Genomic DNA, 57,671 nt, shown 5'->3' with positions numbered 1-57,671 from the left:
CGCCCCATGATCCGTATCTGCCTCCTGCTGGCGCTGCTGTTCGCGCTTCCCGCCGCCGCCTCGGTGAGCGTCACCGACGACGCGGGCCACCGCGTGACGCTGGCGCAGCCGGCGCATCGCATCGTCAGCCTGGCGCCCAACATCACCGACGCGTTATTCGCCGCCGGCGCCGGGGACTACGTGGTCGGCACCTCGCGCTTCAGCGAGCACCCGGCGGCGGCGAAGCACATCCCGGTGGTGGGCGATGCCACGATGCTGGACCTTGAACGCATCGTAGGGCTGAAGCCCGACCTGATCGTGGTATGGCGCAGCGGCACGCCGGCCGCGCAGGTAGACAAGCTGACCCGCCTGGGCATTCCGGTGTTCTTCGCCGAGACGACACGGCTGGCCGACGTGGCCGATGCCACCCGTCGCTTCGGCGTGCTGGCCGGCACGACCGCGGTGGCCGGTCGCAACGCGGATGCCTTCGACGCCCGCCTGGCCGCCCTGCGCGCGAGCTACGCCGGCAAGGCGAATATCAGCGTGTTCTACCAGGTATGGGACAGGCCCCTGATGACGATCGGGCATGCCCAGATCGTCGACGATGCGATCACCCTGTGCGGTGGTCGCAACCTCTTCGCCGACCTGACCCAGGCGGCGCCTACCGTGAGCCGCGAAGCCGTGCTGGCCCGCGATCCCGAGGTGATCCTCGCCGGCACCGAGGCGACGGAGTCGCTGGCCGCCTGGCGGAAAACGCCGTTCCTCGCCGCCGTGAAGCACGGCAACGTGATCGCCCTGGATGCACCCACCCTCGTCCTGCCGTCGCCGTCCATCCTGCCCGGCGTGGAAACGCTGTGCCGGGTGCTCGACCAGGCCCGTGGTCGCGTGCACTGACATGCCGTCGCATGACCTTGCGGTCGCCATCACATCGCCCTTCCTAGACTGGCCCTCGACCGCCCCGCCGACGGAATGTGATGTCCATGTCCCGTGACCCCGCCGATTCGCTTCCCGATCGATCCTGGCTGGACGACGGCGGCGAAACGGGTGCGCTCATCCGGGCGTTCGACTGGTCGCGCACCGCGCTGGGACCCCTCGCCGACTGGCCGCAGAGTCTGCGTACCGCCACTGGGCTGCTGTTGCGTTCGCCTGTGCCCATCGTGCTGTTGTGGGGCGAGCGGGGCTACATGATCTACAACGATGCCTACTCCCTGTTCGCCGGCAAGCGTCATCCCGACCTGCTCGGCTCCGAGGTGCGCGAGGGCTGGAGCGAAGTCGCCGAGTTCAACGACAACGTGATGCGTGTCGGCCTGGCCGGCGGCACGCTGGCCTACAAGGACCAGGAGCTCACGCTGCACCGCCACGGCCGGCCCGAGCCGGTGTGGATGAACCTGGATTACTCGCCGGTGATCGATGAATCCGGCCAGCCGGCCGGTGTCATCGCCATCGTGGTGGAAACCTCCGAGCGCGTGCGGGCGGAACAGTCGATCCGTGCGAACGAGGCACGCCTGCGCTTCCTGGACACGCTGCGGGAATCCACGGCCCGCTACACGGACGCGGATGCCCTGCTGGCCACCACGACGCGCATGCTGGGCAAGTACCTCGGCGTGTCCATCTGCGCCTATGCCGATATGGACGACGACGAGAACGCCTTCACCATCCGTGGCGACTGGGCCGCGCCGGGATCGCAAAGCATCGTGGGGCGATACACGCTCACCGATTTCGGGCGCCTGGCCGTCACGCGGCTCACCGCGGGCGAGGCGTTCGTGCTCAACGACAGCCATGCCGAACTGTCGGCCGAGGAAGCCGAGGCCTTCGGCGCCCTCGGTGCCGCGGCCACGGTGTGCATGCCGCTGATACGCGGCGGCCGGTTGACCGCGCTGATGGCGATCCACCAGCGCGAGCCGCGGGTCTGGCAGCCCGACGACCTGGCCCTGCTGACGGAAGTGGTGGAGCGTTCCTGGGCGCACATCGAGCGCGTACGCGCCGAGGCGGCCGTGCGCGATGGCGAGCGGCGCTTCCGCGAATCGCTGGAGGAAAAGGTGCGCGAACGCACCGCGGCGCTGATGCAGGCCGAACAGGCCCTGATGCAGGCGCAGAAGATGGAGGCGCTGGGCAACCTCACCGGCGGCATCGCGCACGACTTCAACAACCTGCTGATGGCCGTGCAGGGCAGCCTCGAGCTGCTGCGCGAGCGCATGCCGCCCGATCCCCTGCTGTTGCGCCTGGTCGACAATGCGCGCAGCGGTGCCGAACGCGGCGCGGTACTGACGCGACGGATGCTGGCTTTCGCGAGGAGGCAGGAGCTGACCTCCGAACGCGTCGACGTACGCCACCTGGTCGAGGGCATGACCGAACTGATGCAACGCGCCCTGGGCAGCACCGTGATCGTCGAGACGCGCTTCGGCGCGCAACCGGCGGTGGTGGAGGCGGACGTGAACCAGCTGGAATCGGCCCTGCTCAATCTGGCGGTGAATGCACGCGATGCCATGGATGGCGTGGGCACCATTACCATCGCCACCGACGAGGTGCAGGTACCCGCCGACGATGGCGCGCTGGCGGCGGGGCGTTACGTCCGCCTCTCCATGACCGACTCCGGTTCGGGCATGAGCGAGGCGACCCTGAAGCGGGCGACCGAGCCGTTCTTCACCACCAAGGGCGTGGGCAAGGGAACGGGGCTGGGCCTGTCGATGGTGCACGGCCTGGCCGAGCAACTGGGCGGCACGTTGATCCTGTCCAGCCGGCCCGATGTCGGCACCACGGCGGAAATCTGGCTGCCGGCGGTGGATGCGCAGACGCCTGCCGCCACGTCGGGCCTGGCGATCGAACCGGTGCCCGCAGTCGCTGCGACGGCTCCGGACGAGACACGGGTGATCCTCGCCGTGGACGACGACGACCTGGTGCGCGCGACGACGATCGAGATGCTGGAAGCGATGGGCTATCGCGTGCTGGCGGCGCGCTCCGGTGCCGAAGCCCTACGGCTGCTCGAACGCACGCGGGTCCATCTCGTGGTCACCGACCATGCCATGCCGCAGATGACCGGCACGCAGCTGGCCCAGCGCGTGCGCGAACACGATCCGGCCCTGCCGGTGGTGCTGGTCACGGGCTATGCGGACATCGCCGGCGGTGCCGGCGACGACCTGCCCCGCCTGGCCAAGCCGTTCACGTACGCGGCGCTTACCGAGACGGTGGCCCGGGCCCTGCCGCGGCCCTGAACGCCGCGGCAGCCACACGCCCTACTTTTCCTTCGGCGGCAGGCGGTAACGCTGCTTGCTGTAGGCCCAGCTGGGCCACAGCGCATGGGCAAGGGCCGTCTTCTCTAGCGACGGATCGACCGCTTCCGGCTGCAGCGTCTCGCCGTCGGCCGAGTACTCATGGTCGAGCAGGTAGTGATACTGGGTCGGCGCCTGGTTGGGCCGCAGCACGATCAGCTGGTCGCCCTTGAGGTAACCGTAGTTGTCGCCGTACTGCATGATCGCGCGATCCGGGTAACGCTGTGTCAGGTCCGCACCCAGCATGGGGTGCTCGCTGCGGATGCCGATCAGCGACAGCAGCGTGGGCGCCAGGTCCACCTGGCTGACGATGTGCTCGTCTTTCTTCACCGGCACGCCCGCGCCCAGGATCAGGGCCGGGATATGGAAATGACGCACCGGCACCAGGCTGGCACCGAACACGCGGGCATCGTGGTCGGCCACGATCAGGAACACCGTGTGGTTCCAGTACGGCGACTGCTTGGCGCGCTCGAAGAAACGCCCGATCGACCAGTCGGCGTAACGCACCGCGTTCGCGTTGCTGGCCGGATCGCCCTCGGGCGTGATGCGGCCCGACGGGTATTCCCACGGCGTGTGGTTGGAGACGGAGAAGGCCACGGTCAACGTGGGTTTTTCGCCATCATCCAGCAGCCGCTGGTGCAACTCGTTGAACATGTCCTCGTCGGACGCACCCCACGAGCCGACGAACGCGGGCTTGGTCTTGAAGGTGGCGCTGTCCACCACCTCGTTGAAGCCGTTGCCGTAGAAGAACGAGCGCATGTTGTCGAAGTGGGCTTCACCGCCGTAGAGAAAGCGCGTGTGGTAGCCGAAGGTATCCAGCAAGGCACCGAGGGTGAAGAAGTCGCGCTGGCTGCGCGGCAGTTTCAGCACCGCCTCGGCCGGCGTGGGCAGGAAACCCGTGGTGACCGCCTCCAGGCCGCGCGCGCTGCGCGTGCCCGTGGCGTAGGTGCGCTCCAGCCACCAGCCCTCGTTGGACAGTTTGTCCAGCTCAGGGGTGTAGCCCGCGCCGCCCAGGCTGCCGACGAACTGCGCGCCCAGGCTTTCCTCCAGGATGATCACCAGGTTGAGCGGCTTGTCGCCCTGCCGCGTCGGTTCCTGGCGGTGCAGGCTGGGGTACTGCGGATCGAGCGGCGCACCGTCCAGGCCGGCCGCACGGCGCACGATGGCGTTCATCTCGTCGTCCGGCATCTTGCCGTACACGGCCGATGCCGAACGTTCGTTGCCCAGCGCCAGGGCGGCGTTGAGCACGTTGTAGAGCGAATTCAGCGGCAGCGTGTTGACCATCGCGTCGTTGGTGAAGGCCACCTGCGACGCGTTCAGCGGACGATGCTGCAAGGTGCCGCGCGCGGCCAGGAACAGTACGGCGAAGGTGAGCACCGTGGCCACCGGGCGCATCCATCCGCGTACGGGCCGGCGGTCGGGCTGGCGGGTGGGCAACAGGCGGAAGCCGATCCAGGCGATCAGCGCGAAGGCGACCAGGCCCAGGCCCACCGACAGCTTGTAGCCGTTCCAGAGCATGGCCGCGACTTCGTGCGGGCTGGTCAGGTATTCGAAATAGAGCCGGTTGGGCCGCGTGTCGTACTCGACCATGAACTGCGGCGTGGACACTTCCAGCAGCGCATAGAGCAGCCACCACAGGCGCAGCCACCAGGCCGCGATGCGCGTGGGCCAGCGCCGATGGCCCAGCCATGGCGAGAGCAGCGCCGGCAGGGCCACCACCATCGCCAGCAGCGAGAGGTCGATGCGCCAGCCGCCCAGCAGCACGGGCCACAGGCCACCGGCATCGTGGACGCGGGTCCACTGCCAAGCGGAAAGCGCGACGCGCGAAAGCGTCAGGAAAACGAGGACGGCGGCGATGAAACGCCAGGTGAGCTTGCGCACGATGGAGGTCCGGAGCAGGCGCGGCGGGTCGCCACGCGTGTGAAAATGCCAGGTTACAGGCGCATGACTTTACACTGTGCGCCCGACGAACGACTTACGGCCGGCTTTCGGCCCGCCGCACGAGGATCTTTGCGATGTTCAGACTGGCCGAGGCGACGCCGATCGCCACCGGGCACGTGCGCGAGGTGTACCAGCATCCCGACCGGCCCGACCTGCTGATCAAGGTGATCTCGGAAGCGTCCATCAAGGAGCGCTGGGACGCCGTCCCGTGGTATCGCCGGCGGGCCCGCAGCGGCCCGTACAAGGATTTTGTGCGCGAGTTCCGCGAGTACGTCACCGCCATCCATACCGGCGGCTACGACAGCGTGCCGATCGCCCGCGTGGTCGGCCTCGAGATGACGGACATCGGGCTGGGCCAGGTGGTCGAGAAGGTGCGCGGTCCCGATGGCGGCCTGGCCATCACGCTGCACGACTGGGTCAAGGCCGAAGGGTTCACCGCCACCACCCAGGCCGAGCTGGAGGCATTCCACGCGCGCCTGCTCGCGCACAACGTCATCGCCGCCGACCTGCACGCCTGGAACGTGGTCTACGGCGAGGATTCGCGCGGTGGTGGCCCGCGGCTGGTGATGATCGACGGCTTCGGCGAGAAGAACATCATCCCGCACTGCTCGATGAGCCGCGCGCACAACGCCTCGCGCACCACGAAGAAATACGAGCGGATGCTGAAACGCACCCGCGCCGAGGCGCCTTCCCGCTGACACGCGCGCTCCGCCGGGGTACTGCGCCGCCCCTGCTTAAGGGTGCGGCGTGCAGCCCGGCCGGGACGCCGAGGACGGCAACAGGAAATAATCCAGGTGGTTGGCCGTGCCCAGCCGTTGCGCCTGGCCGCTCACCACGCAGCCGTCCAGTGCCTCGTCGGTCGCCAGCAGCCAGCGGTGTGCCGGGTCCTGCGCCTGCCACGCACGGGCGTCGGCCAGCTGCGCGGGGGCGCTGCGACTGAACCCGAACTCCTTCACCGGGCGCACGGCCTGCAACAGGTTTTCCTCCCGCCAAAGCACCAGGCCCAGCTGGCCGTCCGGGCCGATCGCCTGGTCGGCCCGCTGCATCACCTGCCGGGCCGATTCGTTGTCGTTGAGCGCCGGGTAGGTCATCAGCGGCCAGGCGATCCAGCCGGCCGCCATGCCGGCCAGCAGGGCGAGCACGCCCCGGCGCGACCGCCCGACGGCGGCGCAGACGAAAAACAGCGCGCCGATGACGACCAGCGCGATCCACAGCACCTGCCCGCCATCGGCCAGTTCGTAGCGCGCCGCCATTTTCTGCGCGGCACGGGGATGGGCCAGCAGCGCCCACAGGCCCACGCCACCGAACACCAGCCCGCAGGCGACGGTGACAGCGAGCGCCAGCCGTTGCAGCCAGCGCGCCTTGAGCAGGTCCTGCAGGTAGGGCGCCATGGCCAGCGCCAGCATCGGCAGCGCGGGCAGGATGTAGATCGCCCGCTTGCCACGGGGGATGGAAAAGAACACCAGGATCAGCAGGCAGGACACCAGCGGCATCCACACGCGCGGCTCGCGCAGGCGCAGCGCCTCGCGCCAGCGCGGCAGCATGAGCGGGACCAGCAGCCACACCGGCAACCAGTCCTGCACGATGACGCCGAGGAAGAACCACGGCGCCTCGGCGTGCTGCCAGGAATTGGCGTAACGCTCCGCGGTCTGCCGGAAGAGGATGTCCTGCACATAGGCCAGGTATTCGGGCGTGCGCAGCCCGTAGGCGGCCACCAGCATCGGCGCGAGCCACAGCGATATCGCCAGCAGGAAGGCCAACGCACCGCCTGCCCAGCGCCAGCCATCGCCCTGCGTACGGGTGATGCCGGGCCACTGGCGGACGCGCATGACCACGTACGGCAGCAGCATCAACAGGGCGACGATGCCCACCCCCTTGGTGATGACGCCCAGGCCGGCGGCGAAGCAGCCCAGCCAGTACATCCGCCAGTCCGGGCCGCGCAGGCAGTGCACGAGGATGCCGACGTTGCCGGCGGTGATCCAGAACAACGACAGCGGGTCGATCTGCGCGTGCCGGATCACGTCGATGAACTGCATCGTTGCAAGCACGAGGATCGCCGCATACAGGCCGGTGCGGCCGTTCCACAGGCGACGCCCGGCATACCCCACCAGCGCCAGCGTGCCCAGGCCGGACAGCAGCGAGGTCAGCAGGAAGGCCCCACGCCAGCCGCCGGTCAGCCACATCCACGCGGCTTCGGTCCACATCAGCATCGGCGGCTTGTCGGAATACAGCTCCGCGCCACGGTGAGGGAACAGCCACTGGCCGGATTCGAGCATTTGCCGGGCCACCAGCGCGAAGCGCGGTTCGTCCGGCGGCCAGGGGTCGCGAAGGCCGATGCCCGCCGCCAGCACGGCCAGGGCGATGAGCATGAACCAGGCGAAGTCGCGGCGTGATCGATCGTCGTTCGAGTGCATGAAAAGCGCGGGCTGGCCGGAGTCGGCGGCCATCGTAGCCGACCTTCACCGGCCCGCGCTGACGAATGGCTTACCGCTGTGGGGTGGGTCGCATTTCAATTTTTTGCGGCCCGCACGTCTAGGGTGTTCGCCGGTGCGGAAATCGGCGCTCGTTCCTGCCCGTACGGGCGTCGATTTCCCACCGTGCGACCATAGATTCCCGTCCCATGAATGCGGTCAGACAACCCATGGATCGATCCGAGGCGGGCGCCTCACCCGGCGGGACGCGTGCCGCGCAGGTGGTCGGCCTGTTCCGCGAGCACAATGCCGCCCTGGTGGCCTTCCTGCGGGCCCGGCTGAATTCGCTGGCCGATGCCCAGGAAGTGGCCCAGGAGGTGTACCTGAAGCTGCTGGCGCTGGACCCCGCCACGACGATCGATTCGCCCCGCGCCTTCCTGTTCCGCGCGGCCGCCAACCTGGCCGTGGACCGCCTGCGCATGCGCAACGTCCGTGCGCTGGCGCCGGTGGACCCGGACGCCGACGACTGGCACGTCACGCCGATTCCCGAGCAGCACGCCGCGGCGCTCGAGCAATGGCGCGACCTGCGCCGGGCGCTCGACGAACTGCCGCCGAAGACCCGCCGCGCCTTCGTCATGCACGTGATCGACGGGCGCGCGTTCGCGGATGTGGCCAGGGATATGAAACTCAGCGAGCGCATGGTGCGCTACCACGTCGGCAACGCCCTGGCGCATTGCCGTGAACGCCGCGATCGCGCGGAGAACCCCTCATGACCGCCACACCCAGCCCCGATCACTCGCTCGAACACCGCGCCGCCGACTGGTGGGTGCGCCTGCGCGCCGCCGATCTCCCGGAGCGCACCCTTCTGGCATGGAGCGACTGGCTGGCCGCCGATCCCCGCCACGCCGAGGCCTTCGCGCGCGTCTCCGCGCTGGCCGAAGAGGCCGCCGGCATGCCGCCGTCGATGCGGGAACGCTTCCTCCAGCGGTATGCACCGGTTGCGGCCACGCCGCGCTCCCCACGTGCGCATCTTGTCCGCGTGGCGGCGGCCCTGGCCGCCCTGGTCGTGCTCGGTGCCGGGGCCTTCCTCCTGTGGCGGCCCCTGCCCGGCGTGTCGGCCGGGCACTATGCCAGCGAGCGGGCCGGCCACCGCGACATCGCCCTGCCCGACGGCTCCCGTATCGAGATGGGCGGGGCCACGTCGGTCACGGCACGCTACGGTCGCGACGAGCGCGCCATCGACCTCGACGCCGGCGAAGCCTTCTTCCAGGTGGCCCACGCCGAACGCCCCTTCGTGGTCAACGCCGGCCCCCTGCGCATCCGCGACCTGGGCACAGCGTTCAACGTGCGGCGCACGGGCGACCGGGTGACGGTCGCGGTCACCGAGGGACGCGTCCGCGTGTCGCCTTCCGCGGCACAGGGCGACGATGGCACCGTGGAACTGGGCGCCGGCCGCGAAGTCTCTTTCGATCCCGCGACCCAGGCCATGCGCATCGTGGATGTCGATCCCGCCACGGCCACCGCCTGGCGCGCGCACCGCCTGGCGTTCGTCGACGAGCCGCTGTCCTCGGTGGTGGACAACATCAACCGCTACAGCGCACGCCCCATCCACATCGCGGACCCGGCGCTGGGCAGGCTGACGTTTACCGGCACGGTGCAGGTCGATACCATCGACAGCTGGGTATCGGCGCTGCCGCGCGTGTTTCCGCTGCGTGTCGATACCTATGCCGACCGGCTCGAACTCACCCGTCAGACCGCCATGACGCGGGGTACGCAGCCGCGCTGACCATTCGCCCGGGGCCGCAGGTGTTGCAGTATTCGCTTCGCGGGCGCCGGCGCATGCTTACCGGCGCGCTCGCGCTGACGCTCGCCGTCCGCGCCGCGCAAGTCATCGGCGCGCCTGCCGGGGCGTCCGCGGGAGCGACGCTGCCGTTCGCCATCGCGCCGCAGCCGCTGACCACGGCGCTGCTGGCGTGGGGCAGGCAAGCCAACGTGCAGGTGCTGACCGCCTCCGGCTCGATCGCCAGCTGGCGTTCCGCCGGCGCACAGGGAATGCTCACCCCGGATGCCGCTCTCGACCAGCTGCTGCGGGGCACCGACCTCGAGCGCGAGTCCTACGATGCCAGCACGGTCGTGGTGCGCCAGCGCCAGCAAGCCGGCAACGCGACACCGGCACCCGCCGATCCGGCGGTGGCGTTCGATCCGGGCGCCGTGGTGCCGCTGGCCACGGTGGACGTGCAGGGCCTGGTGCAGGACGTCGGCTTCAAGGCCGACACCACCCGCAGCGCCACGCGCAACGACGCGCACCTGATGGACGTGCCGCAGTCGATTTCCGTGGTGACTCGCGATGCGATCGCGTCCCAGCAGGCGGTGGGGATCGGCGACGTGGCGCGCTATGTCGCCGGCGTGCAATACGTGGACGGCTACGGCGGCGCGCCGCTGTTCCTCATTCGTGGTTTCGACGCGGGGCACGGCATGACCGACGGCATGCCCAACGGCATCGCGCGCACGGAGGACCTGCCGCCGCTGATCGGCATCGAGCGCGTGGAGGTGCTGCGCGGACCCGAGGCCATCCTGGGCGACGCGTCGCAGAACAACAACTTCGGCGGCTCGATCAACGTGGTGATGAAACGGCCCCAGGCGGAGCCGGTGCGCACGCTCACCTACTCGGCGGGCCGCTACGACGGCGGCCGGCTCGGCGTGGACCTGGCCGGCGCCGCATCGGCCGATGGATCGGTCACCTATCGGGTGGTGGCCGCGGGACAGCGTGGCGAGACCACGCCGCGTGGCGACGGTGGCGGTCGCGGCGCCTACCTCGCACCGTCACTCGCATGGGCCGACGAGCGTACCCGCGTGATGGGCGGCGTGGAGTTCGTCGACAACCGCGTGCCCGGACCGGAGCACACCGTGCTGCTGGGTCCGTCGTTGTCCGCGGCGTCGCCCTACCGCTCCGTCCCTGGCACGCCGGGCGACACGTCGACGTATCGCACCGGCCGCGCGGTGTTCGAGTTCGACCATGCGTTCGACGACTGGACCCTGCACAGCCAGGGCCAGTACGTGCGCCAACGCAGCAACGGCAGCAGCTGGTCGTACGTGTCGAGTGAGTTCGGCACCCGCGATGCCGTGCTCTCACCGGTGGCACGCACCTTCCGCTACACGGGCACCTACTGGACCTGGCAGAACGACCTCACCCGCCGCTTCGGGCAGGGTGACGTGACACACACCGTGTTGCTAGGCTTCGACCTGGCCCGCACCCATGCGGGTGACGGCGGCAGCGGCAGCACCACCCAGACCGATGGCAGCGACAGCGAGACGGTCGGCGACCGCGAGGCATTCGTCGCCACGCGGCCACTGGCCTACGACCTGCGCACCGGCACGGCATTTTCCGCGCGGTTCAACGCCTTGCTGGCGCCCGTGAGTACCACCGTGCAGACCCTGGGCGGATCGTGGCAGACCAACGCCGGCGCCTACCTGCAGGACCAGATCGTCATCGGCGACCGCTGGAACGTGCTGGCCGCGTTACGGCGCACCACCTACCGGCTGGAAACGCACTGGACCGACGGCAGCCCGCGCACCCTGCGCAAGGCACGCTGGATTCCGAAGCTGGGCATGGTCTACAAGCTGTCGCCGGAGGTGGCCCTGTATGCGGACAGCTCCACCGGCTTCCAGCCGGATCCGCTGCTGGGCAAGGACGGCCAGCCGCTGCCCGTGGCCACCTCCCGACAGCTGGAGGCGGGCGGCAAGTTCGAGCTGTTCGACCATCGCGCCCGCCTGACCGCCGCGGTGTATCGCATCCGCGTGGACCACAGCGTGGACCTGGTCTCGCCGGAGGCGCCGTTCTTCGCCACGCCCGGCCCCGGCCAGACCAATCGCGGTGTGGAGCTGGAACTGTCCGGCCGCATCGCCGACGGCCTGGACGTCATCGCCAGCGTCACCGAGGCACGCATTCACAACAACGACGATACGAGACCCACCGGCTCGCCACGTCACCAGGCGGCCGTCTGGAGCAGCTACCGCTTCGGCGACGGCGACATCAAGCCCTGGGGCGTGGCCGCGGGCATCCTGGCGCGAAGCCGCAGCATCGGCCGCACCAGCAACGACGGCCAGTACTTCGGCATTCCCGGGCAGGCCAGCGTGGAAGCGAACGTGTCGCGCTACGGCGAGCACTGGCAGCTGACGCTGGGCGTGAAGAACCTCTTCGCCCGCACGCTGTACGCGGTGAACTTCGACGAGACCTTCGTCCCCATCCGCCAGGGCCGCGTGGTGCTGCTGACCGGTTCGTACGATTTCTAGGCGCCACCCGTCCGGGTGAACGCCTGCAAGGCCGCGGCGCAGGCGTCCTGGCTGAAAGCCGCCCTTGCTTCGCCAACGGCAGCAGGCTCCCTGAGAGGGATGTCATGGCAACCGTCCGCGCCGGGCACGCCACCGTGCCGCCGCCAGAATCGGTCGTAAGCCGCCAACGTCACGCCGTCACGCCGTCCCAGCGGATGGGCCTGGCGCGATACGCCACGCACGCGCTCGATGCCGTAATGGACCGCCAGTGAGCGGATCAGCGCCAGCAGGAGGTCGCGCGGACGCAGACCACCGGTGGCCCGGGTGAACCGGCCTATGGCCTCGCGCCCGAGGTAAGCCCACGAGCCGCGCATGGCCCCGATCAGCAGCCCCTCGACGCCACCGAAGGTGATCGTGCACGACGAAATCACCTCCTTGCCGTCGTTGAGCAGGAACAGGCCCAGTTCGCCCGTGGCGTCGTCTTCGGGGGCGCGCGCATGCAGATAGGCCACGTTGCCGTCGCCGAGCGGCAGGGTGGCCAGGCGCACGTCGTGTCCGCGCACCAGCCGTTCGCGCAGGCGCTCGGGAAACTCCCGCGCGATGAAGCGGTAATGCGCTTCCACCAGCCGCGCACAGGTGGCGAGGTGGAAGTCACGGGAGATGTAGTGCCGCTGCCAGCGCTCGTAGACCCGGGGATTCAAAGCCGCCGCAGCCCGCAAGGTGCGCGAGCGGCCGATCAGGTCCAGCCAAGCGGTCTGGCGACGGAACGCGGCCAGCGAGCGCAACAGGTACGCCAGCCGCGGCTCGGGCGCCGCGCCCTGCTTGCGCAGCGCCGCACGTCGCCGAAGATGGTCCAGGGCCAGCACCAGCGCGCTTCTCGGCCGCCGCGACCCGGCCCGGGCGTGGGTGAGATCGCGCATCGCCTGGGACGGGGGGTAGTGCGTCTGCATCTACCCATGACGTTCGGCGGGCGCCGGATTGAAATCGCTCGCCGTGGCGTGTGGAATGGACCGTGGGGTACGCCCAGGCCGGGGGCTAGCGCGAAGCGCGCCTTTTCCGCTCGTCCTTCCACACCACCCAGCCACCGAGCAAGGTCATCAGGGCCAGCCCGTACCAGGTGATCGCGTAGGTGAGGTGGTTGTCCGGGAAGGCGATGACCGTGAGCCCACCCACGGGACCGTCGTTGCCATCGACATGGCCGGGGGACGAGGCGGCATCGGCATCGATGAAGTACGGCGCCGTGTCGCCAAGCGACTTCGCCCGGGCAATGGCGGCCACGTCGCGGGAATACCAGCGATCGCCCGCAGGGTCGTTGTCCTGCAGGAACGCGCCCTTCGGCTCGCTGATGCGCAGCAGGCCGGTGATCGTGGTTTCACCGACGGGCCCTGGCATGCAGCTGGCCTTGCCGCCGCACCAGGTGGTGGAGACGAAGCCACGGTTGATGAGGACCACATCGCCGGCAGGCGTGCGCAGCGGCGTCAGCAACCACGAACCCATGCCCAGCTCGGTGCTGGCACGCACGCGCACGCTCTTGTCCTGCAACAGCGTGCCGGTGATCGTCACCCGCCGGTATTCGTCGTCGGCCGTCGTGATCGTCGACCACTGGGGCCGGCCCGGAGCGGCGACGGGCTGCGCATGCACGCGCTGGTCCACGCGGGCGATGAGGTCGTGCTTCCAGGCCCGGCGATGCACCTGCCAGGTGCCCAGGGCCATGAAGCCGGTGAACAGCACGAGGCCGCACAGCGCCAGCAACCCCAGAACGAGGACGCCGCGCGTTCGGCGCGGCGTCTTCGGTGTGGTTGGAACATCCACGCTCAAGGCAGGTTCTTGACCTGCTGCTCGGTCATGTCGTGGCTCATGCCCGGCATCATGTTCGAGTTGAGGTGGAACATGACCCAGATCGAGCCGGTGAGCGTGATCACCACCAGCACGAGGGTGAAGATCAGCGCCAGCATGTTCCAGCCGCCTTCCGACTTCGTGTTCATGTGCAGGAAGTAGATCATGTGGACCACGATCTGGATGGCGGCGAAGAACATCACCACGATCGCCAGCGTCTGCGCGTTCGGGATCACCTTGCCCATCACCAGCCAGAACGGCACCGCGGTGAGGAACACGGCGAGGAAGAACCCCGTCATATAGCCCTTCAGCGTGCTGTGGCTGGCGCCGTCGTCGTGATCGTCGTGGTGGTCGTGCGATTCGATGTGCGCGCTCACGGCAGCACTCCCATCAGGTAAACGAAGGTGAAGACGCCGATCCACACCACGTCGAGGAAGTGCCAGAACATCGACAGGCACATGATGCGACGCTTGTTGGCGGCAGTGAGGCCGAGGCGGCCCACCTGGAACAGCAGCGTGACCAGCCAGATGATGCCGAAGGTCACGTGCAGGCCGTGGGTGCCGACCAGGGTGAAGAACGAGGAAAGGAACGCGCTGCGCTGCGGACCGGCACCCTCGTGGATGAGGTGCGCGAACTCGTACATCTCGATGCCGAGGAACGCCAGGCCGAACAGGCCGGTGATGACCAGCCAGGCCATCATCGTGCCCTTGCGGTTCTTCTGCATCTCCAACACGGCGAAGCCATAGGTGATGGAAGACAGCAGCAGCATCGTCGTGTTGATCGCGACCAGCGGCAGCTCGAACAGGTCGGCACCCGAAGGGCCGCCCGCATAGCTGCGGCCAAGCACGCCGTACACGGCGAACAGGGTGGCGAAGATGAGGCAATCGCTCATCAGGTAGATCCAGAACCCGAGCAACGTGCCGTTGGCCGGGTGGTGGTCTTCCTTCATCCAGAACTCGAGGTCCTGGCCATCCGCGACGGTGGCGGGCGTAGCGTGCATATCAGACATGGGCGGCAAGCTCTTCCGTGCGGATGGCTTCGGTACGAGCCACTTCGTCGGCGGGGATGTAGTAGTCGCGCTTGTAGTTGAACGTGTGGCCGATCGCGGTGACCAGCAGGCCGAGGAAGGCCAGGCCGGCAACCAGGAACATGTGCCAGATCATGGCGAAGCCCAGCACGAAGGCGAAGCCCGCGATGATGATGCCCGCGCCGGTGTTCTTCGGCATGTGGATGGGCAGGTAGCCTTCCGTGCGACGCGTGTGGTTGCGCTCCTTCATGTCCCACCAGGCATCCGGCTCGTGGATGATCGGGGTGAACGCGAAGTTGTAATCCGGCGGCGGCGAAGAGGTGGACCACTCCAGCGTGCGGCCGTGCCACGGATCGCCGGTGACGTCGCGCAGCTTCTCGCGGTTGCGGATGCTGACGAAGATCTGCACGAGGAACGAGCCGATACCCAGGGCGATCAGCACCGCGCCGAATGCGGCCAGGCGGAACCAGAGCGCCAGCGAGGGGTCCTCGAAGTGGTTCATGCGGCGGGTGACGCCCATGAAGCCCAGCACGTACAGCGGCATGAAGGCGAAGTAGAAGCCCACCAGCCAGAACCAGAACGAGCACTTGCCCCAGAACGGGTCGAGACGGAAGCCGAAGGCCTTCGGGAACCAGTAGTTGATGGCGGCGAACACGCCGAACACCACGCCGCCGATGATCACGTTATGGAAATGCGCGATGAGGAACAGGCTGTTGTGCAGCAGGAAGTCCGCCGGGGGCACCGCCAGCATGACGCCGGTCATGCCACCGATGACGAAGGTGACCATGAAGCCCATCGTCCAGAGCATCGGCACGTCGAACTGGATGCGGCCACGGTACATCGTGAACAGCCAGTTGAAGATCTTCGCGCCCGTGGGGATCGAGATGATCATCGTGGTGATGCCGAAGAACGAGTTGACGCTGGCGCCGGAGCCCATGGTGAAGAAGTGGTGCAGCCAGACCAGGTACGACAGCACGGTGATGACCACGGTGGCGTAGACCATCGAGGCGTAACCGAACAGGCGCTTGCGGCTGAAGGTGGAAACGATCTCGGAGAACACGCCGAACACCGGCAGGATCAGGATGTAGACCTCGGGGTGGCCCCAGATCCAGATCAGGTTCACGTACATCATGGCGTTGCCGCCGAAGTCGTTCGTGAAGAAGTTGGTGCCGACGTAGCGATCCAGCGACAACAGCACCAGCACGGCCGTGAGCACCGGGAACGCGGCGACGATCAGCACGTTGGTGCACAGCGAGGTCCAGGTGAAGACGGGCATCTTCATCATGGACATGCCGGGTGCGCGCATCTTGACGATGGTGGCGATCAGGTTGATGCCGGACAGCGTGGTGCCCACGCCGGCCACCTGCAACGACCATATGTAGTAGTCCACCCCGACGTCGGGACTGGCCGCGAGGCCGGACAACGGCGGGTAGGCCAGCCAGCCAGTGCGGGCGAACTCGCCGACGAACAGCGACGCCATGACCAGCAGCGCGCCGGACACGGTCATCCAGAAGCTGAAGTTGTTGAGGAACGGGAAGGCGACGTCGCGTGCGCCGATCTGCAGCGGCACCACGTAGTTCATCAGGCCGGTGACCAGCGGCATCGCCACGAAGAAGATCATGATCACGCCGTGGGCGGTGAAGATCTGGTCGTAGTGGTGCGGTGGGAGGAAACCGGGGTTGTCGCCGAAGGCGATCGCCTGCTGGGCGCGCATCATCAGGGCGTCCGCGAAACCGCGCAGCAGCATGACGATGCCCAGCACCATGTACATGATGCCGATCTTCTTGTGATCGATGCTGGTGAACCACTCTTTCCAGAGGTAGCCCCACAGCTTGTACTTGGTGATCAGGCCCAGCACCACGAGGCCGCCGAGGGCGACGCCCGCGAACGTGGCGATGAGGATGGGCTCGTGGTACGGGACCGCCTCGATGGTGAGGCGTCCGAAGATCAGTTTGGCTAGATCGGGCATGTTCATTACCGGACTCGCTAAGGCTTGAATCGAAATCAGGCGGCCGCTGTTACAGCGGACGTCCGGCAGGGGAGATCGGCTGGCCGGCGCTGCCGGTGCCGACGCACAGCGCGCCCACGTAGCGCGGACCGGCGGTATCCAGGCCCACCCGCGCGCGGGTGGCGGCATCCAGCGAGGTCACGTTGTAGGTGCCCACCACGCCCTGGCCACCCTGCTTGTCGATCGCCATCATGTCGCTCTGGCACATGCGGTTGGACTCGACGCAGCGGTTGAGGATGGCGTTATAGAGGCTGGGGGCCACGCTGCCGTAGAAATGCACGGGCTCTTTCTCGCTGGGCTGCTCGAGCTTGAGGTAGTCCTCGCGGCTGAGCGTGTCGCCGCTGGCCTTGGCCTTCGCCACCCAGGCGGCGAAATCGGCGTCGGACAGGCTGTGGAAGCGGAAACGCATGTCCGAGAAACCGGCACCGCTGTAGTTGGCGGAAATGCCCTCGAAGTCGCCCGTCTTGTTCATGACCGCGTGCAGCTTGGTCTCCATGCCGGGCATGGCGTAGATCATGCCGGCCATGGACGGGACGAAGAAGGCATTCATCACCGACGACGCCGTGATGTGGAACTCGATCGGGCGATCGACGGGGGCGGCCATCTCGTTGACCGTGGCGATGCCCTGCTCCGGGTAGAGGAACAGCCATTTCCAGTCCAGGGCCACCACCTCGACCACCAGCGGCTTCGTGCCGGCCGGGACCGGGCGGGAGGCGTCGATCTGGTCGAGCGGACGGTAGGGGTCGAGCTTGTGCGTGCTGGTCCAGGTGATGGCGCCCAGCGCGATGATGATCAGCAGCGGGGCGGACCAGATCAGCAGCTCCAGCACCGTGGAGTGGTTCCAGTCCGGATCGTAGCCGCCGTGGTTCTTGTTTTTCTCGCTGTACTTCCAGGCGAACAGGAAGGTCATCACGATGACGGGGATGATGATGATGAGCATCAGCACCACGGAAATCATGATCAGGTCGCGCTGCTGCCTTGCGACGTCGCCCGAAGGGCTGAACAGCACGGCATCGCAGCCCGACAGGAGCAGGGCAAGGGCGGGGATCAGCAATCCGCGCAACATCTTCATGGACATTCGCATGAGGGAAGCAACCGTGGGGACATTAAAATTTACGCTCAACAGGCCGCCAAGGCCATAGGACACATTGTCCCATGGCGTCGGTCCGCCGTCCCCTGGTGCCTGTTCGACGCGCCATTGACCTTCCGCTTCGCTATGCTGTAGCCAACTATCCACCCGGGCCGAGCCAGGATGACCACCATTTCGCATGCGCACGAGGGCGCCGCGGGCGCCGAGCAGGACGTCCGCCGCCAGCACCAGACCAGCCACGCCCCGGTCGCCCCGGGCGAAATCGCGGTCGGCGTGGTTATCGGCCGGGCCTCGGAATACTTCGACTTCTTCACGTACGGCATCGCGTCCGTGCTCGTGTTCCCGTCGGTGTTCTTTCCGTTCCTGAGCCCGCTGGACGGCATCCTGCTGGCCTTCACGATTTTTTCATTCGCCTTTATCGCCCGGCCGATCGGCACCACGCTGTTCATGGCCATCCAGCGCACCTGGAGCCGCAGCACCAAACTCACGGTGGCGCTGTTCCTGCTGGGCACGTCCACGGTCAGCATCGCCTTCCTGCCAGCCAATACGAACGGCGGCTACACGGTCATCGTGATCCTGTCGCTGCTGCGGTTCCTGCAGGGCATCGCGCTGGGCGGCTCGTGGGACGGCCTGCCGTCCCTGCTGTCGCTCAATGCACCCAAGGAAAAACGCGGGTGGTACGCCATGCTGGGCCAGCTGGGCGCGCCGGTCGGCTTCCTGATCGCGGGCTCCCTGTTCCTGTTCCTGCACACCCAGCTGTCCCGTGAGGATTTCCTCGGCTGGGGCTGGCGCTACCCGTTCTTCGTGGCGTTCGCCATCAACGTGGTGGCTCTGTTCGCCCGCCTGCGCCTAGTGGTCACCGAGGAATACACCCAGTTGCTCGAAGAGGGCCAGCTGGAGCCGATCGGCATCATCGAGATGTTCCAGGCCCAGGGCTACAACCTGTTCATCGGCGCCTTCGCCGCCCTGGCCAGCTACGCCCTGTTCCACATCGTGACGATCTTCCCGCTGTCGTGGATCACGCTGAACCGCTCGCAGGACATCAACAACGTCCTGGTCGTGCAGATCGTGGGCGCCTTCCTGGCCGTGCTGGCCACGGTGGCCTCGGGCGTGCTGGCCGACAAGTTCGGCCGTCGCAATACGCTGGGCACCATGGCGGTACTGATCGGCCTGTTCGCCATCGCCTCGCCCTGGCTGCTGGGTGGCGGCAAGGTGGCCCAGGACGCCTTCCTCCTGATCGGCTTCGCCCTGCTGGGTCTGTCGTACGGTCAGGCCGCGGGTACGGTGACCGCCAACTTCGCCAAGCGCTTCCGCTATACCGGCGCGGCCCTGACTTCCGATTTCGCCTGGTTGTTCGGTGCGGCTTTTGCCCCGCTGGTGGCGCTGGGCCTGTCGATGCGCTTCGGCCTGGCCGCGGTCAGCGTCTACCTGCTGTCCGGTGCCGCCTGCACGTTGCTGGCGCTGCGCATCAACCGCTCGCTGGAAACCGACCGCAACAAGGCCTGACAGGAAGGAAATCCCCGCCCGATTAGCGTGGGCGGGGCCCGCCGGGGTGGCTTACCCTGTGTCGCATGCTCTTCGACCTGCCCGACCGCGACACCCTCTACCGCGCCTTGCTGGAACGCGACCCCGCCTATGACGGCCATGTGTTCGTCGGGGTCACCAGCACGGGCGTGTTCTGCCGGCTGACCTGCCCGGCACGCAAACCACTGCTCGAAAACACCCGTTTCTACGATTCGGTACCCGCCTGCTTCGAGGCGGGCTTCCGGCCGTGCCTCCGCTGCCGGCCGCTGGACCCGGTGGGCCAACGGGAGCCGATCGTCTCGGCCCTGCTCAGGCGCCTGGAAGACGAGCCCGAGCGGATCTGGGCCGAGGGCGATCTGGTCGAACTGGGCTACGACCCCTCGACCGTCCGCCGCGCATTCAAGCGCCACCTCGGCCTCACCTTCCTCGACATGGCCCGCCTGCGGCGCGCCGGGCGGGGCATGGACCGGCTCGCCACCCGCGCCAGCGTCATCGACGCCCAGCAAGCTGCCGGCTACGGGTCCGGCAGCGGCTTCCGCGAGGCCATCGTGCGCCTGCTGGGCGAGGTGCCGGTGGCACTGCGCGGCAGGGAGCTACTCCGGGCCGACTGGATCGAGTCACCGATCGGCACGATGCTGGCGGTGGCGGACGCCCACGCCCTGCACCTGCTGGAGTTCTTCGACCGTACCGCGCTGCCCACCGAACTGAAGAAGCTGCGCGAGGCGACCCGGTCTTCGATCACGTTCGGGCGCACCCCGGTCATCGACCGCATCGAAGCCGAACTGAGGGACTACTTCGAGGGCCGGCGGCTGGCCTTCGACACGCCGCTGGCCCGTCACGGCTCCGCCTTCACGAAGGCCGTATGGGATGCCTTGGTCGCGATTCCGCCCGGAAGTACCCGGAGCTATGGCGACATCGCGCACGCCGCGGGCCGCCATACGGCCGTGCGTGCGGTTGCCCGGGCCAACGGGGCCAACCAGCTCGCCATCGTGATCCCGTGCCACCGGGTGATCGGCGCCGATGGCTCGCTGACCGGCTACGGCGGTGGGCTATGGCGGAAGGACTGGCTGCTGCGGCATGAGCGGAAGGTGGTGGGGGTCACCAGATGAGATCGTCCGGCACGACGAACTGCTTGTAGTAGTCGTCGTCATCGTCGCTGGTCGGCAGCGGATCGCCTTCCTTGCGGCCGTGATCGAGCACGATCATGTCCGTGGCACGGGCATGGATCTTGTCGGCGGGCAGGCGCGGGATGAGCTCGTAGCCGTCGCCGGCCCGCGCGATCACCAGGCTGCCGGAGGCAAGCTGCGCACGCAGCGCCTCGTTGACGAAGATGCTGGCGATCTTCTCGCCATCGTTGAAGCGATAGGCGATATCGCCCTCGCGCTTGACCCGGGTCGTCTCGATGATCTGCCGGACCTGCGCGCGGATCTCCCTGGCGCGGGCCTCGGCGTTGCGCTCGGCAGCGAGGGCCCGATCGCGCTCGGCACGCTCGGCCTGGAGCCGGCGAACGTCCACCTGGTCGGCGGTATCCGGTGCCGGCGCCTTGCCCTGACGCGCCTTGGCCTGTTCGCGCGCGACCTTGGCCAGCTTGTCCTTCTTGACGAGGCCGGCCTTGAGTAGCTGTTCCTGGAGCGGATTGCGCATGGCGGTGGTTTCGTACGTGCGGGGCATCGATTCTAGCGCCGAAGACCCGCACCGGGGCCGGCGGGCTGCCGCCCCGCCGGCTCAGTTGAAATCCACCTGCACCACGATGGGGCGCCGGAACGCACCGCCGCGCACGGTCGGGCCGGTTTCGCGCAGGCGCACGTTGAAGTCGTAGGAACGTCCCGTACCCAGCGCGTTGGCCAGGAACGGCACGCCCGGCCGGATCGTCGTCCGGGTGTCGTCGCTGGCCAGTTCGAGGCCCACGTTGCGAGGGCCACTGAGCGAGAAGAGCTCGCTCACCGTCGGGTCCGCGTCCGCGGCCCTTCCGAACGTGAACGAGGCGACCAGGCCGACCGGTTCGGCGCATTCCTGCACCACCAGGTGAAAGGGCCGCCACGGGGTCGCACGCTCCGGCGTGGCGAAATTGCCGACGTGGTAGGTGCCCACGTCGAAAACCTGGTTCAGCGATTCCGCGCTGATGCTGCAGGTGGGGCGTACGAACTGGAGGTCGTAGACCACGAGGTGGCGGAATGCCCGGGTCCTGACATTGCCGGGCTGGTAGGACCACTGCTGGGCGATGACCCGGCTGTCGACGCGACCGAAGCGCACCGGGCCGCCCAGGCGCTTGACGCGATAGCCGACCACGGCGTCGTTGCCGATCACCCCGTCGCCCAGCCCGAAGTAGCGCTGGTATCGGTGCGGGAACTCGTAGTGCTGGCTGTTGCGCAGGTCATGGATGTACACCTCGATGCCGAAGCCCGACGGCTGGCCGCCTACGGTGAGGGGGACCATGCCGCCTTCGCGGGCCACGGTGTAATCGCCTTCCAGCGTGGCGTAGCCTTTTCCGCATTTCGCCAGCCGGTTGCCGTCGCCATAGGCCACGTCGTCGCGGACCACGGTACCAGGCGCCATGGCGTTGCTGACCGTGATCTGCGCGGTCTGGCCTAGCTGGTAGTTGCCTTCGGCCTGCCAGTAACAGCCGCTGGATATCGCCATGGCCGGCATGGCGAACAGCAGCAGCGGCAGCGCGCACGACGCGCGACGGATCGTTCGGTGATGCATGGAAACCTCGTTCCTTAAGGTGGGTGGTCCACGATGACGTCGTGGGTGGGAAAGTGGCGATCCAGCCACGACGACCAGCGCACCGCGCGGCGGATCAGGTCGGCGCGATAGCGCGCGTTGAACCGCGGCGTGCGCGAGTGGTAGTTGGCAGCGCGTGTCCAGACATCGCCGGTGTCGCCGCGCAGGTGCCCACGGATGCGCCACGCCGCGAGCAGGAAGGCATAGCAACCCGGCGCCGCCACGTCGGCAGGGGCGATACCGAACCGCGACAGGCCGCGCAGGTACGCCGTGTTGAACTGCAACGGGCCGACGTCGTAGGTGCCGTTGGCGTTGCGCACCCACTGCCCCGGCTTGCCCGCCTCCTTCTCCGCGATGGCGAGCAGGATGTTGGCGGGTACGTCGTAGGCCAGCGAGGCACCGAGTGAGCACACGACCATCTCCTGGCGCGGCGGCGGGATGTCCGGAAGGGTGTCGATCATGGCGACGGCTCGTCGCGCCCCACCGAGGCGGATCGCTGCACGGCGTCCATCACCGATGTCGTGCGCGCGCCGGGTGGGCCGCCGGGCAGATCGCCATACACCGCCACGCCCGCACGCCCGGTCGCGGCGGCGAATGCCGCGCCACCGCCCATGGCGATGGCGCTTCCGATCACGCCCGCCGAACCGGCCAGCACGCCCAGGTGGGAGCCGGTCACCAGCGTGTAGAAGAACTGCGGAATGCGTATCGCCAGGACCAGGACCAGGACCGATACCGCCAGCATCATGCCGAGCCACATGAAGCGCGGGTCGCTCGCATTCATGCTGGCGCTGGACAGGCCTTCGATCGCACGGTGTCCGCCGGCACCGAGCACGCCCAGCATAAGCACGCTGATACCGACCGCCAGGGCGTGCTTGTAATAGCTGATGGCCAGCGCGGACGTCCAGCGTGCGCCGCCGAAGCCGAGCAGGAAGATGCCGGCATAGCCGAGCAGCCAGGCCGTCACCAGCGCGACGAGAAACTGCGCCGCGACGATCGTCAGCAGTACGAGGATGAGGACGGCAATGCCACCCGCCAGCAACTGGTCGGCCTCGCTGCCGGTCCGGGTGGCGTCCAGCGTGGTGAAATAGATGCGCAGGCCACGCGCGACGAAGGCGTCGGCATGCGTACGAAACCGCGAGGCGCCCATGCCGTCGCCCATCCCTTCGCCCAGTTCGAAGAACGAGTCGACGATATCGGCGATGAAGCCGTCGCCCCCTTGGCCGTCGCTGGCGTTCACCAGCAACCAGTAGAACGTGCCGGTGACGACCACGAACCGGACCAGCTCCAGCAGCACCTCGCCCAGGTCCTGCCGCAGCACCAGCATGCCCATCGTCCAGACCAGGCTGATCACGGCGAGCGACCAGAACAGCGTTTTCGCCGCGTCCAGGATGCCCTCGATCGCCAGGCTTTTCGTCATCGCCGTTTCCGCGGCAGTCACCACCGCGTCAGGCGTGACCTTCTGGGCGTGCGCGACCACGGCCAGCAACAGCAGCGGGAGGCCGAGGGCGACGGACGACCGGTTCATGCGCGACATGGCGTGCTCACAGGGACGGCAACGGTGTTTCAGAGGCGACGATGGCCGACTGCAGCCCTTCGCGCAGGTGCCGGCCCGTGGCGATGGCTCGCGCGTCCTTGTCCGCGGCCGCCTGCGCTTCGGCGGCACGCGCGAACTCCGAGGCCAGCATCATCGAACGCATCTTGATCAGCTGGTTGGCTTGCGAACCCGCCAGGGCGTTGGCGATCTGGAGTTGACGGCCCTGGCCCTCGACCGCATTGCCGACCGTCGCCAATGCCTCCAGCCCGCCGGCTTCGTCGTCGAGGCGGCCCTGCTCCATATCGATGATCTTCACCAGCGCGTCGTTGGCCGCCTTGCGCGCGCGCGAACCTTCGAAATCGGCACCGGCGGCATCGCCCGCGTTGCCGCCCAGCCGGGTGTAGTACGCCGAGGCATCCTCGAAATGCGCGGCATAGTCGTCACTGCCGCCCGGCGCGTGAACCTTCTGCAGCAGCTGCTTCACCTCGTGGGGTATCGGGACGATGCGGTCGCCGTGGGCGCCGCGGGTGATGATCCAGGTGAAGTTCGCATCGATTGCCGCATTCGTGTCGAGCTTCCTGCTGATCTCGCTCGACATCGCCGCGATATGCGCGCTGGACGCATTGGTTTGCTGTGCGGCCTTGTCGATGTTCTCGGCGTGTTGCTTGAGCGAGCCACCACTCTGATCGGTCAGCGACTTCCTGATCGCCACCAGTTGCGCGTTCTGGGCGACGTTCGAGAAGAAATTCATCATGTCGAAGACAGCGACGCTCGCCGCTGCCCGGCCCGTCGTACTGGTGGCGATGATCGCCATCAGTACGACGGCGGCCGACCGCGGCACTCGGCTCCATGCTTTCATGGCACGCGTACTCCTGGGATCAGTAATCGAATGGCGTGTAGGGCTGCCTGAAGGTCAGGTCCTTCACGGCCATGACGTTGAAGCGATAACCGGGTCGGATGGTGAGTTCGGGCGCGTAGCTCATGTTCCTGTCGATCATCTTCGTCGCCACCTCGCCGATCTGCCGGGCCAGGTTTTCGCGCAGCATGACGGGGCTGGAGGTACCGAACGGATCGTCCGACGGACGGATGCCGGACGACGTCAGGCCGGTGGTGATCCCGGACATCAGGACGGCCGAGGCGAACATGCGCAGGTAGTGGCGGTTGACCTTGTCGTGGAAGCCTGCGTAACCCGCCGCGTCCACGCCTTCCATGGCCCCGATGTCGAGGGCCTTGCCGTCGGGAAACACGATGCGCTGCCAGGCCACCAGGACACGCGACTGCCCTTCGATGACGTTGTGGCTATAGCGCCCGACCAGCCGTGCGCCCTGCGGGATCAGCCGATGGTGTCCGGTCGCCGTGTCGAACACGTCCTGGCTGACCTGGGCGATGATCTGGCCGGGTAACTCGGAGTGGATGCCCGAGATCATCGTGGCCGGGATCACCGAGCCCGCGCGCAGTTCGAACGCGGTGCGCGGGGCGTCCACGCGGGTATCCAGCCGCCAGCGATCCGCACCCGCCGCCCGCGCCCTCGCGTCGTCGAACGCAGCGTAGTCGCCGTCTGCGTGCACGGGCAGCCGGGCGTCGGACGCCGGTGTCTCCGTGGCGTTCGTACGGGCATCGTCCACGGCAACCCCCTTGCCTGCCGGCGCCTCGGGGCGCGTCGCGGCCGCAGCCAGGCCGGTGCGCGCGTGCAACGCGTCCTGGAACAGTTTCATGCGCTCCCGGGCCACGGCATCGTCCTCGACGCCCGGGGCGCCTTCCGTGCGGCTCGCAGGCAGCGGTGGCATCCCGGGATCGGCCACGCGTGCCACCGGGAACGACGGCACGGCCGGCTCGTCGGGGTCCGGGACCAGGCCGGCGGTAGCGCCGCCGGCCAGCATCTGCTCGAGCAACCGGCTGTTCTCGGGCAGCGCACTCGCGACCGGCGCAGGCGCAGGCTCGCTTGTGCGCCCACGTTGCAGCGCCACCAGCGCCACGAGCACGACGAATACCGCCATGACGCCACCGACGATCAGCAGCGGCACGTTGTTCACCCGGCGCACGCCGGACGGGCGAGCCACCACCTCGTTCACCGGCGCCGCTCGATGGTGATGCGCCGCTGCGCCACGCCGACACCGGCCACGAGGACGGCTTTACGGAACAACGTATCGACGATGTAACGGCCGTCCTGCAGGCGGTAATTGACCATCACCTCTTCGTCTTTCCGGAAGAAGCTGCCGCTCTCCCGTATCACCAGCAGCGTGGGTGCCTCGCCCTGGGTGAACGTGGGCGGCATCTCGATCACGGTCTTCACGCCGTCGTTGTAGACGCGCGCGGGTTTGAACGGTGCGTTGCCGCTGATCCGATAACCGAAATCGAGGTCGCCCAGGTACGGCTTTTTCTCCGCCGGCGGTGGGGTGGACTGGGCCACGGCCGCCTGACGTTTCACCGCGGCCCATTTGGCCTCGACCGCATCCGGATAGGTAAACGCAACACGGGGCATGTATTCCGTGCGATGCGAGCGCAGCCTCATGTGATAGGTACGCCGGTCCGTCGTAACCATCAGCGAGGTTTCCAGGCCGACATCGAGCGGCTTGATGACCATGTGCTGCACCGCGGTGGCACCCGTACCGGACAGCGCGGGCTCCACCAGCCAGCGCACGGCGTCGCCCACGTTGACCGAGCTGACCTGCTCGCCCGGTTCCAGTTCCACGTCGCACACCTGCATGACGGCGCACACGACGCTGGGCTGGGATTGTCCGAACAGGAAGCGGATGCTGCCGTCCGGCCCAGGCACGGGCTTCACCGAGGCGGCCGTGCTGGCGATCCATTTGCGCGAGATATCGAGCCCGGCTTTTTCCTGGGCGGTCAGTCGCGGGTTGTCCCGCGAGAAGAACTGGTCGGCCAGCTCGGTCTCGGTGGTCGCCGTGGCGACGGCGGGGAGGAGCCACGCCAGCGTGGCGAGGGTAGCTGCTGTTTTCATGTCGTGCCCGTCAGAACTGCTTGGACCAGGAGTAGTCGGAGATGTAGATACCCAGCGGATTGAGCCGCAGTTGCTCGTCGTCGATATCGCTCGCGGGGGAGCGGGTCTCGACATTGAGCAGGGCCCTCATGCGGTAAGGCTTGCCCAGCAGCTCGCCCTGGCGCGAGCGCTGGGTTTCGATCCAGTCGACCTGCCAGGTGCTTGCCGTCTGCGGGATCGCCGAGGCGATCTCGACGTTCACCGTCTGCTTCTGCGCCCGCTTGAACGGATTGGTCTCGGGCGAGCCGTTCAGCCACGCGGTCATCTTCCGTGCCGCCGCACTGCCCGCGTCCATCAGCGCGTAGACCTTGAAGATGGCGCGACGCTGCATCGCGATATCCGGCGTGACGGTGCGCGCGTTGACGATGAAATCGGCCACCGAGGCGCGGATGACCCGCTGGTCCACCCGTGCCGCCTTGTCCGCCGGCGCCACGGCCATCGCTTCGCCCAGCTTGTTCACCTCGATGACATAGGGCACGAACTTGGACTGGCTGCCGATGTAGACCACCCCGCCGACCGCGGCGAGCACGATCAGCAGGGCAATCAGCGCCACGGCCTGCCACAGGGTGCGCGACGCGATCAGGCTGCCCACGTGGGAGTTCCAGGTGCGCCGCGCGTTGAGGTAGGGATGCGCCAGGCCCTTGCCGGACATCGGGCGTGGATGGGGCGTCTTGCTGGGCGTGCTCATGCGGGCGCTCCGTAGTCTTCCAGCCGCAGCCCCTTGAGCTGCAGCCAGGCATGTACCCAGGCCTCGCCGTGGCGATCCTCCAGGGCACGAATGGTGGCGATGGACTCGCGATCGGTATGGCCGATGAAGGCGAGCGCCAGCGGACCCAGCGCGAGTTCGTAGAGGCGCCTGCCCTGCTCCGACACGTAGTAGTAATGGCGTTTCTGCACCGCGGTGGCGAGGATCTCGATCTGCCGGGTGTTCAGGCCCATGCGCCGATAGAGCGCACTGGCGTCGTCGTCGCGGGCGAACGGATTGGGCAGGAATATCCGCGTCGCGGTGGATTCGACGATCACGTCGAGGATGCCCGAGCGGGCGGCGTCGGAAAGACTTTGCGTGGCCATGATGACGATGCAGTTGGACTTGCGCAGCACCTTGAGCCACTCGCGGATCTTCGCGCGGAACACCGGGTGGCCCAGCATCAGCCAGGCCTCGTCGAGAATGATCGCCGCGGGCTGGCCGGTCAGCGACGCCTCGATACGACGGAAGAGATACAGCAGCACGGGCAGGACGAAGCGGTCGCCCAGGTTGAGCAGGTCCTCGATCTCGAACACCGCGAACTCCGACAGGCGCAGGCCGTCCTGCGCCGCGTCCAGCAGGTGGCCCATGGCGCCGTCCGCGGTATAGACACGCAGTGCCTCGCGGATCGATTCGTCCTGGATCATCAGCACGAACTCCGACAAGGTCGTCGCGCCGGATTGCTGCATGGACACGATGGCGTTGCCGATCTCGTTGCGCTGCGCGGGGGTGGTCTGCACGCCGTTCAGGGCCAGCATGCTGTCGATCCATTCCACCGCCCAGGCGCGATCCGCCCGGGACGCCAGGAACTGCAGCGGACAGAAGGCCAGGGTCTCGTTGTCGCCGCCCACCTCGACATGCAGGCCACCGCAGGCCTTGGCCAGCGGAAACAGCGACAGGCCCTTGTCGAAGCAGTACAGCGACATGCCGCGATAGCGCCGCAACTGCGCCGCGATAAGGCCCAGGTGGGTCGACTTGCCCGAACCCGTGGGTCCGAACAGGAACGTGTGGCCGAGGTCGTTCACGTGCAGGTTGAGCCGGAACGGCGTCGCCCCCTGCGTGACGCACTGCATGAGCGGCGGCGACGCGGGCGGATACATCGGACACGGCGCCTCGGCCTGCCCGGTCCAGATGGTGGACGACGGCAGCAGGTCGGCGAGGTTGAGCGTATTGATCTGCGGGCGACGCACGTTCTCCACGCCGTGCCCGGGCAGGCTGCCGAGCAGCGCGTCCATGGTGTTGACCGTTTCCACGCGGGCGGCGAAACCGCGCGCGTTGATCGCTTTCTCGATCTGACGTACCGAGCGGTCCAGCCGCGCGCGGTCCTCGTCGGACACCACGACCACGCTGGTGTAGTAACCCTGGGCGACCAGGCCACTGTTGATCTCCGCGATGGCGGCTTCCGCGTCGTGCACCATCGACAACGCGTCGTAGTTGACCGAGCCCGAACTGGTCTGGAACACCTGGTCGAAGAAGCCGCGCACCTTCTGCCGCCACTTCTTGCGGAATTTCTCCATTTCCCGCAGGGCTTCGTGCGCGTCCATGAAGATGAACCGGTTGGACCAGCGGTAGGCACTGGGCAGCTCGGCCAGTGAGGTCAGGATGCCGGGGTAGGACTCCAGCGGAAACCCTTCGATGGCCACCACCTGCACGAAACGCCGGCCGATCCGCGGCGCCACGCCCGCCCATATTTCCTGGCCGCCCACCAGCGCGTCCACGTACACCGGGTTGGCCGGCAACGTGATCGGATGGTCCAGCCCGGTGACGCACAGCTGCAACCAGCGCAGGAAGTCGTCGTGGATCTGCTCGCGGCCTTCCTCGGTGACGTGGCGCCGGCCCTTCAGCCGGTCCATGCGGAACACGCCGGACAACCGGCCCTCGAAGCCACGGCACTCGCGCTGGAACTCGGCCAGCAGGCCATACGTACGCTCGGCCTTGCCGGCCACTTCGCTGTCGTCGTCGAACATCATCTCGACGAAGCGGCGCTGCGCCACCTGCGGCGGAAACCAGGTCAGCGTCATCACCAGGTAGCCCTCGTAGGTGGCGCCCAGGCTGTTGAACATCCGTCGGCGTTCCTCGTCGATGGCGGCCGAGACCGGATCGGGAAACGCCGAGCACGCCGCGTCGGCGTAATCCTGCGCGGGCCGCCGAACCGCATCCACGTGCAGGATCCAGCCGTTGCCCAGCCGCGCAAGCGCCTGGTTCACGCGCATGGAGGCCGTCTCGCGCTGTTCATCGGTACTGCTGGCAGCATCGTCGCCGGTGAAGATCCACGCTGCCATCAACGCGCCGTTCTTGCCCACCACCACGCCGTCGTCCACCACGGCCGCGTAGTTGAGCAAATCCGCCACGCCCTGGCCGTGCGGACGGTAGTGGCTGAGCTTGGGCTCCGCATCCAGCCGACGGATGCGGTACAGCAGCAGGATGACGAGCACGCCGACGATCGACGCCATGGCCGAGGTGATCCACGCCATCATCGGTACTGCGCCTCCTCGGCCGGGCCGTTGCGACGGAACGGCGTGGATCGCGCCGCATAGTAGGCCCGGTACCGGCGCTGGCGCAGGTACACCTTGCGCATCTTCGGGTCGGCCCGGGCCATCAGGCGGAACACCTGTACCGCACCGATCCACAGGGCGCCACCGAACACGGCGGCCTTCCATTCCTGCGCCGAGAAGACGAGCGCCGCCGCGAGCAACCCCGAAAACAGCACGAGTTCGCGGTCGCCGCCCATGAACAGGTTGTCGCGATTGCCGGCACGCCGGATGGGCACGGTACGGACGGCCATCAGGCGAAGCCGCGAGCGTACGCTGCCGACAACGGGGAACGTGCTTGAGTCGCGCCGGCGGACTTGCCCTGCCAGTTGCCGCCGAACATGGACACCACGGCTGTGGCCTGCACGATCACCGAGATCACCAGCACGAGGAACACCATGGTGCGCAGGAACCCGCTGATCTCGCCGCCGAAGATGAGCATGGCGCCGCAGGCCACGATGCCCACCAGCGAAATGATGAAGGGCACGGGACCGGTCAACGAGGTATAGAGCGAGCCCAGGCCTTCTTCGTAGGGCAGTGGCTTGGCATCCAGGGCGTGGGCAAGCTCCGGCAACGCCACCAGGAATACGAGGAGCAATGCGGGAACGATCAGCGATGGCGACGGGCAATGACGCGGGGTGGACGGGTTCATGGTTTTCCTTCGTTTCAAAGAGTGCGCAACAGGTAGCGGCCGTTCTCGTAGCCGTCCACGGCCACGATGTCCTGGACGCGACGGCCGCCGACGGTGCGGGCGATATGGACCAGCAGGTGCACCGCCTCGCCGATCAACGGCTCGATGAGTCGGGGCGCGTCGCGATGCATGCTGATCAGCAGCGACAGCCGCGACAGCCCGGCTTTCGCATCGTTGGCGTGCAGCGTGGCGGCGCCGCCTTCGTGGCCGGTGTTCCACGCCATCAGCAGGTCCAGCGCCTCGGGTCCACGCACCTCGCCCACCAGGATGCGATCCGGACGCATGCGCAGCGAGGTACGCAGCAGCCGGGTCATGTCGATATCGGGCGAGGTCCGGTACTGCACGAAGTTCTCCGCCATGCACTGGATTTCGCCGGTGTCCTCGATGATGAAGACGCGTTCGCGCTCGTCCAGCCTGACCATCTCGCGGATCACCGCGTTGATCAGTGTGGTCTTGCCCGAGCCGGTGCCACCGATCACCAAAATGTTGCGATGCCGACGTATCGCGTCCAGCAACAGGTCGCGCTGCGCGCACGTCATCGTGCCGGCCGCCACGTAGTCGTCGAAGCCGAAGATCGACACCGCTTTCTTGCGCAGGGCGAACGTGGGCGCGCGCACGATCGGCGGCAGCTGGGCGGCGAAGCGCGAGCCATCCAGCGGAAATTCGGACTCGAGCACCGGGTGCGCGCGCGTGATCTCCTTGCCGTAGTAGCCGGCGATCGTCTTGATCACCGCCTCCGACTGGCTTGGTCGCATGCTGCCGACGCAACGCATGCCTTCGCCCAGGCGTTCCTGCCAGAGCCGATGGTCCGCATTGAGCATGATCTCCACCGTGTCCGGATCGCCGAAGGCGTGCAGGAAGGCATCGCCCAGGTCGCGCCGCAGCTTTTCGCGTGCCCGTGCACGCACGACGGCAGAGGAGGCACCGCTCTGTCCGTGTTCCATCAGGCGGCCTTGTCGTGGTGGGCGACGTCGTCCTCCTGCTCGCAGGCCGAGCGCCAGGCGCGATGCAGGCCATGCAGCGGCAGGCTGTCCCACGACGAGGGCAACACGATGCGGCAACTGCCGCCGGGCCAGCTGACCCGCAGGCGGGTGCCGGGCATCGCGCCGCGCGTAAACACCTTGCTGCCCTGGCCGACCACGCCGACCGCCCGGCCGTCGTCGTCGTGCACCGATGCGCCGAACGGCAGGGGCGCACCGTCGGGAAGGCTGGCGTGGATCAGCACGGCCCGCGCCTGTTCCGTCGGGTAGTTCAGGCGCGCCATCGCGCCGGCCCGCGGCACCGCCACCTCGCTGGTGTTGTGCAGGTGGACGTCGTGCGACGCGCCACGCGGATCGATCGACACCTGGTTGATCTGATAGGGCTGCAGGCCGCGGATCACCGCGTTGCCGTGGCGATCCAGGCGCACCCCGGCGTGGCTTTCGATACGCGCGCCGGCGGCGCCGGGGGCATGCACGATCGCATTGGTCTCGCCCAGTTCCTGGGTAAAGGTGATGCCGTCGCGGTGCGCCACGACCGCGCCCGTGGCGCCGAGGGAATACTGGGTGGAGGCACCGCCCGCCCGACTGAGGCCGACCCGATAGGCGCCCGTCTGGCCGCGGTAGGCCAGGTTGGCGCTGCCGGTCTGCCGCGACGTGCCGGCGTCCGCCCCGGCACGGGTGGCCGCCAGGGCGTAGGTGAGGTCGTCGTGGCCGGCCAGCGGACCGTTGAGCGTGGCGGTCAGCGTGCTTTCGCGCCTGCCGCTTCCGGTATAGGACGCTCCCAGCGCAGGTGCACCGGTCGTGTGGCCCAGCGGCACGTTGAACGACACGTACAGCGTGGTGTCGGTGCGGGTACGCGTACGCGCATCGAAGGCCCCGGCCAGCGACGAACCGATGCGGGAGCGTTGCAGCGAGACGTTGTAGAACGCCTCGCGCAGCGAGCCCGCATAGGCGAGGGTGAAGTCGAGGTCCCGCGAGGATCGTCCCCAATAGTCCACCATGGAGCCGGTCAGCGACACGCGGCCGGTGCCCAGGTTCTGCCCGAGGTTCGCATCCAGGCGCCCGCGTTCGCCGGAAGGCAGCACCTCGCCCGTGCCATGCCGAAGCCGGCTGCGCCAGCGCGATGCGTCGGTGACGCCGAGGTAATCGCGGGTGGAGAAACGGTAGGCCGCGACGGCGAAGCTCGTGCCGGTTTCCCCGAGCGTGCGGCTGTAGCGCAGGCGCGTGCTGGTGCCGCGGCGGATGCGCTCGCGGCGCATGGCCGCGCGCGACGTCGTTACATCCAGGGCGACCGCGCCGACGGGCAGGTTCACGGCCAGGCCGACCAGACCCGAGGCATAGCTGTTGGAGACCGTGCCGCCGGTGTAGACGGTGCTGTTGACCGTGGCGCCGTACTGGAACGAGCCCTGGGCGACGAAGGGTGTATCCCGCACGGAGGCTTCGTCCACCTGCCCCGCCCACACGGCGAAACGCGTGGAGCCTTCGCGCAGCATCTGCGGCACGGCGGTGTAGGGCACCAGCGTGGTGCGGGTGCGACCGTCCGCCTCGGTCACGGTGACTTCCAGGTCACTGCCGTACCCGGTGGGATAAAGGTCGTCGATCTCGAACGGACCCGGCGCCACCGTGCTGCTGTGGATGATGTAGCCGTTCTGGCGCACGGTCACCTGCGCGTTGCCCTCGGCCACGCCGCGGATCACCGGCGCGTAACCCCGCTGGGACGCAGGCAGCATGCGCGGGTCGCTGGCGATGCCGATACCGCGAAGGCGCACGCTGTCGAGGATCTCGCCCGGCGTATAGGTCTCGCCCACGGTGAGTTGCGCGCGCAGGTCTGTCAGGTCGTGCTGCGCGTGGACCAGCGTGTTGCGCCAGGCCGACCGTCCGTCCGCCATGTCGAGGCCGCCGCTCTGGCGCAGGCGCCAGCCGCCCAGGTTGACACCGGCCTGGAGGCCGACATACGTGGCCGTCGAGCGACGGCCGGCGGCGCGTACGTCGTAGCGGTTGGCGTTGTAGTTGAGCATGGCGGCGTTTTCACCCGCGTCCCACAGCTCGGGCGCGACGTAGCCCCGCGCGCGGGAGGCGAGGAAGGCCTGGGGCAGACTGATGCGCAGCACCTGGTCCGCGTCGTCGAAATCCGCCTTGGCGCCAGGAATCCTCCGCTCCAGCGGTGCGCAGGCGTCTTCGGTGTCCGTTGCCGCCGAGGCCGGCGCACCCGTATGCCGCTGGAGCTTTTGCGGGTCGAGCCCCAGCCTCAGCAGCAGGCTTCGGTCCAGGCATGGCGTGGCTCCGTCGTTGCCTGCCACCACCCGGAACGGCACCTCGAACTGGCCGGGCACCGCGTCGCCGTTGAGCAGCACGCGCGGCTGGTAGAGGCCCGGCAGGGTGACGTTACCGCGCTCGAAGCGCGACAGGTCGATGGCGCCGGCGGCAGAGTGGATGAACTCGGGATTGAAGGTGGCCTGCGGCACCGCCGGGTCCAGCGACGCGCCCTCCGCATGGGCGCAGCCGGCCAGCGCGAAGGCGACCGCAAGCGGCCGCCGGGGCAGCCAGGTAGGGCAGGTGGCATGTTTCATCGCGCGTCGATCGTCGTGCTGTGGGCGACGAAACCACCGTAATCGTTGATGCTCTGGTAGTGGATATCGAGTCGGCCCGGCGGGAGCGCCTTCGGCAAGGGCGGCGTCACCGAGGCATGCGGCGCGATGGACAGCGGCTCGGCCTCGACCTCACCGCTTGGCGTGGTCAGGCGCAGCTCGTTCAGGGCAACGTAAAAAGGACTGCCATTGCTCACGGCAAGCGTGCCCTCGGGCGACCGGGTCCAGGTCAGTGCCTCGGCGGCGCGTGCCGGCGAGCCCTTCAGGCCCTTCGGTCGATAGAAGAGTTTCAGCCGGTAGCGAAAGGCCAGCTGCATGGTGTTGCCCTCGCTGCCGTCGGCCGCCTTGGGCGGCACCTCCAGCACGTTCAGCCAGAACTGCGATTCACGATCCTCCGGCAGCGTGCCGTCGGTGAAGGCGATGCGCAGCGTCTGCGACCGGCCGGATTCCACGCGCGCGATGGGCGGCGTGAGGTTGAAGGGCACGTCGACATGCTCCGGCGTCGAGCGCGCATCGCCGTCGTCGATCCAGGCCTGGGTCAGCACGGGCAGCGATCCCTTGTTGGTCAGCCGGACCGATATCTCGCGATCGCCCGCGTTGTAGATATAGCGCGTGGCATTCATGACCACCCCCGCGGAGGCGGGTACGGCGGCGACCAGCAGCAGCGCCAGCAGCGCGCGCGCCAGCCCCGCGACATTCCGTTTCGTTGCTTCCATGACGGGCGTTCCTTCGGGTGAGCCGTTCGACCGCCGGGCGTGCCCGGCGGTCGAGTTCCTTGCTTACTGTTCGTAGCGGATCGTATAGGTCACCGAACTGTTGGCGCCGCCGGCCACGACGGTGCCTGTGCGCTCGTAGGACGCCGAATAGGCCAGCACGGCCTGGTTGTCGGAAACGGTTTCCTTCACCCCGTCCTGGGTGTCGCTCCAGATGTCGATGGCCTTGCCGTTCTTGTCGAACAGGCGGACCTGCACACCCGACGCGCCACCGCTGGTCTTCAGGGCGCCGGTGAGGGGATCGACCGTGGAACCGGTGTCGTAGGTGGCCCACACCCGGGTGCCGTTGGCGCAGGTGGTCTCGCCGGCCTTGCCGATGTAGATGCGATAGCCGGTGTTGCCCGTGGTGGTGCCCACGTCACCGAAATCGGCCGCGTTCACCGAGCCGATGTTCACGGTGAAGTCGGGGCCGCTGCCCGGCGCACCACCGTCGACGGTGCAGGTGACGTTGGTGATGGCGCCGGTGAAGGTGATGGTGCCGGTGGAGGCGAAAGCCGATGGCGCGGCAAGCCCGGCGATCAGCAGCGCGGAAGCGATAGCTTTGAGGTTCATCCGATTAACCCTTTGTATGACTTGAGAAACGGCCCCGGAGGGTCGTCGGCAGGAGGAGACACGGGTCACCCCCGCGCATCACGCAGCCGAGCTCGACTACGCGAGCGCAACAAGAATTCTGTACGAATCCCCCGCCCAGCCATATGGAATAAACCTCAAAAATCCGAGTTTTTTCCTACCCCCTTCTCAGCTATCAAGCCCTCGATTGATCAGATTTCTCATTACAAGTGGCTTTGAAGTGCGCTGCTGCTCACTCAGCCGCCAATCTTGCGCAGCGGCTTGCCACTCATCAGGTTGCGTTCGATCTGTTCCAGCGTCACGCCCTTGGTCTCGGGGACCAGGAAGAACGTGACCGCGATGAACACCGCGTTGAGCGCGGCGTATAGCCAGAAGGTCGGCGCATTGCCGATGCCGCTGAGCAACGACAGGAACGTCGCGCCAACGATCATATTGGTCACCCAGTTGGTGAAGGTGGACGCGGCGATGCCGAAATCGCGTCCCTGCAACGGCTGCACCTCGGAACACAGCGTCCAGATCAGCGGCCCGGCGGACATGGCGAAGCCCACGATGAACAGCAGGAGCATGCCCACGGTGAAGAACTGCTCGCCGCGGGAATGGATGCCCAGGCTCATCATCGTGCCGACCACACCCAGGCCCACGGCCATGATGGTGAAGCCTGCATAGAGAATGGGCTTGCGACCCAGACGGTCGACGAAGGCGAACGCGATCAGGGTGGCCAGCACGTTGGTCAGGCCCACGGCGGCGGTGAACCACATCTGCGCGTGGGTGTCGTAGCCCATGTCCTTGAAGATGCGCGGCGCGTAGTACATCACCACGTTCATGCCGGTGAACTGCTGGACGGCCTGCAACAGCACGCCCAGGCCGACCGAGCGGCGGAAGTTGGGGTTCTGCCCGAACATGCTCCAGCCGTGCTGGCGGGTTTTCAGCTGCTCGTCGATATCGGCGATCTCGTTCCGGACCACCGCCGCGTCCCCGCGCAGCTTCGCCAGCACGGCCTGCGCGTCCTCGCGGCGGCCACGCATCAGCAGCCAGCGCGGGCTGTCAGGCAGGAAGAACAGCCCGATGAGGAACAGCACGCCCGGTGCGGCGATGATCCCCAGCATCCAGCGCCAGTTGCCGCTGGCACTGAAGGCGGTGTCGGAGAGGAAGGCCAGCAGGATGCCGGTGGTGATCATCAGCTGGTAGGTCGAGATCATGGCGCCGCGCACCTTCTCCGGCGCCACCTCAGCCAGGTACAGCGGTGCGGTGAAGGTCGCCACGCCGATGGCGATGCCCAGGACGAAACGCGCCACGAGCAGGATCTGGGGCGACCCGGCCACCGCACAGAACAGCGAGCCGGCAATGAAGACGACGCCGGCGACGATCAGCGAGCGCTTGCGACCCAGCGATGCCGACATCCAGCCCGCACCCAGCGCACCGATCGCCGCGCCGCCCATCATCGAACTCACGATCCACTCGATCATGTGGTCGGTCACCTTGAAGTCGGCCTGGATGAACTGGGTGGCACCGGAGATGACGCCGATGTCCAGGCCGAACATCAGCCCGGCCAGCGCCGCCAGGATGCAGGTGGTGACGATCGCCGCCCGGGGGTGGGCAGCGGCGGCCTGTCGTTCGAGCGGGGCGTCCATGGGCGGGCATCCTTCGGTGAGGGGAAAGGGCGACCGCATTGGATGCCTAGACATGTGTTCGAGTGGTGTGCAGCGCGTGCGGCCGGGGTGACGAGCAGTCCCCCGGTGCGGTGCGATGCGAGGTGCGATGCAGGCTGTGTTAGTTTGGGCCGTGAAGACTGCGCGATGGCTACCTTGACCGACCGAATTCCCAACGAGTCCCCCGACGATCCCACCGTGACGACGCGCGATGCGGCCGAGTTGCTGGGGGTGTCCGTGAGCACCGCTCAGAAGTGGATCGAGGGGGGCGCGCTGCCCTCGTGGAAGACGCCCGGCGGCCATCGCCGGATGCGGCGCAGCGCCGTGCTGGCGTTACTGGAAGAACGCATGGCGCCCCCGGGCGAGTCGCCCGCCACGCTGCCGGACGAACTGCGCCCGGCGCGTCATCCGGATTACCCGGTACACGCCGACGAGGCCCGGCGATTGCGCGCGCTCGCCCGCTCCGGCCTGCTGGACACGGCGCAGGATCCGGCCTTCGACCGCATCACCTGGCTGGCGTCACGGATCGCGGGGGCGCCCACGGCGGCCATCGCCTTGCTGACCTCGCGCCGGCAGTGGTTCAAGTCGCGCCAGGGCCTGGAACTGGACGAAACCCCGCGCGGATGGGCGATCTGCAGCCACGCGGTGCTCGGCAACGGGCTGTTGCTGGTCGAGGACGCGCGTCGGGACGATCGCTTCCGCAGCAATCCCCTCGTCCTGGGCGAACCGCATATCCGCTTCTACGCGGGGCAGCCCCTGCGCGGTCCGGACGGTCACGTGCTGGGCACCCTGTGCGTGTTCGGCAACGAACCGCGGGGCCTGAGCATCATCCAGGCGGACGGCCTGCGTGCCCTGGCGGCCCTGGCCGAGGACGAAATCCGCCTGCACATGATCGAACACGGCCGGCGCTGGCAGACCCCATCCACGCCGAGCGATATCCCGCCCCCGCCGAGCGATACCCCGCCCGACTGACGCCGCCTGGTCGCATGCGTCAGGCCAGTTCGGCCACCGCGCGACGGACGTTGTCGATACCGCCGGCCTGCTGCGTGGTCGCCACGGCCACGTCGGACACGCGCTCCAGCAGCGTGCCCACGGAGGTCAGGATGTCGCGCATGGCCGCGCCTGCCTCGCCACTGCGGGCGCTGCCCTCACGCACCCGCTCCAGCGTGCCGTCGATGAGTTCGCGGATGTCGCGTGCGGACTCTGCGCTGCGCTGCGAGAGCATGCGCACCTCGTTCGCCACCACGGCGAAACCCTTGCCGTGGATACCCGAACGCGCCGCCTCGATGGAGGCGTTAAGCGCGAGGATATTGGTCTGGAACGCGATGTCGTCGATCATCGCGATGATTTCCGAGATGTCGCGCGCACCGGCCTGGATCGCCGACATCGTGGCGATGACCGCGTCCACCATGGCGCCGCCGTCCACCGCCGAGCGGCTGGCTGCGTTGGCCAGGTTGTTGGTCGCGCGGGCCTGCGCCGCGATAGCCGGCACGGTATCGGCCAGCTCGGCCAGGGAGGCATGCAGGGTGCGCGAGGCACGCGTCTGTGCGGTCACGTCGGTGGCGTACTTGACCACCTTGAACGGGCGCCCGGACATGTCGAAGATCGGGTTGTAGCTGCCCTGTATCCATACCTCGCGGCCGTGCCGGTCCACGCGGCGGTACAACGCCGAGTCGTATTCCCCGCGCCCCAGTTTCTGCCAGAAGGCCAGGTAATCGGCGCCTTCGCGATCGGCGGCATCGACGAACATGCGGTGGTGCTGGCCGACCACCTCGTCGCGGGTATAGCCCATCGTGGTGAGGAAGTTGTCGTTGGCCTCGAGAATCGTGCCATCCAGCGTGAAGCTGATGACGGCCTGTGCCTTGTCGATCGCCGCCAGACGGCCTTCCATGTCGGCGGCACGCAGGCGCTGCTGGGTCACGTCGGTGGCGAACTTCACCACCTTGACCGGCCGGCCGAAGGCGTTGAGCACCGGGTTGTAGCTGGCCTGTATCCAGACCTCGCGGCCGTCCCTGCCCCGGCGCCGATAGAGACCGACATCCGGCTTGCCGGCCGCCAGCCGGGCCCAGAACGCGGCGTAGTCGGGCGACGCGGCGTCCTCGGCCTCGACGAAGATGCGGTGGTGGCGGCCCACGATGTCCGCCGGCTCGGCGTAGCCCAGGGCCTCGACGAAGTTGCGGTTGGCATCGAGGATGGTGCCGTCCAGCGCGAATTCGATCACCGCCTGCGTGCGGTCCAGCGCATCCAGCTTGCCCCGCAACCCCGTGCGCGACTCCCCGACGACCCGGCGCATGCCGGCGAACAAACCGATGGCCATGATGGCGTTATCCCCTGGTGAACTCTCGAACATCCTTATCGACGATCGCGAGGGGCCGCTGAACACCCACTGCCGGAAACGCACAGCGATTCCGCGGAACGCTTACTCCACCACACCGATGCCCAGCTCGCGCGAGTCGGCGCGGCCGCGGTCGTCGACCACGCGCACCAGGAAGCGACCGGTGCGCTCCGGCGCCCACATCAGGCTCTGGCCGCTCGGCACACTACCCAGGTAGGCATCGTCCACGAACCAGTACAGCGTGCGTGACGCGCCGTCGGCGGTGGCGGTGAAGGCCACCCGCTCGCTGCCCAGTCGCGATACCCGGATCTGGTAGGTGCTGCCTTTCAGCGGCGAGGTGATTTTCGGCGGATCGCCCGCCAGCTGGCCACCGCCCTGGCAGTCCGGCAGCGCCGGCGGTGTTCGCCGCGGCATGCCGGCCTGGGCGAACACGCGGGCCAGGTCGGAGGGCCAGTATTCGTAGACGTCGGTGCGTGTGCGCGCCGGATCGTAGGGAGGGCACGCCGGCTTGCCCGTCGCCGTATCCACAACCACGGGCCGGTGCACGGTGCTGAGCCGGATGGGTGATTTGCCGGGAATGAACCAGGTGCTGCCGACCTGCGGACACCAGGCATTGGGCAGGTCGCCGCTGGCCAGGCAGACGGCCACCCGGCGCAGGTTGGGCGGATTGCGCCGCACGGGCTCGACCATGCGCGGACGCTCGGCGCGCAGCGCGTCGGCGATACGGAAGAACAGCGGCGCGGCGGCATCCACGCCGATGAAGGCGGGGTTGCCCGCGCCGTCGAAGTTGCCGATCCATACCACCAGGACATAGGGCCCGAAACTGCCGGCCGTCCAGGCATCGCGGAAACTCCACGACGTGCCCGTTTTCCAGTACACCGGCAGGCGCGAAGGCTGCGCGGCCACGGCATCGTCCGGCCGCGGGTTCTGCCGCAGCATGTCCATCACCATGAAGCTGGCTTCCTCGCTGAGCACGCGGGTGCCCTGGGTCCGTGGCTGCGCCGCCAGCGTGCGCAACGGCCGCAGCTGGCCGCGGTTGGCCAGCATGGCGTAGAGCCCGGACAACTCCTGCATGGTCACTTCTCCGCCACCGAGCACCAGCGCCAGCCCGTAGTGTTTCTCGCTGGCCATGCGCGAGATGCCGGCGTCGTGCAGGAACTGGTACAGGTTAGGGCTGGCCAGTCGCGCGGCGATCTGCACGGCAGGGATGTTGCGGCTGCGGATGAGCGCCTGCGTGGCGGTCACCGGCCCCAGGAAATGGCCGTCGAAGTTCTCGGGCGTGTACGGCCCGAACGCGGACGGCACGTCGCGCAGCACCGTCTCCGGATGCAGCAGCCCCTGGTCGAAACCCAGGGCGTAGATGAACGGCTTCAGCGTGGACCCCGGGGAGCGCTTGGCCTGCGTACCGTTGACCTGGCCCTGGATCGACGCGTCGGCGTAGTCGGCCGAGCCGACCATGGCCTTGATCCCCATGTCGCGCGTATCGACCAGCAGCGCCGCGGCGTTGCGGATGCCACGCTCGCCGCCGCGCGCCACGTACTGGCGCACCTGCCGCTCCAGGCTGTGCTGCAGGCCAAGGTCCAGCGTGGTCACCACGCGCATGTCGTCGTCGCCGTCGAGCCGGCGCTCCGCCAGCACCTGCTCGACGAAGTGCGGTGCCTCGAACGGCAGGCGCGAGAGCGGGCGCAGGGCGAACGGCAGCGCGAACAGCGGCTGCATGGCGGCATCCGCCGGATGCGTCGTCACCCAGCGTGCAAACAGCCGGTCGCGCGATCGGCGCAGCGCGGTGTCGATGACGGATGCGCCACCGGCGCTGCCGGGTACGCCACGCGAGGGTTCCTGCGGAATCACGGCCAGTGTCAGCGCCTCGGGCAGGGTGAGGCGCGCGGGTGGCTTGCCGAAGTAGGCGAGGCTGGCGGCGCCGACGCCTTCCACGTTGCGGCCGTAGGGCGCCGCATTGAGATACGCCTCGAGGATGTCGTGCTTGGAATATTGCAGTTCCAGCTGCAACGCGCGGGCCACCTGCACCAGCTTGCCGGCGGGGCGGCGCGTGTCCAGGTGCCAGATCAGCCGCGCCAGCTGCATGGTCAGCGTGGACCCGCCCTGCGGACTGCCGCGACGTACGTAGGTCACCCAGGCGCCACGCACGATGCCCCATGCGCTCACTCCCGGGTGCCAGCGGAACCAGCGGTCCTCGTGCAGCAGCACGCCGTCGACCAGCTCCGGCGCGATGTCCCGCAACGGCACCCATAGCCGATAGCGGTCGTCGCTGGCCAGGGTCAGCCGCAACAGCCGCCCGTCGGCGTCGTAGACCGCCGTGGACGAGGGCAACCACGCGCGCAGCGGCTCGTGCGGCCAAAGACGGCAGGTGACCGGCACGGCCGCGACCAGCAGCAACGCCACGAGGACGTTGTGCCAGCCGACCCGGCGCAGCCGGTGCATCAGACGCATGCGGGCGCCGGCTCAGTGAACGCAGCGGCGCACCGCATGCGCACCGCTCACGGTTTGGCCGTAACGGTCAGCGTACCGCCGCCGGGTGCCCGCCCTTGGGTACCGCGGTCGTACAGCGACTCGGCAAACACCGGCGGGATCGTGAACCGGCCAGCATTGGTCGCCTTGATCCGATAGACGAACTCCTGCACGTCCGTGCTGGCACTGCCGTAGACCACCACGCGATCCTCGCGCACGTCGGCGTAGTCCGGCTTCCAGGTGGATTCCGGGTTACCGATCGGCGAGCGCCAGGCTGGCGTGTCGTCACCGTCGCCTTCGCCCTCGGCGTCCGCCGGGCCGTCGCCGCTGTCGGCGTCCGTGGCCTCCGTGGCGTCGCCGTTGTCTGCGGTCGTCGTGTCCTCGTCGGACGAAGGCGCGGGCGTTGCGGCATCGGCGGGTGGCGCCGTCTGCAGCACCGGCTCGAAGCCGCCGGGCAGCAGGTCCACGATGGCGACGTCGTACACCGAGGCGTTGGTGGTGGAGCGGATGCGCACATGAACGTCGATCTCATCGCCCGTGGCCAGGCTGTCGATCGCCTTGCCCTTGGTGTCGGTGTAGCTGCGGGTGATCTCCAGGCCGTCCTTGCGCGTGTCCGTCGACGGCTTGCGATCGAAGCCACCCTGCGCCACGCCGTACCACGCGGCGTTGTCGCCGTCGTTGACCAGGCGCAGGCGCTGTGCCGCGGCCGGCCAGTGCGCATCCAGCAGCACGCCGCGCGGCGTACCGATCGGCGTGACGGTGCCATTGGCGACCACCGAGCCGATCGACAGCTTGCCGACGTCGCCACCGGTCTCCTTCGCCCAGGCATCGAGCGCCAGGATGACCATGCCGGAGGACAGCGTGTTGTAGTGGCCCTTGGCCAGCGGCCGCACCAGCGCGTCGAGGGTTTCCGGCGGCAGCGACTTCGCCTGATCCGGGAAGTGCTTGGCCAGCAGGTACAACACCGTGGCGTCGCGGACCGGGGCGTCGTAATAGTCCGCGTAGCTGTACGCCTCGTCGGCCGGCTTGCGGCCCAGCAGGCGTCGCGGCTGGGCCATCAGGTCGGCGGCGAGCCGGTCCTGGTGCAGCAGCTGGTAGGACGCGGCCAGCCACGCCGCGGCCAGGTCGCCCTTCCACACCTTGGGATACGCCTCTTCCAGGCGCCGTTGCACGGCGGCCAGATCGTTGGTGGTGACGTTGCCCTGGCGCGTGAGCAGGTAGACCGCGTAGGCGCGCTGGCGCATCTGCGCCAGCGTGTCGCCGCTGTCGTCGGCCGCGATCTGCCGCAGCGCGTTGTCCGCGGCGGACAGCATGTCGCGCGGCACGGCCACGCCGCGGTCGGTCGCCTCGATCAGGTAGTGCACGGCGTAGTCGGTGACGAAGGCCTGCGTGTCCGGCGTGGCCGTCCACAGGCCGAAGCCACCCTGCCCGTTCTGGCGGGCGCGCAGCACGTCGAACAACGCAGCCACCGGGTCGGCCGGCGGCGCGGTGTCGCCCTGCATGCGGGCCGGCTTCACGTCGCCGAACTCCGGACGGTTGCCGAGGATCAGCGCCGGCATCGCCGCGCTGATGACCTGCTCGGTGCAGTAGTGGGGGAAGTCGACCAGGTAGGCCGCCAAACCGCGGGCCAGCACCACCGGCACCGAGGAGAACGCCACGTCGCGTCGCGCGTATTCCGCGTGCATGTCGCGCAGCGGCGCCACATCGGCACGGCCGTGCGCATCCACGCGACCGAAGGCGAGGTCGGTGCGCATGGCCGACGCCGGCCTGACCGAGAGATCCACCGACTGCTTCGCCGACTTGCCGCTGGCCGCGGCGGTGAAGGTCAGGTTGCCGGAGCCGAGCGTGTCGGTGGCGCGTACGCGGAAGATCGCCACGCCCTCGCGCATCTCGGCCAGGCTCAGCGTCTTCGAGGCGTCGCCGACCAGTTGCAGCTGCGGGCCCGTCTTCAGGGTGACCGCCACCGGCACGGACTTGCCGCCCAGGCCCGTGAGGTTGTTGGCTACGCCGACGCTGATCTCGGCTTCGTCGCCGGGTGCCAGCGTGGTCGGGACGTTGGGCGAGAGGACGAAGTCACCGCGGACGGTGGTCGCGCCCTCGACGCTGCCGATGGTTTCCGGCGACACGCTGATCGCCATGACGCGCAACTTGCCGTTGAAGTAATCCGGCACCTTGTAGGTCAGGTCTTTCGCGCCGTCCACATCGACGATGCCCGACCAGTACGCCACCGGTTTGTCGCGCTTGCGCTTGAACGGGTTGAGCTGGCGGCCGATGGCACCGTCCGCGTCACCGCCGGGTGCCGCCATCGTCATCAGCTTCTGGAAGTCCGGGATGATCAGGTCCAGGATCTGCGAGGTGGACACCTCGAGCATGCGCTTGCGGAAGAAATACTGCAGCGGATCGCCCAGCTTGTAGTGGGCCACCTGCAGGATGCCTTCGTCCACGGCGAACACCACCGCACGCGTGGGCCTGGGGGAGGTGACGTGGAAGGTCACGGTGTCGCCCGGTTTCACCAGCGCCGGGGATTCCACCGCGATGGCGTTGCGCCGTGCGTCCATGTTGACCGAGAAGGGCACCACGCCGAATGACAGCGGGCTCATGAAGATCTCGTCGGACGACGGGTCGCGCACGTACTGCACGTTGATGTAACCGTTGCCCTCGAAATCGGCCGGCACGGTGATGTGCTGCACGCTGCTGGTGGCGTCGGCATGGAACCACGCATGCGCGTACACCTTGTCGCGCTCGATGGTGATCAGGCCACTGCCCGCGTACGGCGCACGGATGGCGATATCCACCGCTTCACCCGGCGCATAGTCCTTCTTCGACAGGGTGAGCTGCAGTTCCGCGTTCCGCTCCAGCGAACGCGACACGTTGCCCTCGCCCGCCACGGACCAGCCCACGCGGTTGACCTCCTTGCCCTGCGCATCCTTGACCACCAGCGCGAAGGTGCCCGGCTTGTCCGTGGGCAGCGGAACATCCAGCCCAGCGGCGGGAATCGCCAGCGGCGTTTCGGAGATCACCGTCTCGCGTGCCTTCGATTCGTACTTGAAGACACCGGAATCCTGTTTCGTCAACACCGAAACGAAGCGGGTCTCGACGATCGCCTGCTTCAACCCGTTCAGGGCCATCCGCTTCGCCGTGGGATCGATGGCCACCAAGTTGACCGTGCGCGTGGCGTCACGGCTCACGTAATCCAGGTTGTCGACGGCCTTGTAGCCGACCAGCCAGTCGTTGGACGACACCATTCCCTGCGTGGCGGCGGCGACACTGCGACCGCCTTCCGCTTCATAGGCCTTGGCGAGGAAATACAGCTGATAGGTGGCATCGGCGTAGCGCGACAGGTCCAGCGCGAACTCGGCATGGCCCTTGTCGTCGGTCTTGGCGTCGGCCAGCTTTTCCTCGAAGCCCTCCTTGGCCCGGCGGATATCGTAGAAGTGGTAATCCTTGTAGCTGGGGAAGGACGGATAAGCCGGGCGCAGGGTCAGCGAGCCTTCGACGCGACGATCCGCCGCCGGCGTGCCGAACAGGTTCTGCACGTCGACCATCGCCTTCAGCTGCGAGGGCTTGACCCAGCCCTCGGCCACCGCGGTGGAAAGCTTTGCCGAAACCTTCATGCGGTCCGGCTGGAATTCCTTCACCTGCACCGTGGTGCTGCCGATCTGCGAATACGGCTTGCCGTCCTTGGCGATGTAGAGATTGACCGTCCAGTTACCGGTGGGCGAGGTCTCGGCCGTGGTGTGGTCCAGCTCGGCAAAGCCGGCCGCATCCATGGACACCGCCTGCTGCGCCACGGTGGTGCCGCGCGGGTCGACCACCTCGGCGATCAGCGGCATGCCGGCCACGCTGCGCGTCCAGCTGTTGGCGCGCACGATCATGCCGATGTGGAAGAGATCGCCGGGACGGTAGATGCCGCGGTCGGAGAAAAGATAACCGGACAGCTGGCCCTGGCTGTGCGCGTTGGGCTCGCCGCCGATGTCGAAGCGCGAGAAATCCAGGGTGCGGTCATACGTGCTGACCGGCAGGAACGACAGGTCCTCACCCTGGCGCACCACGTACATCGCCGGCGCCTTCTCCTGCGTAAAGCCCTTGAGATTGGCGAAGTGGGCGAGGCCATCCGCGCTGGTGGTCTGGGTGAACAAGGTGCTGCCGTTCCTCGCGATCACCGCCACCGAGGCGCCGCCGACCGGCGCGCCGCTACGAATGGACTGCACGAAGATGTCCTGGCTGCCGTCCATCGACTTCTTGGCGATGACGCCGAGGTCGGTGATGACCACCAGGCGCTCGTCCTTCGGCCAGTCGTAGGGCGCGTGGCTGGCGGCGTCGTCCCTGGCCGCTTCGGCGGCCGCCGCATCGGCATCGGCGCCGGCGTCGCGCGCGGCCGCTTCGCGTGCCGCCTTCACCCGGCGCTCGCGGGCTTCCCTCTCCGCCTTCTCGTCGTAGCCGGACAACTTGAGCAGGAACACGCCACGCTTGCCGGCGGCGAGGTACTGGCCCAGGTCGACCCCTTCATAATGGGCCTTGCCCGGTTCGTCCTGCGGGAAGGACACCTTGCTGACGAAACGCTCGACGATGTCGTCCGGCGTGAAGCCGTACATCTCCGGTTTGGTGTAGCTGCCCTGGTTGAGCGACACCAGGTGCTGCAACTGGTCGGGCAGCACGCGGCCTACCTCTACGCGCATGCCGGGGATATTGCGCGAGACCACGGATATCCGCTTGTCGCCGCTGAGCGACAGCAGCGAGCCGTCGGCCATGAAACGCAGCAGGCGCGGGTAATCGGGCACGGTCAGCAGTTGCGCCTGCGGTGCGGCCATGAGGTAACCGCCGAACGCGCTCATGCCCTTGTCCACGCGCACGTAGATGCGCTGGCCGGGCTGGGCGTGGTAGCGGAAGCTCTGCGTCGCCGACCAGTCGGTCTCCGTCGGCACGATGTCGGGCTTGAGCGCGGTGAAACCGCGCAGGTCGGCCTCGCCGATACGCGACACGTCACCGTATTTGTCGTCGTCGGGCACCAGCCAGGCATGCAGGCGCTTGCCCAGTTCGGCATCGCTCACCGGGCCGCCGAAGTTCATCACCACCACCTGCTCGGGCTCGAAGCGGGCGTTGTCCACCAGCGTGGCCGTCATCTCGTCCAGCTTCAGGCTGTACAGCCCGGGGATGCGCACCGAGGTCTCCAGTGCCTTCTGCGTACCGTCGCCACCACGGCTGCTGCGTGCGCCGTCGTCCAGTGTCAGGCCGACGGAGCCGTCGTCCCGCGGCAGTTGCAGCGGCTGCGAGTGGACGAAGGCGTTGAGGCGGTGCTCGTCGTAGGTCACCGAGAACTTCAGGTCGCTGCCGCGCTTCTGATTCTTCTCGCGCAGGTCGAGGGAAAGGCGTTTCTCGAGCTGGGCCGAATCCACCGGATAGTTGAAACCCAGTTGTACGATGGTCTTCTTGCGCGTGGGGTCCTGCGGGTCCTGGTAGAACTCGCTGTGGACGACGCGCGCGGCGAAGGGCGCGGTGGACACGCTGAAATGGTCGTCGGCCAGTACCGCCTGCGGCGCGAACACCCTGGCCTTGTCGAAGCTGACCTCGATCTTGCGGCCCACGGGCCAGTCGCCGGCGGGCGTGAAGGTCAGCACGCGGTCGCTTTCCCACTTCCACTGGCCGGGCAGTTTCGGGTCCATCGCGATGCCGTCGGTCACCGGCTTGCCCAGCGACTCCAGTCGTGCGGCCGAGCCGGAGAAGGTCACCGTCAGCGGATGGATGGTGGCGGGGACATGCTCGTAGTCGCTGATGACCGGCGCCGGCGCTTCGAACGTGATGCGGTTGGGCTCGGCCGGTTTCGGCCGGTTTTCCCACCAGTGCCAGCCGAACCAGCCCCCCGCCGCGACCACCAGCACGGCGGCCACGATGGCGGTGAACGCCAGCGGACGGCTGCGCGCGGCCTGGCCGGTGGCGGGAATCCAACGCGGTGCCGACCAGGCCATGTCGCCGAACACGGGGCGAAGCAGGCGGCCGAGCAGCCAGAAGAGGCCACGCACCAGGCGCACGGGCAACATCACGATGAAACGAAGCAGATCCATGGTTCCCTTCCCATCCCTTGCATGAGTGACGGCAGCCCAGCCCGTAACGGCGGATACGCCCCTGCCCGCGCGCCGCGAAGGCGGCGCGCCGGGTGTCCTACGTGATCCCTGATCCATCCTGCGCGTGCCCGATGACACCGCCGCGACCGGATTCTGGCATAACGGCGCCTGCGTTCGGGCGTTTGTCGGGCAACATGCCAATACGGGCAGCGTGGCAATAGGATAATTCTGAAAAAACGAGCGCATTCGTGCGGGCGTGACGATGTTCACGACCAGCGCGTGCGCTCCTATCGTGCGTAAAAGCCTTACGTTATGGTGCCGCCGTCCGCTCGCACATGAGCGGACGGTGCGACTGCACGGATGTCAGCCGGGCCGCCATGGACAATCCGCGCCGGGGGAGCAAGGCGACGCGCGGACAGCGACGGTGAATAACGATGAGCGAGCGCGCCACCCTTCCCTTCGACCGCGCCCGCTGCGCGGACGAGCCGGATTTCCGTGAACTGGCGGAGGTCGCCCCGATCCTGATCCGGCGCACCGGCGCCGATCGCCACGACGACTGGTTCAATCGAACCTGGCTCGACTTCACCGGTCGCTCGATCGCCGAGGAAGCAGGCAGCGGATGGATCGACGGCATCCACCCGGAAGACAGGGACCGGCACGCCGCCGTTGTTGCCCGTGCCTTCGACGCGCGCGAACCGTATGCACTGGACTACCGGCTGCGTCGGCGCGACGGCAGCTATCGCTGGATCGCCGCGAAGGGTGAGCCCCTCACGCGCCACGGCGTGTTCGCCGGTTACTGCAGCAGCGGCACGGACATCACCGAGCATCGTGATGCGCAGCACAGCCAGCGCGTGCTGATCAACGACCTGAACCACCGCATGAAGAACACGCTCACCGTGGTGCAGGCCATGGCCGAGCAGACCTTCCGCGAGGATCGGCCGATGGCCGACGCGATCGCCTGCTTCGGCGGTCGCCTGCGCGCGCTGGCCTCGATGCAGGACCAACTGGTCGCCAACGCCTGGGAAACGGTTCCGCTGCGCGACCTCGTCGCCACCACCTGCGCCCCGCTCGACCCCGGCGGCGGGCGCATCCGCCTGGAAGGGCCCTGCCTGGTCGTGAGCGCGGAGATGGCGGTCACCCTGACGATGGCGCTGCACGAGCTGTTGACCAACGCGGTCAAGTACGGCGCGCTGTCCAACGACACGGGCCGGGTCGCGATCACCTGGCGGACATGCATGGAGGCCGGCGGCCAGCGCCTCCGGCTGGTCTGGAAGGAACGGGGCGGCCCGGCCGTGAGTGTCCCCGTCGGGCGCGGCTTCGGCAGCCGCTTCATCGAACGCTGCCTCGGTGGCGAGGCCGGCGATCGCTCCACGCTCTGCTTCGAGGCGGATGGGGTGCGCTGGGCGCTCGACACCGCGCTCAGTGCGTGATGTCGATCTTGACTGCCGTGCCGTCGGGCAGGTCCTGCATCTGTTGCAGGACCGAGCCGGTCAGTTCGAAATGCTCGATGGCCGGCACGGGGTTGAGGTTGTCGACGGTGTACTCGCCCTCGGCGAAGATGGGCAGCGTGACGTAGGTGTAGCACTCGCCTTCGGCGCGTATCTTGCCGGCCTCCAGCAGCGCTTCGACCAGCGACGGCAGCAGCCATTCGTCCGCGATCTCCTCGCGCAGCAACTGGTTGAAGCCCGGCACGCTCTCGGCCACGCGCTCGAGTTCGGCGGTGCCGGTGTTGAGCCAGAAGATGCCGCCCTCGTCCGCCTCGTAGAACAGGTCGCCCAGGGCGGTGAACAACAGCGGGGTATAGCCGTCGCCGATGCGCCACGCCCAGGATTCGGCCAGTGCGTCGATGGCATCCTTGTCGGGCGTGCAGATGAGGTCGTTCCAGGTGAGGGCCATGGGGATGGGCCTTGCGATCGGTGGGGGACGGCACAGTTTACGCCCCCGGCATGGCTCAGTCGCCCGCCCCCGCGATTACGGCCCTGACGAACGCCGCCCGCGCGAGCGCCTCCGCATCGCTGGTCGCGACGGGCCATGCGGCCAGCTGCACGATGACCAGTTCCCGCGCCGGATCGACATGGAGCAGCTGGCCGAAGATGCCGATGCCCGCATAGCCGCCGTCGTCGTAGGTCCACCATTGGTAGCCGTAGCCCCGACCGGGTGCGCCGATGTCGGCATGCTTCGCCGTGGCGTCCGCCAGCCAGCCGTCGTCCAGCACCTGCCGTCCACCCGCCCTACCGCCATCGAGGAGGAACTGGCCGAAGCGCGCGTAGTCGCCCAGCGTGGCCGACACGCCGGAGCCACCGGCTTCCGTCCCGTCCACATCGTCCTTCAGCCAGAACGCGTCGCTGCCCATGCCATACGGCTCCCAGACCTTCTCGGCGAGGTACGCGGCCAGCGTCCTGCCGGTGGCACGCGTGACCAGGATGCCGACCAGATCGGTTTCGCCGGTCTTGTAGACCCACTGCTGCCCGGGCGCGAACTGGCGCGGCAGCGCGGCCATGTACGAGACCAGCAGGGGCACGCCGGGCTGGCGCGTGCCTTCGTACATGCGCGCGACATCCGAGGCGGGATCGGCGTAGTCCTCGTTCCAGCGCACGCCGGAGGTCATGGTCAGCAACTGGCGCACGGTGACGTCGCGGTACGCACCCGCGGCCAGTTCCGGGAGGTAGCGGATGACCTTGTCGTCCAGGCCGTGGATGGCCCCGTCGTGCAGGGCCGCGCCGACCAGCGTGGCGGTGAACGACTTGGCGACCGAGAACGACGTCCATCGCGTGGCGGGCCCGGCACCCAGGCCGTAGCGCTCCAGGCGCACCTTGCCGTGCTGGACCACCATGATGCCGGCCACGTGGTGGTCGGCCATGTAGCGCTCGAGCGTCGTGCCGTCGGCGAAGCGCGGATGCAGCGGCGTGCCGGCAGGCAGCGGATACGGTGTGCCGTGGTGGACGACGTTGCTTGCGTAATGGGTATCCATCGCCCGGAAGGCGGCTTCGCGCTGCGGCTGGTTCCAGAACAGCACATCGGTGCGGCGGGCATGCGGCACGGCGCATGCCCCCAGGGCCAGCAACAGCCCGCCCAGGCCGACCCGCCGCAGGCAGCGGGTCACGCCACGCCCCGGGTGCGACGACGACGCAGCTCGAAGCCACCCAGCGCCAGCGAGGCGAGGACGAACGGGCCCAGCCCGTAGATGACCCGGTAAGCGAGCAGCGCCGCGAGCACGGTGGCGCGTTGTTCCTGCGGGAACGCCGCCAGGGTCAGTGCCTCGAAGGCACCGATGCCCCCGGGCGTGTTGCTGATGATGCCCGCGAGGATGGCGCCGACGTAGATCGGCGCGAAGTCGAGGAAGCTGCCGGCGATATCGACGGGCAGCAGCAGGTACATGGCGGCGATGGCGGCGATCATTTCCAGCGTGCCGATGGCGATCTGCGCGCCGGCGGAGCGCGCGGACGGCACCGGGGTGGAGAACTTCCACAGGGTCAGCTCGTCGTGCTTGCCCGCCAGCCAGCGCAGCAGGACGACGAAAAGGATCACCAGCGCGACACCCGGCCAGCGCCCCCAACCGTGCGCGATGGACGGTTCGAGCAGCAGCGCGATCGCGGTGACCGAGGCGAAGCCCAGGGCCACCGCGAAGCCGACCAGGCCGACCACGCGCGCCACATCGGCCGCGCCCACCCCGCGTGTGGACAACATGCGATAGCGCAGCGCCGTCCCCGTGATGGCATGGAAGCCCAGGGCATTGCAGATGGCGTGCGTGGTGGCACCGGAAAAGAGCTTCATCCGCATCGGCACCCGGCCTGGCACCACCGTCTCCACGGCGAACACGTCGTACGCGGTGAGGCAGCCCCAGCTGACCAGCGTGGCGCCGATGGATGCCACGACATGCCAGCGCGGGATGCGCTCGAGGGCCGCACGGATGTCGTGCCACGACATCCGTGCGATGTAGCGGTGCAGCAGGAAGGCGGCCACGCCCACGAACGCCGCCGCCAGCAGGTACTTGGCCGCGCGGCGGGTGGCGTGCTTCGGGGGTGGTTCGTTGTGGGTGTGCGTCACCGCGTTACTCTGCCATGGGACGCTGCCCGGGAAAGGCGCCATGATCCCACGACCGCGACGATGGCCGTGACCGACCGACCACCCTGCCCTCGCACAGTTCGAAGGTATCCCCTTCCAGCGCCGTCACATCGGCCGGATCATGGGTGATGACGACCAGTTGCAGGTCCAGCCGGGCCTGCATGGCCAGCAATTCGTCGCGCATGCGCCCCCGCAGTGCGGGGTCCAGGGCGGCGAACGGCTCGTCCAGCAGCAGTCCCTTCGGTTCCGTCGCCAGCGCGCGGGCCAGGGCCACGCGCTGGCGCTGGCCCCCGGAGATCCGCGCCGGGTAGCTGTCGGCCACCCCGGCCAGTTCGAACGCAGCCAGCCAGCGCTCCACGCGCGCATCCCGGCCCCGGCGGGACGGATTGAGCCAGCCGCCACGCAGCCCGAAACCGATGTTCTGTGCCACGGTCAGGTGGGGAAACAACGCGTAGTCCTGGAACACGTAAGCCAGGCCGCGCTGGCGCGGGGGCAGGTTCACGCGGGTGCCGGCATCGAACAGCGTGCGGCCGTCGACACGAACATGACCGGCCTCCGGCACGATCAAGCCGGCCATGGCGCGCAGCGTGAGGCTCTTGCCCGCACCGGAAGGACCGAACAGCACGATGCGGCGATGGTCCGAGCGCAGCGCCACATCCAGCGTGAAGCGACGTTCGTCGGCACACAGCGTCGTGCGCAGCGCCACGTCGACCGTCACGGGCGCATCCGCCGTACAGGGTCCGGCGCGAGCCGGCCGGCGAGCAGCAGCACGGCCACGCAGGTCACGGACGTCACCGCCACCATCAGGGCGGCAGAGCGATCGTCGCCGGCCTGCACGGCGGTATAGATCGCGACGGAAAGCGTCTGCGTACGCCCCGGCAGGTTGCCCGCGATCATCAGCGTGGCCCCGAACTCACCCAGCGCGCGGGCGAACGCGAGCAGCACGCCGGCGGTGATGCCGCGCGCGGCCAGCGGCAGCGACACGCGGAAGAACACCGCGGCCTCGCGCAGGCCGAGAACGCGGGCGGCGCTTTCCAGTTGCGGATCGACCGCCTCGAAGGCGGCGCGGGCGGCCTTGTGCACCAGCGGGAACGCAACCAGCGTGGCGGCGATCACCGCACCTTGCCAGGTGAATACCAGATCGATTCCCAGTTCGTGCAGCCACGCCCCCACGCGGCCGCGGCGGCCGAGAAGCACCAGCAGGTAATAGCCGAGTACCGTGGGCGGCAACACCAGCGGCAGGGTCAGCACCGCGTCCACGACATCGCGTGCCGGTGAACGCCAGCGGGACAGGCCGAAGGCTACCGCGACGCCGAGCACGAGGTTGATCGCGGTGGCCCAGAGCGCCACCTTGAGCGACAGCGCCAGGGGAATCCAGGCGGCTCCCACGGTGCCTCAGGGCGCCTGGAAACCGAACGACGCCAGGATGCGCCGACCATCGGCCGACTGCACGAACGCCGAGAACGACGCCGCGTCGGCCGCATGCGCCGTGCCCGCGACCACGGCGATGGGATAGCGGATGGGGCGCGGCGTCGGCACCGTGGCAACGACGTTCACCCGATCCTTCATGACGGTGGCATCCGTGGCGAACACGAAGCCCGCGTCCACTTCGCCCCGTGCGACGTAATCGAGGCTTTGCCGCACGTTCTGGGCAAGTACGCCCTTGGCCGATACCGCCTCCCACAGGCCCTGCTGCTGCAGCGCGGCCTGGGTGTAACGACCCACCGGCACCGAAGCCGGATCGCCGTAGGCCACGCGCTTGACCGCCGGCTGGCGCAGGTCGGCCGTCGACCCGACATGCACGCTGGCATCCTTCGGAACGATCAGCACGAGGCGATTGCTGGCGAAGTCCCGCCGCGTGGCCACATCGATGGCGCCGGCGGCGACGGCCTTGTCCATTGCCGTCTGGTCGGCCGACGCGAAGACATCCGCCGGCGCGCCGTTGGCGATCTGCCTGAGCAGCACATCGGATGCCGCGACATTGAGCACCACGTGGGTGCCGGGATGGGTGGTTTCGTACGCGGTGCCGACCGCCCGGAACGCGTCCGTGAGGCTGGACGCGGCCGATACCGTCAGGTCGGCGGCCGACGCCAGGCCAGGGCCGGCAAGGAGGCACAGCGCGAGGAGCGACCGGAGCTGCATGGGGATAGTTGCCCTCACCCCGCGGCCAGTACCACGAAGCTGCGCGGTGACGCGATCAGCTTGCCGTCCTGCGCCACGGTGTCCACGGCGAGCTCTTCGTCGCTGGAGAAGGCCACGCTCCAGCGACCCTCCGGCAGCGCGAATTCCACGCCGCCATCGAAGGCGTTGATCAGGATCAGCACGGTCTGGTCAGCCGCGTGCTCGCGCACACCGGACGCCTGGCTACGGCCGTCCAGCAGCACGCCGATGGACCGGGCCCGCGGATCGTCCCAGTGTTCCTGCTGCATTTCGCCACCGCCGGGATTGAGCCAGACGATGTCGCGGATACCCGATTCCTCGTCGTAGCGTCCATTGAGGAAGCGGCCACGGCGCAGGATGGGGTAGCGCTCGCGCAGGGCCAGCAACTCGCGTACCGACTGCGCCAGTCCACCGTCGGAGGGATCGTTTTCCCAGTCGATCCAGCTGAGCGGGTTGTCCTGGCCGTAGACGTTGTTGTTGCCGTCCTGCGTGTTGCCGCGCTCGTCGCCGGACAGCAGCATCGGGGTGCCCTGGGCGAGCAGCAACGTGGCCAGCAGGTTGCGCGACTGCCGCTGGCGCGTGGCGCGGATGCCCTCGTCGTCCGTGGGGCCTTCGGCACCGTGGTTGTACGAATGGTTGTTGTCCGAGCCGTCGCGATTGTCTTCGCCGTTGGCGTCGTTGTGCTTGCCGTTGTAGCTGAGCAGATCGCGGAGCGTGAAGCCGTCGTGCGCCGTGATGAAGTTGAGCGACGCATACGGGCGGCGGCCGCGCTTGTCGAACAGGTCGGCCGAGCCGGTAAAGCGGCGGGCGAATTCGGTCAGCTTGCCTTCCTCGCCGATCCAGAACGCCCGCACCGTATCGCGAAACTTGTCGTTCCACTCCACCCAGCCCGGCGGGAACTCGCCCACTTGGTAGCCCCCGGGGCCGCAATCCCACGGCTCGGCAATCATCTTGGTCTGGTTGAGCACCGGGTCCTGCGTGCAGGCGTCGAGGAACCCGCCGTTCTCGTCGAAACCGTAGGGTTCGCGACCAAGGATGGTGGCCAGGTCGAAACGGAAGCCGTCGACGTTCATCTCCGTCGTCCAGTAGCGCAACGAGTCGGTCACCATCTGCAGCACGCGCGCATGGCTGAGGTTCACCGTGTTACCGGTGCCGGTGTCGTTGATGTAATAGCGCTTGTCTTCGGCCAGGCGATAGTAGCTGGCGTTGTCGATACCCTTGAACGACAGCGTCGGCCCCATCTCGTTGCCTTCGGCGGTGTGGTTGTAGACCACATCCAGGATCACCTCCAGCCCGGCGCGGTGATACGCCGCCACCATGTCCTTGAACTCGCGCGGGTCGCCGCTGGACATGTAGCGCGTCTTCAGCGCGAAGAAGCCGATGGTGTTGTAGCCCCAGTAGTTGCGCAGCCCCTGTTCGAGCAGGTGCTGGTCGTCGAGGTAAGCATGCACGGGCAGCAACTCGACCGAGGTGACACCGAGGCCACGCACGTAGTCGATCACCTCGGGCGTGGCCAGGCCGGCGAACGTGCCGCGAAGGTTCTCCGGCACGGCCGGGTGGCCCATGGTGTAGCCGCGGACATGGGTCTCCTGGATCACCGTGCGGTTCCAGGGCACCGACGGCTTGCCATGCTCGATCCACTTGTACGAGGTGTCCACTACCATGGCCTTGGGCATGAACGGGGCGCTGTCGCGCTCGTCGAAGCTGAGGTCGCCGTCGGGGTGGCCTACCGTGTAGCCGTAGAGTTCGTCGGCCCAGGTCAGTTCGCCGACGATGTGCTTCGCGTACGGATCGAGCAGCAGCTTGTTCGGATTGAACCGGTGGCCGTTCTGCGGCTCGTACGGACCGTGCACGCGGTAACCGTACAACTGGCCCGGACCGACGCCGGGAACGTAACCGTGCCACACCTCGTCGGTGTACTCGGGCAGGTCGATCCGGCCCGTCTCGTTGCCGGCCTCGTCGTAGAAGCACACTTCCACGCGGGTGCCGTGGGCGGTGAACAGGGCGAAATTGGTGCCGTTGCCATCCCAGGTCGCTCCGCGCGGAAACGGTGAACCCTCGCGAACGGGCGAGGCGGAGTCGTAGCGGAGATCGGGCATGTGGGCGTCCTCGGTGGGGGAGCGCACGATGACCGAGGCCGCGACAGGAAAACGTGAGGACCACGCCGCCCCGAATTGCCTGTCGTGGCAGGCACAGCGACAACGTGCCACGGTATTTTCGCCTCCGGGCGTGACATCATCCCTGGACCCTTATCCAGGGTCGAATCGAAGGGAGCGCCACGGTGCGTCGAGGGCAGGGTCGAATGCGTTGGCTGGGCTGGATGGCGATCGTCGCCGTCTGGTTCACCGTGCTCGCGCCCACGGTCTCGCGCACGCTGCCGGCCTTCGCCTTCCCCGAGCTGGGCGCCTGGTGCGAAGGCACGCCCGCCGCGCATCACGACGGCGGGGCGGACCACCACGACGCCGACGCCGATGGCGCCTGCGGCTATTGCACCCTGTTCGCGCAGGTGCCGGCGCTGGGCGGCAGCTTCTTCATCGGCGGCGTGGCGCACGTCGCGGCGCACATCGATCCGGTCGTGCCCCGTCCGCACGATATCGCCTCCCCCTCGCGCTTCCATGCTCCACCCCGAGGTCCACCGGTCGCCACGTACGCCTGATCGCTCCTTTCCACGCGACCCATGCCACCGACCCACGGACCTCCCATGCCCCTGACTTCATTCTCCGGGCGCGCGATCGCGCACGCCGTTGCCTGCGCCCTCGGCGCCACCGCGTGGTCGGCCCACGCGGCCTATACACCCGCCACGCCCGACGCGCCGCAGACCACCACCTTGCGCGAAGTGCGCGTTTCCGCGGCCAGCCACGGCTCGCGGGTCGACCCCGACATGCCTTCGGCCGTGGAGACCCTGGATGCGGCGAAACTGGATCGCCTCAACGTGGTCAACACCGAGGACGCGCTGAAGTACCTGCCGTCGTTCGGTATCCGCAAGCGGTTCATCGGCGACGAGAACGCCACCTTCTCCGTGCGCGGCACCAGCAACCAGCAGAGCGCGCGCGGGCTGGTCTACCTCGACGGCCTGCTCCTGTCCAACCTGCTCGGCAACAGCTGGGGCAATCCCCCGCGCTGGTCCATGGCCTTCCCCGAAAACCTGGCGCGCGTCGAGGTGATCTACGGCGCCTATTCCGCGCTTTATCCCGGCAACGCCATGGGTGCCACGGTGCTGATGACCACGCGCATGCCCGAGCGGCTGGAGGTCACCGGCGAGGTTCAGGCCTTCACCCAGCATGTCGATACCTACGGTGTGGACCGCAACTACGGGGGCAGCCGGCAGAGCGCCACCCTGGGCGACCGTTCGGGTCGCTTCGCCTTCCTCATCGGCGTGGCGCACCTGCAGTCCAACGGCCAGCCGCTGGTCTATGCCACGCAGAACCGGTCGACCC

The 57,671-nt window shown here is 68.1% G+C and carries 46 protein-coding genes and 1 pseudogene (2 of these 47 cut by a window edge); 13 read left to right on the top strand and 34 right to left on the bottom strand.

The window, feature by feature from the left end:
• The 3 genes from QRN34_RS09000 to QRN34_RS08990 form a co-directional block, all read left to right on the top strand.
• Positions 1-10: the 3' end of an ABC transporter ATP-binding protein gene (locus QRN34_RS09000; RefSeq protein WP_051938510.1), read on the top strand. It extends 779 nt beyond the left edge of the window; only the last 10 of its 789 coding nucleotides appear in the window; the start codon falls outside the window, past its left edge; the stop codon is at positions 8-10.
• Positions 7-873 carry a cobalamin-binding protein gene (locus QRN34_RS08995; protein ID WP_285403926.1) on the top strand — a complete coding sequence of 289 codons (867 nt, stop codon included), beginning with the start codon at positions 7-9 and terminating at the stop codon, positions 871-873. Before QRN34_RS09000 ends, QRN34_RS08995 begins: the two co-directional genes overlap by 4 nt.
• Before the next feature lie 86 nt (positions 874-959).
• Positions 960-3,191 (top strand): response regulator, encoded by a 2,232-nt coding sequence (locus QRN34_RS08990; protein ID WP_285403924.1) that lies wholly within the window; start codon positions 960-962, stop codon positions 3,189-3,191.
• A 21-nt stretch (positions 3,192-3,212) separates the two neighbouring features.
• Here the strand turns inward: QRN34_RS08990 and QRN34_RS08985 are convergent, their stop codons facing one another.
• The gene (locus tag QRN34_RS08985) at positions 3,213-5,129 is read right to left on the bottom strand and encodes an LTA synthase family protein (protein ID WP_285403922.1); all 1,917 of its coding nucleotides are present in this window, start codon (positions 5,127-5,129) and stop codon (positions 3,213-3,215) included.
• 134 nt (positions 5,130-5,263) lie between these two features.
• Here QRN34_RS08985 and QRN34_RS08980 point away from each other — a divergent pair, with 134 nt between their 5' ends.
• Complete coding sequence (locus tag QRN34_RS08980; protein WP_285403920.1) at positions 5,264-5,887, top strand: YrbL family protein; 624 nt, start codon at positions 5,264-5,266, stop codon at positions 5,885-5,887.
• Between the two features lie 36 nt (positions 5,888-5,923).
• Here QRN34_RS08980 and QRN34_RS08975 read toward each other — a convergent pair whose 3' ends face one another.
• Positions 5,924-7,636 carry a glycosyltransferase family 39 protein gene (locus tag QRN34_RS08975; protein WP_285403918.1) on the bottom strand — a complete coding sequence of 571 codons (1,713 nt, stop codon included), beginning with the start codon at positions 7,634-7,636 and terminating at the stop codon, positions 5,924-5,926.
• A 194-nt stretch (positions 7,637-7,830) separates the two neighbouring features.
• Between QRN34_RS08975 and QRN34_RS08970 the strand changes: the two genes are divergently transcribed.
• From QRN34_RS08970 to QRN34_RS08960, 3 genes are read left to right on the top strand one after another with little or no spacing between them, the layout of a single operon-like run.
• Positions 7,831-8,373, top strand: a complete 543-nt coding sequence (locus QRN34_RS08970; RefSeq protein WP_285403916.1) for a sigma-70 family RNA polymerase sigma factor — start codon at positions 7,831-7,833, stop codon at positions 8,371-8,373.
• Positions 8,370-9,386, top strand: coding sequence for a FecR domain-containing protein (locus QRN34_RS08965; RefSeq protein WP_285403914.1), 1,017 nt, complete (start codon positions 8,370-8,372; stop codon positions 9,384-9,386). Before QRN34_RS08970 ends, QRN34_RS08965 begins: the two co-directional genes overlap by 4 nt.
• 23 nt (positions 9,387-9,409) lie before the next feature.
• On the top strand, positions 9,410-11,893 hold the full coding sequence (locus QRN34_RS08960; protein WP_285403912.1) for a TonB-dependent receptor: 2,484 nt from the start codon (positions 9,410-9,412) through the stop codon (positions 11,891-11,893).
• Here QRN34_RS08960 and QRN34_RS08955 read toward each other — a convergent pair.
• The 6 genes from QRN34_RS08955 to cyoA form a co-directional block, all read right to left on the bottom strand.
• Positions 11,890-12,822, bottom strand: coding sequence for a DUF535 family protein (locus QRN34_RS08955; protein WP_285403910.1), 933 nt, complete (start codon positions 12,820-12,822; stop codon positions 11,890-11,892). The two genes, QRN34_RS08960 and QRN34_RS08955, sit on opposite strands and share 4 nt — an antisense overlap.
• Positions 12,823-12,907: 85 nt before the next feature.
• Positions 12,908-13,684, bottom strand: coding sequence for an SURF1 family protein (locus tag QRN34_RS08950; RefSeq protein ID WP_285403978.1), 777 nt, complete (start codon positions 13,682-13,684; stop codon positions 12,908-12,910).
• A gap of 2 nt (positions 13,685-13,686) precedes the next feature.
• Positions 13,687-14,085 (bottom strand): cytochrome o ubiquinol oxidase subunit IV, encoded by a 399-nt coding sequence (gene cyoD / locus QRN34_RS08945; RefSeq protein ID WP_285403908.1) that lies wholly within the window; start codon positions 14,083-14,085, stop codon positions 13,687-13,689.
• Entirely contained in the window at positions 14,082-14,657 is a 576-nt protein-coding gene (gene cyoC / locus QRN34_RS08940) for a cytochrome o ubiquinol oxidase subunit III (protein ID WP_240003947.1), read from the bottom strand. The genes cyoD and cyoC overlap by 4 nt, the downstream gene beginning before the upstream one ends.
• A 52-nt stretch (positions 14,658-14,709) precedes the next feature.
• Positions 14,710-16,683, bottom strand: a complete 1,974-nt coding sequence (gene cyoB / locus QRN34_RS08935; protein ID WP_285403977.1) for a cytochrome o ubiquinol oxidase subunit I — start codon at positions 16,681-16,683, stop codon at positions 14,710-14,712.
• Between the two features lie 70 nt (positions 16,684-16,753).
• On the bottom strand, positions 16,754-17,815 hold the full coding sequence (gene cyoA, locus QRN34_RS08930; RefSeq protein WP_285403907.1) for a ubiquinol oxidase subunit II: 1,062 nt from the start codon (positions 17,813-17,815) through the stop codon (positions 16,754-16,756).
• 180 nt (positions 17,816-17,995) lie between these two features.
• On the opposite strand from cyoA, the gene QRN34_RS08925 reads away from it, so the two are divergent.
• Both QRN34_RS08925 and QRN34_RS08920 read left to right on the top strand, forming a co-directional pair.
• Positions 17,996-19,339, top strand: coding sequence for an MFS transporter (locus QRN34_RS08925; protein ID WP_036138490.1), 1,344 nt, complete (start codon positions 17,996-17,998; stop codon positions 19,337-19,339).
• A 65-nt stretch (positions 19,340-19,404) separates the two neighbouring features.
• The gene (locus QRN34_RS08920) at positions 19,405-20,466 is read left to right on the top strand and encodes a trifunctional transcriptional activator/DNA repair protein Ada/methylated-DNA--[protein]-cysteine S-methyltransferase (RefSeq protein WP_285403905.1); all 1,062 of its coding nucleotides are present in this window, start codon (positions 19,405-19,407) and stop codon (positions 20,464-20,466) included.
• On the opposite strand, the gene QRN34_RS08915 is transcribed toward QRN34_RS08920, so the two are convergent.
• The 16 genes and pseudogenes from QRN34_RS08915 to QRN34_RS08840 all read right to left on the bottom strand — a co-directional run bounded on the left by QRN34_RS08915 (position 20,456) and on the right by QRN34_RS08840 (position 37,125).
• On the bottom strand, positions 20,456-21,001 hold the full coding sequence (locus tag QRN34_RS08915) for a DUF2058 domain-containing protein (protein ID WP_285403903.1): 546 nt from the start codon (positions 20,999-21,001) through the stop codon (positions 20,456-20,458). The two genes, QRN34_RS08920 and QRN34_RS08915, sit on opposite strands and share 11 nt — an antisense overlap.
• A gap of 81 nt (positions 21,002-21,082) precedes the next feature.
• Positions 21,083-22,063, bottom strand: coding sequence for a fimbrial protein (locus QRN34_RS08910; protein ID WP_285403902.1), 981 nt, complete (start codon positions 22,061-22,063; stop codon positions 21,083-21,085).
• A 35-nt stretch (positions 22,064-22,098) separates the two neighbouring features.
• Positions 22,099-22,542 (bottom strand): annotated as a pseudogene (locus tag QRN34_RS08905) (muramidase); the annotation flags it as partial.
• On the bottom strand, positions 22,539-23,615 hold the full coding sequence (trbL, locus tag QRN34_RS08900) for a P-type conjugative transfer protein TrbL (protein WP_285403901.1): 1,077 nt from the start codon (positions 23,613-23,615) through the stop codon (positions 22,539-22,541). The gene trbL and the pseudogene QRN34_RS08905, both read right to left, overlap by 4 nt.
• Before the next feature lie 7 nt (positions 23,616-23,622).
• On the bottom strand, positions 23,623-24,474 hold the full coding sequence (locus QRN34_RS08895) for a hypothetical protein (protein ID WP_285403899.1): 852 nt from the start codon (positions 24,472-24,474) through the stop codon (positions 23,623-23,625).
• Between the two features lie 19 nt (positions 24,475-24,493).
• Complete coding sequence (locus tag QRN34_RS08890; RefSeq protein WP_285403897.1) at positions 24,494-25,687, bottom strand: TrbI/VirB10 family protein; 1,194 nt, start codon at positions 25,685-25,687, stop codon at positions 24,494-24,496.
• On the bottom strand, positions 25,684-26,577 hold the full coding sequence (trbG, locus tag QRN34_RS08885) for a P-type conjugative transfer protein TrbG (RefSeq protein WP_285403896.1): 894 nt from the start codon (positions 26,575-26,577) through the stop codon (positions 25,684-25,686). Before trbG ends, QRN34_RS08890 begins: the two co-directional genes overlap by 4 nt.
• A gap of 10 nt (positions 26,578-26,587) precedes the next feature.
• Positions 26,588-27,304, bottom strand: a complete 717-nt coding sequence (locus tag QRN34_RS08880; RefSeq protein WP_285403894.1) for a VirB8/TrbF family protein — start codon at positions 27,302-27,304, stop codon at positions 26,588-26,590.
• Positions 27,301-29,838, bottom strand: coding sequence for a VirB4 family type IV secretion/conjugal transfer ATPase (locus QRN34_RS08875; protein ID WP_285403892.1), 2,538 nt, complete (start codon positions 29,836-29,838; stop codon positions 27,301-27,303). The genes QRN34_RS08880 and QRN34_RS08875 overlap by 4 nt, the downstream gene beginning before the upstream one ends.
• The gene (locus QRN34_RS08870; RefSeq protein ID WP_285403890.1) at positions 29,835-30,146 is read right to left on the bottom strand and encodes a conjugal transfer protein TrbD; all 312 of its coding nucleotides are present in this window, start codon (positions 30,144-30,146) and stop codon (positions 29,835-29,837) included. The genes QRN34_RS08875 and QRN34_RS08870 overlap by 4 nt, the downstream gene beginning before the upstream one ends.
• Positions 30,146-30,544, bottom strand: coding sequence for a TrbC/VirB2 family protein (locus QRN34_RS08865; protein ID WP_285403888.1), 399 nt, complete (start codon positions 30,542-30,544; stop codon positions 30,146-30,148). The genes QRN34_RS08870 and QRN34_RS08865 overlap by 1 nt, the downstream gene beginning before the upstream one ends.
• A 14-nt stretch (positions 30,545-30,558) precedes the next feature.
• Entirely contained in the window at positions 30,559-31,527 is a 969-nt protein-coding gene (gene trbB / locus QRN34_RS08860) for a P-type conjugative transfer ATPase TrbB (protein WP_285403886.1), read from the bottom strand.
• Complete coding sequence (locus QRN34_RS08855) at positions 31,527-34,133, bottom strand: fimbria/pilus outer membrane usher protein (RefSeq protein ID WP_285403884.1); 2,607 nt, start codon at positions 34,131-34,133, stop codon at positions 31,527-31,529. The genes trbB and QRN34_RS08855 overlap by 1 nt, the downstream gene beginning before the upstream one ends.
• Positions 34,130-34,867: a fimbria/pilus periplasmic chaperone gene (locus QRN34_RS08850; protein WP_285403882.1), complete on the bottom strand. Its 738-nt coding sequence runs from the start codon at positions 34,865-34,867 to the stop codon at positions 34,130-34,132. The genes QRN34_RS08855 and QRN34_RS08850 overlap by 4 nt, the downstream gene beginning before the upstream one ends.
• 63 nt (positions 34,868-34,930) lie before the next feature.
• On the bottom strand, positions 34,931-35,476 hold the full coding sequence (locus QRN34_RS08845; protein WP_285403880.1) for a fimbrial protein: 546 nt from the start codon (positions 35,474-35,476) through the stop codon (positions 34,931-34,933).
• A 254-nt stretch (positions 35,477-35,730) separates the two neighbouring features.
• Entirely contained in the window at positions 35,731-37,125 is a 1,395-nt protein-coding gene (locus QRN34_RS08840; RefSeq protein WP_285403879.1) for a sugar porter family MFS transporter, read from the bottom strand.
• Positions 37,126-37,290: 165 nt separating this feature from the next.
• On the opposite strand from QRN34_RS08840, the gene QRN34_RS08835 reads away from it, so the two are divergent.
• A complete protein-coding gene (locus QRN34_RS08835) occupies positions 37,291-38,115 on the top strand; it encodes a helix-turn-helix domain-containing protein (protein WP_285403878.1) in 825 nt (274 codons plus the stop codon).
• Positions 38,116-38,134: 19 nt separating this feature from the next.
• On the opposite strand, the gene QRN34_RS08830 is transcribed toward QRN34_RS08835, so the two are convergent.
• From QRN34_RS08830 to QRN34_RS08820, 3 genes are all read right to left on the bottom strand, one after another.
• Positions 38,135-39,460, bottom strand: a complete 1,326-nt coding sequence (locus tag QRN34_RS08830) for a methyl-accepting chemotaxis protein (protein ID WP_285403876.1) — start codon at positions 39,458-39,460, stop codon at positions 38,135-38,137.
• A gap of 102 nt (positions 39,461-39,562) precedes the next feature.
• Positions 39,563-41,929: a penicillin-binding protein 1C gene (pbpC, locus tag QRN34_RS08825; RefSeq protein ID WP_285403874.1), complete on the bottom strand. Its 2,367-nt coding sequence runs from the start codon at positions 41,927-41,929 to the stop codon at positions 39,563-39,565.
• A gap of 47 nt (positions 41,930-41,976) precedes the next feature.
• Entirely contained in the window at positions 41,977-48,009 is a 6,033-nt protein-coding gene (locus QRN34_RS08820; protein WP_285403873.1) for an alpha-2-macroglobulin, read from the bottom strand.
• 434 nt (positions 48,010-48,443) lie between these two features.
• Between QRN34_RS08820 and QRN34_RS08815 the strand changes: the two genes are divergently transcribed.
• Positions 48,444-49,439: an HWE histidine kinase domain-containing protein gene (locus QRN34_RS08815; protein ID WP_285403871.1), complete on the top strand. Its 996-nt coding sequence runs from the start codon at positions 48,444-48,446 to the stop codon at positions 49,437-49,439.
• On the opposite strand, the gene QRN34_RS08810 is transcribed toward QRN34_RS08815, so the two are convergent.
• The 7 genes from QRN34_RS08810 to glgX are packed head-to-tail and all read right to left on the bottom strand — an operon-like array spanning position 49,429 to position 56,333.
• Positions 49,429-49,905, bottom strand: coding sequence for a T6SS immunity protein Tdi1 domain-containing protein (locus QRN34_RS08810; RefSeq protein ID WP_285403869.1), 477 nt, complete (start codon positions 49,903-49,905; stop codon positions 49,429-49,431). The two genes, QRN34_RS08815 and QRN34_RS08810, sit on opposite strands and share 11 nt — an antisense overlap.
• A gap of 55 nt (positions 49,906-49,960) precedes the next feature.
• Positions 49,961-51,112: a serine hydrolase gene (locus QRN34_RS08805; protein ID WP_285403867.1), complete on the bottom strand. Its 1,152-nt coding sequence runs from the start codon at positions 51,110-51,112 to the stop codon at positions 49,961-49,963.
• Positions 51,109-52,056 (bottom strand): YbhN family protein, encoded by a 948-nt coding sequence (locus QRN34_RS08800; RefSeq protein ID WP_285403865.1) that lies wholly within the window; start codon positions 52,054-52,056, stop codon positions 51,109-51,111. Before QRN34_RS08800 ends, QRN34_RS08805 begins: the two co-directional genes overlap by 4 nt.
• 4 nt (positions 52,057-52,060) lie before the next feature.
• The gene (locus QRN34_RS08795) at positions 52,061-52,792 is read right to left on the bottom strand and encodes an ATP-binding cassette domain-containing protein (protein ID WP_285403863.1); all 732 of its coding nucleotides are present in this window, start codon (positions 52,790-52,792) and stop codon (positions 52,061-52,063) included.
• Positions 52,789-53,463 carry a molybdate ABC transporter permease subunit gene (gene modB, locus QRN34_RS08790; protein ID WP_285403861.1) on the bottom strand — a complete coding sequence of 225 codons (675 nt, stop codon included), beginning with the start codon at positions 53,461-53,463 and terminating at the stop codon, positions 52,789-52,791. Before modB ends, QRN34_RS08795 begins: the two co-directional genes overlap by 4 nt.
• Positions 53,464-53,469: 6 nt before the next feature.
• The gene (modA, locus tag QRN34_RS08785; RefSeq protein ID WP_285403859.1) at positions 53,470-54,216 is read right to left on the bottom strand and encodes a molybdate ABC transporter substrate-binding protein; all 747 of its coding nucleotides are present in this window, start codon (positions 54,214-54,216) and stop codon (positions 53,470-53,472) included.
• Between the two features lie 14 nt (positions 54,217-54,230).
• Positions 54,231-56,333, bottom strand: coding sequence for a glycogen debranching protein GlgX (glgX, locus tag QRN34_RS08780; RefSeq protein ID WP_285403857.1), 2,103 nt, complete (start codon positions 56,331-56,333; stop codon positions 54,231-54,233).
• Positions 56,334-56,536: 203 nt separating this feature from the next.
• Here glgX and QRN34_RS08775 point away from each other — a divergent pair, with 203 nt between their 5' ends.
• Together QRN34_RS08775 and QRN34_RS08770 are read left to right on the top strand one after the other, a co-directional pair.
• Entirely contained in the window at positions 56,537-56,890 is a 354-nt protein-coding gene (locus QRN34_RS08775) for a DUF2946 domain-containing protein (protein ID WP_285403855.1), read from the top strand.
• A 45-nt stretch (positions 56,891-56,935) separates the two neighbouring features.
• On the top strand, positions 56,936-57,671 hold the 5' portion of the coding sequence (locus tag QRN34_RS08770) for a TonB-dependent receptor (protein WP_285403854.1). The gene runs 1,568 nt beyond the window's last position; 736 of the gene's 2,304 nt are visible here — the first part of the coding sequence; its start codon is at positions 56,936-56,938; its stop codon lies off the right edge, out of view.

Source organism: Luteibacter sp. ME-Dv--P-043b (assembly GCF_030209605.1).
In the GTDB taxonomy this organism is placed as follows: domain Bacteria; phylum Pseudomonadota; class Gammaproteobacteria; order Xanthomonadales; family Rhodanobacteraceae; genus Luteibacter.
Note: the sequence above shows the minus strand (reverse complement) of the source record. Positions and strands in the feature narration are given on the sequence as shown.

Excerpts from the sequence above, each read along its gene's own strand:
- QRN34_RS08995 (WP_285403926.1), top strand. The coding sequence starts at position 7 with ATGATCCGTATCTGCCTCCTGCTGGCGCTGCTGTTCGCGCTTCCCGCC.
- QRN34_RS08990 (WP_285403924.1), top strand. The coding sequence starts at position 960 with ATGTCCCGTGACCCCGCCGATTCGCTTCCCGATCGATCCTGGCTGGAC.
- QRN34_RS08980 (WP_285403920.1), top strand. The coding sequence starts at position 5,264 with ATGTTCAGACTGGCCGAGGCGACGCCGATCGCCACCGGGCACGTGCGC.
- QRN34_RS08975 (WP_285403918.1), bottom strand. The coding sequence starts at position 7,636 with ATGGCCGCCGACTCCGGCCAGCCCGCGCTTTTCATGCACTCGAACGAC.
- QRN34_RS08970 (WP_285403916.1), top strand. The coding sequence starts at position 7,831 with ATGGATCGATCCGAGGCGGGCGCCTCACCCGGCGGGACGCGTGCCGCG.
- QRN34_RS08965 (WP_285403914.1), top strand. The coding sequence starts at position 8,370 with ATGACCGCCACACCCAGCCCCGATCACTCGCTCGAACACCGCGCCGCC.
- QRN34_RS08955 (WP_285403910.1), bottom strand. The coding sequence starts at position 12,822 with ATGCAGACGCACTACCCCCCGTCCCAGGCGATGCGCGATCTCACCCAC.
- cyoC (WP_240003947.1), bottom strand. The coding sequence starts at position 14,657 with ATGAAGGAAGACCACCACCCGGCCAACGGCACGTTGCTCGGGTTCTGG.
- cyoA (WP_285403907.1), bottom strand. The coding sequence starts at position 17,815 with ATGAAGATGTTGCGCGGATTGCTGATCCCCGCCCTTGCCCTGCTCCTG.
- QRN34_RS08925 (WP_036138490.1), top strand. The coding sequence starts at position 17,996 with ATGACCACCATTTCGCATGCGCACGAGGGCGCCGCGGGCGCCGAGCAG.
- QRN34_RS08920 (WP_285403905.1), top strand. The coding sequence starts at position 19,405 with ATGCTCTTCGACCTGCCCGACCGCGACACCCTCTACCGCGCCTTGCTG.
- QRN34_RS08915 (WP_285403903.1), bottom strand. The coding sequence starts at position 21,001 with ATGCGCAATCCGCTCCAGGAACAGCTACTCAAGGCCGGCCTCGTCAAG.
- QRN34_RS08910 (WP_285403902.1), bottom strand. The coding sequence starts at position 22,063 with ATGCATCACCGAACGATCCGTCGCGCGTCGTGCGCGCTGCCGCTGCTG.
- trbL (WP_285403901.1), bottom strand. The coding sequence starts at position 23,615 with ATGTCGCGCATGAACCGGTCGTCCGTCGCCCTCGGCCTCCCGCTGCTG.
- QRN34_RS08895 (WP_285403899.1), bottom strand. The coding sequence starts at position 24,474 with ATGAAAGCATGGAGCCGAGTGCCGCGGTCGGCCGCCGTCGTACTGATG.
- trbG (WP_285403896.1), bottom strand. The coding sequence starts at position 26,577 with ATGAAAACAGCAGCTACCCTCGCCACGCTGGCGTGGCTCCTCCCCGCC.
- QRN34_RS08880 (WP_285403894.1), bottom strand. The coding sequence starts at position 27,304 with ATGAGCACGCCCAGCAAGACGCCCCATCCACGCCCGATGTCCGGCAAG.
- QRN34_RS08875 (WP_285403892.1), bottom strand. The coding sequence starts at position 29,838 with ATGATGGCGTGGATCACCTCGGCCATGGCGTCGATCGTCGGCGTGCTC.
- QRN34_RS08870 (WP_285403890.1), bottom strand. The coding sequence starts at position 30,146 with ATGGCCGTCCGTACCGTGCCCATCCGGCGTGCCGGCAATCGCGACAAC.
- QRN34_RS08865 (WP_285403888.1), bottom strand. The coding sequence starts at position 30,544 with ATGAACCCGTCCACCCCGCGTCATTGCCCGTCGCCATCGCTGATCGTT.
- trbB (WP_285403886.1), bottom strand. The coding sequence starts at position 31,527 with ATGGAACACGGACAGAGCGGTGCCTCCTCTGCCGTCGTGCGTGCACGG.
- QRN34_RS08855 (WP_285403884.1), bottom strand. The coding sequence starts at position 34,133 with ATGAAACATGCCACCTGCCCTACCTGGCTGCCCCGGCGGCCGCTTGCG.
- QRN34_RS08850 (WP_285403882.1), bottom strand. The coding sequence starts at position 34,867 with ATGGAAGCAACGAAACGGAATGTCGCGGGGCTGGCGCGCGCGCTGCTG.
- QRN34_RS08845 (WP_285403880.1), bottom strand. The coding sequence starts at position 35,476 with ATGAACCTCAAAGCTATCGCTTCCGCGCTGCTGATCGCCGGGCTTGCC.
- QRN34_RS08840 (WP_285403879.1), bottom strand. The coding sequence starts at position 37,125 with ATGGACGCCCCGCTCGAACGACAGGCCGCCGCTGCCCACCCCCGGGCG.
- QRN34_RS08835 (WP_285403878.1), top strand. The coding sequence starts at position 37,291 with ATGGCTACCTTGACCGACCGAATTCCCAACGAGTCCCCCGACGATCCC.
- QRN34_RS08830 (WP_285403876.1), bottom strand. The coding sequence starts at position 39,460 with ATGGCCATCGGTTTGTTCGCCGGCATGCGCCGGGTCGTCGGGGAGTCG.
- pbpC (WP_285403874.1), bottom strand. The coding sequence starts at position 41,929 with ATGCGTCTGATGCACCGGCTGCGCCGGGTCGGCTGGCACAACGTCCTC.
- QRN34_RS08820 (WP_285403873.1), bottom strand. The coding sequence starts at position 48,009 with ATGGATCTGCTTCGTTTCATCGTGATGTTGCCCGTGCGCCTGGTGCGT.
- QRN34_RS08815 (WP_285403871.1), top strand. The coding sequence starts at position 48,444 with ATGAGCGAGCGCGCCACCCTTCCCTTCGACCGCGCCCGCTGCGCGGAC.
- QRN34_RS08810 (WP_285403869.1), bottom strand. The coding sequence starts at position 49,905 with ATGGCCCTCACCTGGAACGACCTCATCTGCACGCCCGACAAGGATGCC.
- modA (WP_285403859.1), bottom strand. The coding sequence starts at position 54,216 with ATGCAGCTCCGGTCGCTCCTCGCGCTGTGCCTCCTTGCCGGCCCTGGC.
- glgX (WP_285403857.1), bottom strand. The coding sequence starts at position 56,333 with ATGCCCGATCTCCGCTACGACTCCGCCTCGCCCGTTCGCGAGGGTTCA.
- QRN34_RS08775 (WP_285403855.1), top strand. The coding sequence starts at position 56,537 with ATGCGTTGGCTGGGCTGGATGGCGATCGTCGCCGTCTGGTTCACCGTG.